Genomic DNA, 46,352 nt, shown 5'->3' on the forward strand with positions numbered 1-46,352 from the left:
ATAATATGAGGCATGGAACTGATTCATCTTTCGCATGGTGTCTATCAATGTGATTATCATGTAGTTCTGGTAACAAAATACAGGAAAGAGATATTCAATCTCATTAGGGTCTAATTCCCCGCCGCTTGCGGCGAATCCGGTAAATATGTCCAGATTCACAAAGATCAACTAAGATTATTGTGATACCCCGACGCTTGCGTCGGGGAGAATGTCATTTTCCGTCCACCCCCCTACTCGCTCGAGGAGAACTACCCAAGCTGAAATTTAATCTCCTGCTAAGCACCTTCTAATCTCTGCTTAAGCAACGGGGCATATTATAGTTATGTATGTATTACGACGGTGATAGGGATGTGCACCAACACAGGAACTAAAAGAAAGGAAGGAACATGGAGAACAAAAAGGATATCTTGGTAGCAACCGGAGCAGGAGTCTTCCTGGTTGCCGCTGCGCTGCTTATTTTTGCGGTGCCGGCGCTGGCAGGCGTACCCACCACCGGAGCACAGGGAACATCCGGATGCGGGGCGACCGACGCCCAGGGCCAGGTAAGCTGTCCGATGGCTAATAGTACGACTCAGGGTGCCATCGGGGATACGAATACAACCGGCGGCGCTTGCCACTAGCAGTTCAAAAACCTGGTGCGGAACAGCATTTTTCGATTGCGGTTTAAGGAGAGAGTAATGGCGATTGAAGGGCAAGTCAGGAGCTCTCATAAAGCTTCAAAAACCCAGTCGACATATATCGATGAAATAACTGCGGTAGTGGGCGAACTCGACAGTCTGTTGGAGGAGATGAAACAGACGTTAGAGATAGTAAGACTCACTGTGGGCGAAGTTGAATCTCCCGCAGGCGGTATTATGCTTAAAAGCCCCTAGACAGACAGTCCAGTCCCAACCTCTGTCAGCTCTCTACTAGCTGGAAAACATATAAAATATTATAATAATATATAAAGATATAATCTTCCTGGATAAAAATATGAATGGCATCGTAATCAATATCAATCCGGTCATCTTTCAGGTCGGGCACGTCGAGCTCAGGTGGTATAGCCTGGCCGTGCTTGCGGCGGCGCTTGCGGTGTTTTTCATTGCCGTGAGGGGTGCAAAACAGAAGGGCATACCAAGCGAGGTTATCTATAATCTCACCCCATGGGTGTTGTTGGGTGGGGTCGTGGGGGCGCGGCTGTTCCACGTGCTCGACCACTTAAGTTACTACCTGGCTAACCCCATCCAGATTATACAGCTGCAACAGGGAGGCCTGGCCATCTGGGGTGCGCTCATCGGGGGAGGGTTGGCCATCGCCATCTATGCCAGGGCGCAGCGCATTTCGCTCGGTCTTCTGGCCGATATTCTGGTCCCCGCCATCCTGGTCGGTCAGATTATCGGGCGTTTCGGATGCATCGTCAACGGCGACGCAGCGGGCGGCGCGACCACCCTGCCCTGGGGTTTTATCTATACTAATCCTGCCTCTTCCATAGCCCCCGGCCTACTGGGCGTACCCACGCACCCATATCCAGTCTACGAGATGCTCTGGAACGCCGCCACTTTACTCCTGGTGCATATACTAAAAGGGCGTTTCAACAAGAACGGCATGCTTTTTGCCGTCTATCTCGCACTATATGCTCTTGGAAGGCTGTTACTCACCACCGTGCGATATGAGTCCGTTTTGTTCTGGGGACTTCAAGAGGCGCAGGTGCTGGCCATAGCGGCCTGGGCTCTTGCTGGAGCCATTATCCTAAAACTTAACAGGCGTCGCAATCTCATACCTGAAAGGGAAATAAAAGATGAACATCTATAAACTTGTTCTAAAGGATATCCTGCGCCGCAAGAAACGCGTCTTATACGCCGCCCTGGGGGTTATCATCGGCACCATGACGGTGGTGAGCATTCTGACTGTGGCTGCCGCCGGGCAGGCCCGCATCATAGCCCAGCTTGAGAAGTACGGCCCCAACCTGACTATCCTTCCCGCCGTTAGCAATCTCAATATGACGCTCGGGGACTTAAGCCTCGGGGCTCTCAGTATAGGCGATAACTATATCGACGAGGGGAGACTTCCGGAGATACGCACCATTACCGACGGCGAGATACGGAAAGCCCTCAAATCAGTTGAAGCCGAGGGGAACATAGCTACCATCGCCCCTAAGCTTTACGTGAATGCCGCCGTGAACGGCACGAATGTGCTGGTTGTGGGAGTGATCCCTGAGGAAGAGAGGCTCTTGCGCACCTGGTGGAAGGTGGAGCAGGGGGGTTACATTTCAGGAATGAATGATATTTTGGCTGGCGCCTCCGCCAGTGAACTCCTGGGGATTAAAGCTGGTGATGAGGTGAGCGTCGGTAATGTCACCTTTAAGGTTACTGGCATCCTGGAGATGACCGGTTCCAATGATGATTACCAGCTCTTTGCCACCCTCTCTACCGTGCAGCAGGCTACTGGAAAGGAAGGGAAGGTTTCCTCCATTGATATCCGCGCCCTCTGCAACGCCTGCCCTGTAGAAATAATTGCCGATGCCCTCAACGGGGCTATCCCGGGGTTGAGAGCTGTTGCCGTCAAGCAGGTGGCGGAAACAGAGATGGGCATGCTCGATCGCATCAACCGCCTTATGTATGCCCTGGCCGGTATTACCCTGGCCATCGGCGCTTTCGGGGTGATGAATACCATGATGACCTCGGTGCATGGACGCATCAAAGACATAGGCATCATGCGCGCGGTGGGCTCCTCACAACGGCAGATTATCGCTATGTTTTTGGAAGAGGCCGTTATCGTGGGCGTACTCGGTGGTGTTTTCGGATACGTATGTGGGAGCCTCCTTGCCTACGTTATCGGCCCCTTGATCTTCGAGGGTACGGCAGTCACATGGGTACTCCGGCTGCTGCCTGTTTCTCTTGCGGTCGCCATTGCGGTGGCCATGCTTGCAACGTCCTATCCGGCCTACCGCGCCACGCGTATCCGGGTGGCTGATTCATTCCGTTCTTTGTGAGGTGAGATATGTTAGAGATTAAGAACGTTTCGAAAATATACGGCAAGGGCGAAGGCCAGGTCGCCGCTTTAAACGATGTGAGTTTTACGGTGGATAGAGGCTCCTTCCTGGCTGTGATGGGGCCTTCCGGCTCGGGGAAATCCACCCTCCTCAACATCATTGGTGGACTCGACCAGCTTACATCAGGTGAGGTAATACTGGACGGCGATCGCATTGATAATCTTACTGAAAACGAGATGGTTACGCTTCGGCGCGGGAAAGTGGCTTACGTCTTTCAGCAGTACCATTTGCTCTCTTCCCTTACCGCACTCGAAAACGTGCTGCTGCCACTCGCTTTTAACAGACGCGCGGACACTGCCCGGGCCAAAGAGATGTTGAGACGTGTGGGGCTTGAGAAGCGAGCCAATCACAAGCCCGCCCAGCTCTCCGGCGGGGAACAACAGCGCGTAGCCATCGCCCGAGCCCTGGTGAGCGACCCGGAGCTTATCCTGGCCGATGAGCCCACGGGTAACATGGACCAGAAGACCGGGCAAGAGATATTAAAGCTTTTCGAAGAATTAAACGCCGAAGGCCGCAGTATCGTCATGGTGACCCATGCTCCTGAAATAGCCCGGCACGCCCGCGAAACCCTTTTCCTGAAGGACGGGCAAATCGTCGAAATCGTCAAGAATATTTCTTACATAGGAGGTTAATATGTCTGGAAAAACACTGGTAAAAGTATTGTTGCCATTTATGCTGGTTGCGGCCGTCCTGCTCTCCGCCTGCGGAGGGTCCCAAGCGGCGCCCTCATCGAGTGCCGCAACGGGGGGTTCTGTCGGTGTGAGCAGCACTGATGCGATGCGCTACAAGCCTACCTGGATCACTCCGACGCTGAGCGGGAACCAGTTGTCGGTGCCGCTAAGCGCTGTAGAGCAAGGGAAAATGGTTCATTTCTGGGCGACCCTGCCATCCGGCAAGGAGGCTTTTATGGCCTATAAGCTAGATGGAGTCACCTACATGAGGGCGGATATCTGTCCGCCCTGCCGCTCATCCAGCTTCTCATTAGAGAAGGGGGTTTTGGTATGCGACACCTGCGGTACCAAGTTTAATGCCAAGACGGGTAAGGGCATCAGTGGAGCTTGCGTCAATTACCCCAAAGCCGAGGTGACATGGCAGATGCAAAACGGCAACTTGGTAACTACCCTGGCCGACCTGGACTCAGCCTATCAAAATACGTTGCAAGCAGGCTAACTTTAGTCGTGACGTTGTCTGCCGCAAGGTTCGCGTCAGCCTAGCCTGTCCCCGATGCGCTTCAGCCAGGGTAACACCTGGCTGAAGCTTGGATGAGGATTAGCCGCTTTAAGCCGATGGAAAAGAAGAAGTGGTGGGCAACAGGTTAAGCATGTATAGCAATAAGGAAACATCGTAGGATAGGGGATAGTCGCGGTAGCTACGAACTGAGGGTGGTGGAGCTGAGGGGATTCGAACCCCTGACCCCCTGAATGCAAATCAGATGCTCTCCCGCTGAGCTACAGCCCCGTGAGCGTAATTATAGCAGTTGTGCAAACGCTCCAGCAATTCAATTTTTAGAGAGTTCGCGTTTTATCTTGAGCACGGCGTCGATGGCGGCCATTTCTCCTTGCAGAATGGAAAGCTCGGCTTTGTGAAAATCAGCCGGGCCGATTTGCAGCATGCGTGGCTCTATGACGATGTCGGCGCCGCTAAAGCATGTCTCTATACGGCACGAATTGGCGATGTCGATAACGCTGAGCATCACGCTTATGAGGTTGGGACGCGGGCCGCTCTCGGTCTCGGAGGTTCCCTGGTCATCCAGGCGGGCTTTCAATTTTTGCACGTGGCGCGGCACTACGTTCACTGCGATGATGTAATCCGCTCCCATAGCCTTGACCACGTTCACGGGCACCTGGTTTACCAGACCTCCATCAATGAGGAAGCGTCCCTTGCGCTTGACCGCCTGGAAAACGACCGGTATGGAGATGCTGGCGTGCACGGCTTCGGCCACCGAGCCCATTGTCATGACAATTTCCTCACCGCTCAAGAGGTCACAGGCAACGCAGGCGAAGGGTTTTTTGAGCTCGTTGAATTTGATGTCTCCGCCCATAATCTTTTGCATTTCGTGCATCAAGCGCTCGCCGGCGATGAACCCAGTGTGTGGAACGGAAATGTCGACCAGGCGGCGGCGTTTTTTCCAGTCAAAGCCCAGAAACAATTCCTTCATCTGCAAGGCTGTCATGCCTGAGGCGTGCAGTGCGCCGATGACGGCCCCGGCGCTGGTACCGGCTACAATGTCGATGGGAATACCCTCTTTCTCCAGTATTTCCAGCACGCCGACATGGGCAATGCCGCGAGCGGCACCCCCGCCTAGCGCTATGCCGACCTTTTTCTTTGACATATCCTGCTCCCTCGAGGACACAATGTATCAAATGTAACGGAGGTTGAAGGAATCGGTTAGTATTTCAGCACGTCGCATATACCCTCAAATCGTTGACTATTTCTTGTCTGCCTGAACAGGGACCAGCCTTTCGGAAACGGGTTTGAAATTCTTTTTTTCCCATTCCTCCGCCAGCAGGCTTAAATGCCACAGGTCTATCCATTTACCATCCTTGAAAATCTGCCTGCGCAGCGTGCCTTCGAACTGAAAGCCGTTCTTTTCCTGCACACGTCGGCTGGCCAGGTTACCGACGAAAGCGCTTGAAGTGACCACGTCGGCCTCGAGGTGGCTGAAACAGAAATGGCAGATGAGCGCCAGCACCTCCGTCGTGTAGCCCTTGCGCCAGTAGGGCACACCCAGCCAGTAGCCGACTTCGAACTGCTGTGGATGGCGCAGGATGCGGGCATCGGCGGAACCTATAAAAACGCCGGAATTATTCTTTTCCTCGATGGCGAAGGAGTACTTGGTGCCCTCTCGCATCTCCTGTGGCCAGCGTGTGCCGTAGGTTTCCGCCAGCTCGTTTTGGTCCTTGGGGCCATCCCAGCAGAGCCATTTGAGGATATCGCGGTTATTGTGCACGAGTTTGTAGCCCTGTTTGGCATCCTCAGCGGTGGTAGGGCGCAGGCGCACTTTTTCGCCGGCAAGCTCGATGTATTCAAACCCGAGGTTATGGGGTTTGGCCTCAGCGCCACAGCTCATGGTTTACCTCCGCGTTCAGCTATCAGCAGTCAGCTTTCCGCTTTTCAGCGCCACAGTTCGTCGATGTCCTTTTCTACTTTTTCCATAGTGCGCTCGTTCTGCGCCAATTCTTTATACGACTCTCGAGAGCCGTATTCCCTCGGGCTGAAAGCTACCGGCATGGGAACGGCATGTCCGAAGATAAGCGCCTGCTGCTTGGCGGCCAGCTTGGCCAGCACGCCCTTGAGTTCGTTCTTGCCGGAGATGCCGGCCAGCACACTGTCTATATCGCGCTCGTTGTCCAGCAGGCAGGTAATCTTGGTGCCGAGCTGGCTCATGACCTCGGTATCGATGCCGGAAGGACGCTGGTCGATAACGAGCAGGGTGCAGTTGTACTTGCGCATTTCGCGGGCGATGGTGCCGAAGATGGTCTGCGAGGCCACTTCCGGGTTGAGGAACTTGTGCGCCTCTTCGATGGTGATGACCAGCGGGGAAGGTGCGGCTTTATCCTCGGCCAGAGACCTCTCCGTCCTCTCGCGGTATTGGGAATAGATGCGGCGGGTGAGCAGATTGGCTACCAGAATATAGGCGGTGATGTCGGTATAACGCCCGAACTCCAGCACCACGTTGATGCCGCGCTCGAGGTAGCCCAAAACGTGGTCCACCGCCCGTTGCTCGACGTGCGGCTGCATGAAAGAGAGGCGCGTGATGGTGCCGAGGCCGCGCTTGAGGCTCTGGAAGCTGCTCTCGTGGATGTTAAGGTCTTTGAGCAAACCTTCGCTCTCTTCGCCCGCGTCAAGCTCCAGCGTGCGTTTTATCCAGTCGCGTCCGAAGCGCTTGCGCAGCGTGAAACAGGCCTCGACGGCCAGGTCGGTGAGGTTGAGCGTTTGTTTCAGCAGGGACATGTCCTCCGGCTCTATCTCGTCGTAGCCGATTTTCACGATAAAGTCTGTGGCTACTTGACGGCGGCGGGCGTTCTCCTCGTCCAGGGAGAAGATGGAGACTTTGGTCGGGAATAATTGCTTGAGAGCCTTGACCTTACGTCCCTTTTCCGACGAGCCCTCCCAGCCGTATTCCGAATGCATGTCGAACACCAGGTTGACGCAGGCGCTCTTCTGCAGCATGCCGATAAGCAAAATGCGCGTCAGGAAGGTCTTGCCCGTGCCGCTTTTGCCGAAGATGCCGTTGCTGCGTTTAACGAATTCCGGCAGGTCGAGGCAGAGTTTGGTCTCCATATCCAGCGGGTTGCCGATGTAGAAATGCTTATCGTCCTCTTTGCCGAAAACCAGTTCGATGTCGGCATCCGACGAGAGCCCGACGGGGGAGAAGTGGCTGGGGATGGTCTTAACCGGCTGCGGGCCCTCAACGACCGTTTTTGCGTCTCCGCCGATGACGAGATAGGGAGTGACGGTCAGTAAACCATAGGCGCTGGTGCCTGAGAGCACTTCGGCGCTGAAAGTATCCGACGGGTCGGGGGGAGAAAAGGTCATGCGCTGGTCGCTGGCGTCGAGTTTCACGTCGGTTATCATGCCCAGGAAGCGGCGGCTCTTGCCCTGGATGGTGACATAACGTCCGACAACCACGTCCTCAACAGAGGCGCTGGCGTCCAGCCTCACGGCCACGCCTTCGCTCAATGAGCCGGCAACGACCATTCCGAGTCTAGCGTCTTCGTTCATGAAAACCTCGCTTTAATGCAAAATCCTAAGCACCAAGCACCAAATTCTAAATAAATTCAAATATTAAAACCTCAATGTCCAAAATATTTTAATCATTTGATATTAGTATTTTGAGCTTGTTTAGTATTTAGATATTAGGATTTCGTGCTTTCGTCCGTTGGTTTTATCCTCTCAAGGATTGCTTTAAGTCTGGCGTAGTCCTGCCCCAGGAGGGCGGCCAGTTCCTTGCCCGCGCCCACCAGAAATGCGCGGCTGTCCTCATGGGTAGTACTCATCAGGCGCAGAGTGGCTGCGATAAGCTCATCCGACGGCGTCTCCAGTTCGGCGTTGACCAGAATATTCAGGAAGCCGAAAGCCTGGCTGAATGCCTTGATTTCCTCTGCCGTGCAGGCATGGACGAAGCTGTGGATGCGGGCGGGGCGGGGCGGCAAATATTGAAGGATTTTATTCCCGTTTCTGTGCCCCACCACCAGCGCCGAGAACTCGCTTCTGAGCAGTTTGGCAAGCTGCGGGCTGGACTGGAAGATAGCCTCCTCGGAGGCTTCATCCTTGCCGCGGGCGATGGGCTTGCGGCCGGGTTCCAGTCCCTCTGTTGTGGCTTGATAGACCACGGCGTAAAGCTCGATTTCCCCCTCGGTTGTCTTCACGAGGGAGCCGAGGGGCGGCAGTTCGTAAAGCTCGTAGCACTGGGCGGTAAAGCCGGTGGTAGAGGCTTCGATTACCTCGCCGAGACGCTGTTGCGGTTGTTTCATATCGTATCCCTCATTATGTTGTCATTGCGAGTGTTCCAATTCTATCGTATCGAGTGAAAACTTACGGCGTTGTCATGCTGGAAGACCGCCGCAGGCGGGCTGAAGCATCTGGGGAGTGGGAAAAATGCGCCCCACCCCGGATTCTTCGTCGTCGCTGCACTCCTCCTCCAGAATGACAAAGGTATCACACCCACCTCGTCTTTTTGCTTCGGCTCTTGGCTGAGGTAGTCTGCGTCATATGCTCGTCAGCCATCAATATCTCCACAAGCTGCTGGAAGTTCTCGCGGTCCGCCCCCGTAACCACCGCCTGCTCGTGCGCTTCCGCCAGCGCAGCCGGATAGCCCTGGCCGCGCCGGCACTGGTCGAGCATGAGGGCGTGGGTCATGCCAAGTTTTGCCGTGTCCTGCGCCACCCACTCGGGTATCTCCACGCGGGCTATTTCGTCCTCCAGCTTCATGTAGAAGAAGTTGACCCAGTGTTTGCCGTAATTCTCTTTGACTATCTTTGATTGGCTGGTGAACAGGGCGGAACGCTCGCTGTCCGCCAGCAGATTGGCAAATAGGTCCCGGTCCTGCACGCCGGCCACCGCGTCGCAAGGGCGCTTGCCGATATTCGTTTCACCGCAGTATTTATCACAGTCCGCCGGGTCGTGCGGGCATAGTACCAGGCGGAGCGCGTTTACCACGTCCGTCGAGCGCGGGAAGCTGATGTAGCTCGCCAGGGCGAGCGGCCTCTTCTTTGCCAGTTTGAGCATGTCGTCGAGGCACTTGATGAAGCCTTTATCTAACAGCTCCTCGACTACGAAATCGGGAAACTCCTTGCCCGCCAGTCCCCACAGGATGAGCGAGCCGTCGATGACGGCCAGCGCGGGTTGAGCGGGGGGCAGTTCTGCCGACATATCCGCCAGGTGCTGGCATTCGTCCACGGAGCGCTTGATGTTGAGCAGCGCACCCTCTACCACCTGTTCCCTGGTGCCGCCGGATATGACGAGGGCATTATCATCTGCACATAGTCTGGGCAGGCTCTCCAGCGTAGCGCGCGGGTTCTTTCCGTAGTCCAGTCGGATACGTCCTATGTTGATGAGGTAGCAACGCGCCGACTGGTGGCGGTCCACGTCTATCTGCGAGCCGTCGGTGGCGATGACGCTGAAGTCCGTTGGCGTTTCCGCGGGTTTTGTATGAGTGGCTAGCGGTTCGACCAACCCGGCGACGAGAAATGTCGTCTTGCTCTGCGCTGCCTTGCGCTTGAGTTTTTCGAAGTCGACAGACCTGTCCACCATCAGGGTAAGGGCGCGGACAAGGTGCTGCTGCCTCTCCTGCCCATCGGCTTTGAGCTGGCCCACCATCTCCCCGATTTGTCCGGCTACGCGGCTCAAGTCCAGCATCGACTCACCCCTATCAGACTGGCACCAGTATAGTCGATAAAGCAACGGAGACTCAAGCCTTCTTAACACCCGACCTTATCAAGGACGATACGCCAGTCAAGGTAACGCTCACCTACTATTTCGAAAGCAAACCTGCCGCCGTCTATAGGAATTCTAAGTGGGTAAAATGCTATAATCCCGCATTATGTGGCCGATTATAGCCAGTGTGGTCGTCATTTCTCTATCCGGCGTGATGATGCCCGGACCGATGTTCGCCGTTACCCTGGCCAAGAGCTATAAATCACCCTGGGCAGGGGCTCAAATGGCTCTGGGGCATGCCGTCGTCGAGGTGCCCCTCATACTCCTCATCTATTTCGGCTTCTCCCGTTTTTTCCAGGATACGGCCGTTCAGATAGTGCTGAGCCTGGCTGGTGGGGCTATGATTGTGTGGCTGGGCGTCAGCATGTTCCGCGACCGTGCCAAGGTAGTAAGGGAAGGTAAGGACTTGCCCTATCCTGCCTTCGTGGCCGGCATCGTTATGAGCGCGCTCAATCCCCTCTTTCTTTTGTGGTGGGCCACAATCGGTAGCCTGCTGGTGATGCAGTTCCTGGACTACGGAGTGAGAGGCCTTTTTATTCTCGTCATCATTCACTGGCTGTGCGACTTGGTTTGGCTCACATTCGTGTCCGTGTTTATCAATAAGACGCATCATTTCCTGGACAAGCGCTTTCAGGAATGGCTCTTTATCGCCACCAGCCTTTTTCTGGTTTTCTTCGGCTTCCGCTTCATCATATCTGGCATACAGACCATCATCAAATAGGAGGTATATCCTATGAAGGTGGGCTTGGTCTACGCCCCCGTTTACCTGGGGCACGACACCGGCGAACACCCGGAGAACAGGCAGCGCTTGGAGGCCATCATCCTGCGGCTTAAAGAATCCGGCCTCTGGGAAAAACTCACCCACATCGCTCCGCGCCAGGCGACTCTTGATGAGCTGCTGCACGTGCACAGCGAGAAACACATTCGCTTTGTGCGCGAACTGGCTGCGTCAGGGGGCGGCCAAATAGACGCCGATACGCTGGTTTCTCGTCATTCTTTCAAGGCCGCCCTGTATGCCGCCGGGGGCGTGGCGAGCGCTGTGGACGCCGTGATGGGCGGGGAGGTAGGCTCTGCTTTCGCTCTCGTTCGCCCCCCGGGGCACCATGCTACCTACGAGCAGGTGATGGGCTTCTGCCTTTTCAATAATGTAGCAGTGGCTGCGGCACACGCGCTGGATAGATACGGGCTTGAACGTGTCCTCATTCTGGACTTTGACGTGCACCATGGCAACGGCACCCAGGATATATTCCGTGATGAGCCGCGTGTTTGCTACGTATCTACCCACCAGTCACCTCTATACCCGGGCAGCGGGGATGTAGATGAACGAGGCGCGGGAAATATGTTCAACATACCTCTTCCTTCCGGCTGCGGAGACGACCAATATGAGCGCGTTTACGATGAAATCGTTTTACCCCTCGGCAGGCGTTTTAGACCGCAGCTAATCCTCGTTTCGGCGGGTTTCGATGCCCACTGGGCGGACGAATTGGCCTCCATGTGCCTGAGTACCAGCGGTTACGCTCAAATTACGCGCCGGATAAAGGCGCTGGCGCATGAATGCTGCGGAGGAAAGGTAGTGTTCAGCCTTGAAGGCGGCTATAACCTGGAGGCTCTGGCGGGGAGCGTCAAGGCGGTGTTCGATGTGCTGATGGGGAACGAGAACATCGATGATGAACTGGGTCCCTGCCGGTCAGGAGAGAAATCCCCCGATGTTAAGCCTTCCATTGCAAGGCTGCGAGAATTGTTTGAGTTAAGCTGAACCTTTTCGCCGAGTTTGCTTTTCCCCCTCGTCCACCATCTTTTTGACATAATCCAGCGCTTCCTCACGCGTGGTGATTTCACCGGCAGCTTGAGCCTCGCGCAGTTCTTCCAGCAACTCGCCCAGACGGGGACCGGGCGTGAGTCCTAATGCATGCTTCAGGTCGTGGCCGTCGAGCAGCTTCGGAGGCTCAATTGTCTCAGGAGCTTTTTCGTGCTCAGTTATCAGGTGCGCCATTACCCCGACATGCCAATCCCAATTAGCTTTTTCCAGGTCCGGGCCGCGTGTGGCCAGGTGGTCGGCCAGACTGAAATAGAGCGTGGCGATGGCGGCTTCGTCCATGTCGCGGAAATAACGATAAACCGCGCGTCTGGTGGGTGGCGCTCCGTCTTCGGTCATCTGCACCGGGCGCAGGTGGTAGCGCACGATGGTTTCCACGAACTTTATCTCGTGCTTGCTGAAGCGCAGCCTCTCCAATATGGCGGCGGCGACAGGCGCGCCCTCCTGCGGGTGGCCGTAAAAACGCACCCTGCCGAACTCGTTGACGATGCGCGTCTGCGGCTTGGCGATGTCGTGCAGCAGGGCGGCCAGCTTGGTGAGCACGCGGCGCGTGGACAGCGGGCTTACTTTAGCCTCAAAATAACTCTCGATATTTTCATCCCAGGGTATCCCGGCGAGGACGCTGCTGTCGGCGAACGCCCAACCGCTCCGGCGTAAAATGAAGTCAAGCGCCGAGATGGAGCGGGCCGAATGGTGGAAAACGTTCCAGGCGTGCTCTTTAGGCTGGTCCACGTCACGGGTGGGGGCCAACTCGGGGATGATAGCGGTAAGCAGTCCCAGCTTATCCATATAAACGATGGCCTGGTAGCTGTCGGGCAGCGCCAGCAGACGTAGCAGCTCTTCGCGCACGCGCTCACCGGCCACGTTTTTAATCAGTTCATGGTCGCGCTCTATCAAGGCCTCGGTCTGCGACTCGATGACAAAGCCGAGGTCTGCTCCGAGGCGTAAGCCGCGCAGCAGGCGGATAGCGTCGTTTTTGAAAACCTGCGGGTTGACGGCGCGGATGAGTTTCTTTTGGATATCGCCTAACCCACCGAAAGGGTCTATGACGGTTGCCTCAATTTTATCGTTTGATGTCAAACTGAGTTTGGCCAGGTCGATAGCCAGGGCATTGACGGTGAAGTCGCGCCTGCCCAAGTCTTCTGCGAGGTTGCCCTGAAGCGTAGCTACATCTATCTGCCACGCCTCAAATACTTCGAGGCCCTCTTTTTGGGGTAGCAGGCGTACCACGCTATTCTCGCTGTCTAAAACCACGCAGTGAGCTTTGAGATGTACGGCTATCTCCGGTCCGATAGCAAGGGCATCACCTGCGATGGCAATATCGATGTCCGCCTTATTACGTCCCATCACCATGTCGCGCACAAGGCCGCCTACTATGTAGGCTTCGATATGGCGTTGCGCCAGAATATTCTGTAACTTTGCGAGAATATCGCGGACAGCCGGGCTCAGGAAGACCTCTAAATGAGTTTCATCCACGTTCTCAGGATAGACGAAAGCGGGTGGATTTGGCAAGGAAAAAGAGGCTTAGTTGAGAGGAGTCCACCGCGCCACCGGCGAGATAGCCGATATCATCGGACACTAGCAGATAATCAGAGGGTCGGCTTGAGAGTCCCTGCTTCGCGAGAGGCGGGGCCTCCTTATTTATCCTCACTACTTCGGCTTCGTCACGGAAAGACCGAGGAAAAACATCGCGCCGGTATGATATTTTTGAATATTTTACAATTCAAAGAGCATGGTATATCATCCATGCCGATGTTGGATAAAGCTAACGGAGGTTAAAAATGGCAAATCCTTCAGCTTCCGGATACAAACCGAAGTATTTCCTGGCGGCTTTTGGGTCAATACATCATGCCGCAAACCCAATCGAAGGCGGCAATTATCCCCTCTTGGCAGGCTATGTCACTTCGCAGAATGTTCAGCCAGGAGATGTCATTCTGTTGTATTGTACTGGTGGTTATCCCAGTCATTTTAGGGAAGCGCCCGGGGTTGGAATAGTAACAGATATAGATGCAAAGGGAAATAGCAAAATTATAAATTACTGGTATTTACCGTTTAACCAAGCCATCCCTCTTGAAATATTGAAGCTTAATATTCCCGAATTGGAAAATAATACTAACTTCGGCAATAGAGGAAACTTTCTACGCGCTATCAGTAAACCCTCTTTTAATGCGGCCTTAGCAAATACGTTTATAGACTGGCCATAGTCGGCTGTTATTAAAGAGCAATTAAAAACGCCTCTTAATAATTTTGCAACTTCAAGTATAGCCAATGTTGTCATGCGGGCGAAAAGGGTATCAAATTACTTTCGATGGGTTTATAATTCCATCGACTAGAACTAGTTCGCCCTGTGGCTACTCGGGGTTTTACGATGGGAATACAAGATCGAGACTGGTATAAAGGTAAACATCCGCCGAACTGTACTTGCGTGGAATGTCAAACAGAGCGGCTGAAACAACTAAAAAAGGAAGTCCACTCTAGCTATGTTTCAATGTGCCCAAGGTGTAAAAAGCAGTCTCTATGGCATAATGCAAAAGGCCAAGTCTATGAATGTTTAAACCTCAAATGTCGGGCTGTAGGACTTAGTCCTTCTGATATTGCACATAATACTCATTATCAGTTCGATAGTTCAGCTACTTCTCAGCGCCCTCTAATTAATGGTTCTCCGCAAATAACAGATACAACCCCCGATAAAAGGAACGGATGTTTCGGATGCCTGTTCACACTAGTTTTGATCATTGGTATCACAGTAGGAGGAATTTACTATTACAAGGCTGAACCATTTATAGGTTATTTAGATAATGTGAGGGCCTATTTTGGAGGCGTTCCTTCATCGAATGTAATAGGAAATTATCATTTGGGTTTAGTTGGAATAAACGGTTCATATTACTTTGATAGCTATAATAACCCAATTGTATTGATAAACAACACTAATTCGACTGACCCGACTTATTCCCAATTATTAGACTTCCTCCAGCATGAATACACGGATACTTATTACTACAATCTGGCGTATGCCAATCAATCTCCGGGTTCTTATTATGGTTCAGCTCAAAGTAAAGTCGATATTAAAGGTGTCCAAGCAGCGATTAATAATTTGGTCCCGTACCCCAGCGTACCGAGGATTTGCTCTGATTTCGCCGAAAGGCTCCACAATAGTTCAGAAATGGCAGGGTTTAGGTGCGGATATGTAATCATCGAACTGCAAGGCACGGCGAGTGGGCATGCCCTCAATGTGTTCAATACGACCGACAAGGGTCTCATATACATCGATGATACAGGAGCCACGACTACACGGCCAACAAATCGTGACAAAACAGTGAACATCCAAATCGGTAAACCCTACTCCCCCGAAAGCTTATTCCCAGGGGAAGGATTTTTTTGGCAAAGTCTGGGGATTGTGGCTAGCGTAAACATAGTTTGGGATGGGAACTGGAACTAGTCAAACATAAACTTGGCTGAAATTATTGCTAGTGTTGCTACAATTTGAAGCGCGCGTGTTTGCATATTGCTGCCTAGTGCAATGCGGGTAGTTTTGTCCGTTACCCAAGTCCCACCGGGTCCACGTCTATGGCCCAGCCCGACGGAACAGCACCGTTATTTAGCAACCTCTCCGGCTGGTTGCCGCGCAGGGTTAGCTGCCAGCGGTAGCGCCCCCGCAGCCGGGCGATAAAGGCCGGCGCCGGGCCGATAAGGCTCAGGTCTATAATGCCCCGCCCCGCGATGTCCGCCTCAAGCCGGCGTTTCATGCGCTTGGCCTCATCTCTACAGGCGTCTTCGTTGACGTGGACGTAGGTCAAGCGCACCAGTTGCGAGAAGGGCGGCTCGTTTAGTTCACGCCTGAAGGCTATCTCCTGGTTATAGAAAGCCTCGTAGTCCTGCTTGAGCACCGCTTGTATGGCGTAGTGCTCGGGCGAATAGGTTTGTATGATGACGCGCCCTGGATGCTCGCCGCGCCCGGCGCGCCCCGCCACCTGCGACAGCAGTTGAAAAGTGCGTTCCCCGGCGCGGAAATCGGGCAGGTTGAGGGCGGTATCGGCGCTGACCACGCCTACCAGCGTCACCTGCGGCAGGTCGAGTCCCTTGGCCACCATCTGCGTGCCGATGAGTATATCGGCCTGATGGCTCTTGAGCTTGTCCATAATCTCAGCGTGCGAATGTTTGGCGCGCGTCACATCGCTGTCCCAGCGCAGCAATCTCGCATTGGGGAAGCCTTGCGCCGTCTCCTCCTCCAGTTTCTGCGTGCCGATGCCCAGGAACTTTATCCTGCGACTGAAACAGCGCGGGCAGGTGGTGGGCACTGCTTCCTTGCGGTTGCACTGGTGGCACACCAGCGCCTCTTCGGCTGAGTGGTAGCTCATCGGTACCTGGCAGCGCTTGCATTTGACGACAAACCCGCAGTTGCGGCACTGCACGAAGGTGGCGCTGCCGCGGCGGTTGAAAAACAGTATTACCTGCTCGTTATAGCTGACTGCCTGCCCGATGGCCTCGCGCAGGGGGCGGCTGAACATGCTGCGGTTGCCCGCTTTTAATTCCTCCCTCAGGTCCACCAGCTCGATGTCCGGCATGGGCGAACCGGGGCGGGGAGTCAGGCGCTCGGGGAGTTCAAGCAGCGTGTAATCACCTGTTTTGGCGTGGTAATAAGTCTCCACGTCCGGCGTGGCGCTGCCCAGTATAACGGTGGCTCCCGTCAGCTCCGCCAGCTTGAGGGCGACCGTCCTGGCATGGTAGCGTGGAGCCTGTTCCTGCTGTTTATACGTCCACTCGTGTTCCTCGTCTATAACGATGAGGCCGAGGTCCGGCTGCGGGGCGAAGACGGCGCCTCTCGGCCCCACCACGACGTCGTACTCGCCTTTTTGAATGTCACGCCACTGGTCGAACTGCTCGCCCAGCGAGAGTTTGCTGTGCAGCACGGCGACTTTGTGCGGGAAGCGGCCGGCGAAGCGCTCGATGGTCTGTGGGGTGAGGGCTATCTCTGGGACTAGGGCGATACCGCGCTTGCCGAGTTTCATCGTCTCAGCTAGCGCCTGCAGGTATACTTCGGTCTTGCCGCTGCCGGTGACGCCGCGCAGCACGAAAACGCCGGGTTTACCTGATTTGAGGCTCTGCGTGATAGCCGAAAGCGCCTCGCTCTGCGCCGGCGTCAGGTTGAGGGGGGCTGATGGTGCAATGCGTGAATAATCTATGGGCTCGCGCTTTATCTCGACGGGTACAAGGCTGATTAATCCCTGTTGGACTAGAGGGTTAATTATCGTACGGGAGAAGCCGGCTCCGACAACCTCAGCGAGGGGTATTGGACGGCTTTGCTGTGAGATGTATTTCAGGAGTTCAGCCTGCTTCTTAGCCCTCCGTTTGAGGACAGCGAGTGTTTGTTCAACCTCAGCCGGAGAGGCTATGAGTTTGACATAAAGTTCCCGCTTCGCCTTTACCCGCTCGCGCTCTAGCTGGTAGCTTCGGGTAATCAGTCCTCGATTTATTAGTTGTGAAGAGAGCCTCTGCGCGGCCTTCTTTCCCAGTTCCTTTTCGAGCTGTTTCAGGCCGATTGTTCCCTCTCGTTGTATCGCCTTTAAGGCTTGCTTTTGCTCGTCGCTCAGGCTGGAAACGTCTGACTCCGCTTTATCCGTGACGCTCAGGAAAGTGATTGGCTGGCGTTCGAAACCCGGCGGCAGAAAGAGGGCGATGGCGGCGAAAAGGGGTGAGAGGTAGTAATTGCTTATCCAGCGGGCTAGCTCAAGTTGCGTCCTGGAAAGCAGCGGCTCTGACTGAATGAGGCTGTCGATAGGTCGCACCGATTCGACCGAAGGATACTCGGACAGTTCGACCACGACGCCCTGCAGGACGCGGCTGCCGAACGGCACCCACACGGCGTGGCCGGGGACGAGGTTGAGACTCTCAGGTATAGAGTAACTGAAAAGCTGACGCTCGCCGGCAGGGGAGTTGACGCTGACTTCGGCATAAGACAAAGCCGTACTCCTCATCCTGCTCACAGGCGAGCGTTAATGTTAAATGCTGTTATTCAGCCTTGACTTCGGTTTCAGGTGCGGTAGCGGCGGGAGCGCCCTCGGCAGGGGCTTCAGCCACGGGGGTTTCCATCACAGGCAGTTCCTCTATCTCGGAAGCGCCGGCGGCCTCTATCATAGCCAGCTTTTCCTTGCTCAGCCGCTTTTCCTTGATGCGGGCGGCCTTGCCGGAAAGGTTGCGCAGGTAGAACAGGCGCGCTCTGCGCACCTTGCCGTGGCGCACCAGCTCGACGCGGGCTACCAGCGGTGAGGCATAGGGGAAGGTGCGCTCCACGCCCACGCCGTAAGCCACGCGGCGCACGGTGAAGTTGCCGCCGTCGGCGGAATGGTGAATCTTGATGACCACACCCTGGAACATCTGGATGCGCTCTTTGTCGCCTTCGACGATGCGCATGCTGACCTTAATGTTATCACCAGCGGTAAGCTGGGGGATGGGTTCTTTCTTGATGACGACCTTTTTCTCTTTGACTTCCTTGGTGGCTTTCTTCTTGGTATCGGCGACCATACGTTTACCTCAACTAATTTAGTATCCATATAAAATAACATAACAGGCTCAAATATTCAAGTTGGGGTGAAGGGTTAAGGCTTTACTAACCGTTATAACCTGCGTCCAATATGAAAGGTTGATAGCGACAAATACCCTTCGACTCCCTCCAGGCGTAGCCTCACAACAACAAGTTAAGGAAATCTCTTTCAGTCTCCTTTAGGATTTAGCCTAAAGGATAAATCCCGTTTGCCAAAGGAAGCGGGAAGCTATGCCGCAGGGGTAAGAGGCAGGTTCACTTGAGTTGAAAATAATCGTGATGTTGTGTCTGTCATTTGCCATATATAGCCTGTTCAGGGTAACGCGCGGTATCAATTTTACTAGAGGGTTATTGTCTCCATATTACCTTAATGTAAAATCAGTGTAAAATGCAAGCGGGTTGTCACATCATTCGTCGGGAAAGCTGAAGTCGGCCCCGGGCCGGCTCGGTTTGCTCTCATTCTCCGCCCGCGACTGGAGCATCTTCTTCTCTCTGGCCGTCAGGCTGGCTCTGTCCAGCAGTTCAGGGCGGCGTTCCGCCGTCCTCAAAAGCGATTGTTCGCGGCGCCAGGCGGCGATTTTGGCGTGGTTGCCCGATAACAGAATCTCGGGGACCTTCCAGCTGCGGAAGTCGGCGGGGCGGGTGTACTGGGGATGTTCCAGCAGGCCGTCAGAGTGCGAGTCCGCCGCGGCGGATTCCTCGGAGCCCAGAACGCCGGGGATAAGGCGCACCACGGCGTCGGCCACCACCAGCGCCGGGAGTTCCCCGCCTGAGAGGACATAATCTCCTATGCTTATTTCCTCGGTGACAATGTGCTCGCGCACGCGTTCGTCCACGCCCTCGTAGTGCCCGCAGAGGATAACCAGACGCTTGTGCTCCGCCAGCTTATAGGCCATTGGCTGCGAGAAAGGCTTGCCCTGCGGCGTCATCAGGATGACGGGGATGGGTTCTTCATCCGGTTGACGGTCCTTGAGCACGTCTTCGAGGGCTTCGAATACGGGCTCGGGCTTGAGCAGCATGCCCGCCCCGCCGCCGAACGGGTAGTCGTCCACCACGTGGTGCTTGTCGTGGGTGTAGTCGCGGATATTATATATATTGAAGCAGGCGAGGCCCTTGTCTCTGGCGCGCTGGAAGATGGCGCTCTGGAGCGGTGATTCGAAAAGCTGCGGGAAGAGTGTGAGTATGTCTATACGCATAGTAAATTCATTCTACCATAACCGTAGAGTGTATTTGAGCAATTGACACGTCGATTTATTATTACGCTCCCTTTACATATTTAAATAGTGCCTTTCCGCCAAAAAGCTCATTTTCCCTGCTTTTATGGCTTTCCAGACTAGTACTATCGGCTTTTATGTTGTCTTATAAATAAATTTTCCTTCTAAAACTATTGACAACGATGGGTGCATGTAGTGTAGAATGGTAGAAAGTGGGAAGAAGTGGGGAGTAGAGGATTTTTCTCCTATGTTTCTGGGCGAATTTGAATACCGTATAGACGACAAGGGGCGCATGCCGTTTCCGCCCCGTTTCCGTCCTTACTTCAAGGACGGAATTATAGTCGCGCCCGGCCAGGAAAAGTGCCTTTCAGTTTACACCATCGCCGAGTGGAAGAAAATGGCGGACAAGCTGGAAGCCGGCGGACTGCCGCCCAGCAAGCTGCGCAAGATAAACCGCGCCCTCTTCGCCACCGCTTTCCATACCACCATCGATGCCCAGGGCCGCATCAACCTGCCGACGACGCTGCGCCAGTATGCCGGTCTGAATGAGGACATTGTCGTCGCCGGAGCCAACAGCTATATCGAGCTGTGGGACAAGGCCGCCTGGGATGCCGAGAAGAACACTGACCTGGCTGATGCCTGGCAGATAATCGAAAGCCTGGAAAGGCACTAGGGGAGTCGGGATGCCAACCACCACGCACATTCCGGTCCTGTTGAAGGAGACCGTGGAAGCCCTGTCTATCCAGCCGGGCGGCCGCTATATCGACTGCACGGCGGGGGGCGGCGGGCATGCCGAAGCCATACTGGAGCGCAGCGCGCCGGGAGGGCAGCTCTTGGGCATCGACGCCGACCCGGAAGCCGTAAGGCTGGCGCGAGCGCGCCTTTCGCGATATGGGGCCTCGGCGCTCATCGTCAACGACAACTTTGCCAATCTGGAAGCCATCTGTCTTAAAAACGACTTCGAGCCGGTCAATGGCATTTTGTTCGACCTGGGACTTTCCTCCCTCCAGCTCAGCGAGAGCGGGCGCGGCTTCAGCTTCAAGCACGGCGCGCCGCTGGACATGCGTTTCGGCCCGGAGCAGGCCATTTCCGCTGCCGACATTGTCAATAAGTACTCCGAAGCCGAACTGGCGCGCATCATCTATGAATTCGGCGAGGAAACGCATAGCCGCCAGATAGCCCACCTCATCGTGCGGGCGCGTCCCATCCGCACCACCGACGAGCTGGCCGACGTTATCTCCCGCGCCATGCCGGCGCGCGGACGCATACACCCCGCTACCAAGACCTTCCAGGCCCTGCGTATCGCCGTCAACCAGGAGCTAGAACACCTCGAATCGGCGCTCGGGCAGGCGGTAAACCTCTTGGGACATGAGGGATGTCTTGTGGTCATCAGCTACCATTCGCTGGAAGACCGTATCGTCAAGAACTTTATGCGGCGGGAAGCCGCCGGTTGCATCTGCCCGCCCGGCCTGCCGCAGTGTGTTTGCCATCACCAGCCCCGCTTGTGTCTGGTGAACAAGGGGGTCATCGCCCCCAGCCTGGCAGAAGAAAAAGCCAATCCGCGCTCGCGCAGCGCCAAACTGCGGGTGGCGCAGAGAATTATAAGCAGCGAAGAATGGCAGGAAACGGCGCAACGTCTCAGCCAGCTTGCTGGAAACGAGACCAGCGGCTGGAAACACCCGGACAAGCTGAGGATGATTTTCGGCGCAACGCTCAATTTGAACTAGGTGGCGGGGGCAATGTCCCGGAAGGAGAGGGGATAAAGATGTGAATGTCAGAACTGACTCGCAGGAGTTTATTATAGCAGCAGTCTGTAAAAGGAGGAGTACATGAGCAGGAAATCAACCATTACCGCAATCGATGTCGGCACCACCAAGATAGCCACTATCATCGCCGAGCAGGACAACGGCGGTGTTCGTGTGGTGGGTGTGGGCATCACCCCCTCGTACGGCATGCACAAGGGGCTGGTGGTCAATATCAATGACGCCAAAGAAGCTATCCGCGAATCGATTCGCAAGGCTGAACAGGCGTGCAACATCAGGGTGGAGTCGGCTTATGTCGGCGTGACCGGCCGGCATGTTTCTTCCACCAACAACCGGGGCGTGGTAGCTATCACCCGCAACGACAGACTGGTAAGGCCGGACGACCTCAAGCGCGTTATGACCACCGCGCAGAGCGTCAAGGTCCCCCAGGACAGGAGGCTGCTGCACGTCATACCGCGTAACTACGCGGTGGACGGCCAGCCGGGAGTCAAAAATCCGGTGGGCATGCATGGTTTCCGCCTGGACGTGGAGACCCACATCATCACGGCGGCCGCCAACTCGATACAGAACCTGGTCAAGTGCGTCCGCAGCATCGGTCTCGACATCGACGACCTGGTGCTTGAGCCGCTGGCTTCATCCGAAGCCGTGCTCACCGAAGATGAGCGCCAGGCGGGCGTGGCCATTGCCGACATCGGCGGCGGCACCACCGACATCTGTGTCTTTAAGGAAGGCAGCATCTATCACACCGCCATACTCCCGGTGGCCGGCTACCAGCTCACCCGCGATGTGGCCATCGGCCTGGGCCTGCCCTTCGAGGTGGCCGAAGAAATGAAGAAACGCTACGGCAGCGTCATGTCGGTCTATGAAAACAAGATGGCCGGCAGCACGCCTATCTCCGAGGACGGCCACGGCATCTCCTATCAGGACCTGTGCGATATCCTGCACGCCCGCGTGGAAGAAATTCTGCGCCTGGTGCTGCTGGAACTCCCCGGCTCCGATTACGAATCTGTCATCCCGGCCGGCCTGGTGCTCACCGGCGGCAGCTCCAACCTCTCGGGCATCGAGACCCTCGGCTGCGAGGTCCTCAAGCTACCTGTGCGCGTCGGTTGCCCGCTGCACATCACCGGCATCACCGACTCGCTGCGCGACCCGGCCTATGCCACCGGTGTCGGCCTGCTCCTTTGGGGGGCCAAGCATCCCGCGCGCCGCACCCAGGAATGGAACGGTGGCGGATTTACGGGACGTCTGCGCAATATGGCTAGCAGACTGGCTTCCTTATTCTCTGGCAAATAATAAATAAAAGAAGGAATATAAGGAGAAAAAAATGGCAAAGACGAGTTTTGTCCCCAATGGAGCCAGGATCAAGGTTTTCGGATGCGGCGGCGGCGGCAGCAACGCCATCACCCGCATGGTGCGTGAAGAAATACAGGGCGTAGAGTTCATCGCCGTAAACACCGATGCCCAAGCCCTGGCAATCACCGAATCCCCTGTCAGGATGCAAATAGGCGAGAAGCTGACCCGCGGTTTGGGCGCCGGCGGCGACCATAACACCGGCCAGAAAGCTGCCGAAGAGAGCCGCGATGAAATCAAGGAAATGGTAACCGGCGCCGATATGGTCTTCGTGACTGCCGGCATGGGCGGCGGCACCGGTACCGGCGCGGCCCCGGTTATCGCCCAGATATCCAAGGAATCTGGTGCCCTGACCATTGCCGTGGTCACCAAGCCTTTCTCTTTCGAAGGCACCCATCGCATGCAGGTCGCTATGGACGGCATCAGCCGCCTGCTGGGCAAGGTCGATACTCTCATCATCATCCCCAACGACAGATTACTCGACCTGTGCGACCCCAAGACCGGCGTAGACACCGCCTTCAAGATGGCCGATGACGTGCTGCGCCACGGCGTGCAGGCTATCTCCGAGGTCATTACCGTACCCGGCATGATTAACCTGGACTTCGCGGATGTAAAGGCTGTCATGAAGGATGCCGGCCCCGCCTGGATGTCCATCGGCCGCGGCACCGGCAAGAACCGCGCCGTGGATGCCGCCAGAGCGGCGCTAGCCAGCCCTCTGCTGGATGTGACCATCGAAGGCTCCAAGGGTGTGCTCTTCAACGTGGTCGGCGGCGCCGACCTCACCCTCTTTGAAGTCAACGAAGCCGCTGAGGTTATCAAGCAGGCCGTCGACCCCGACGCCAACATCATCTTCGGCGTGGCGTCCGATTCGGCCATGGGCAGCGAGGTGCGCATCACCCTTATCGCCACCGGTTTCGTCAACAAGACCGAAGTCGATACCAAGGAAGACGACGAGTTCACCAAGAAGCTCAGGAATATCAAGACCGAGGACGAGTTGGATGTGCCTTCCTTCCTGCGCCGCTGGAACCGCCCGATATCCAACCGCCAGGCCATCCCGGCGGACAAGGTAACCCGCCCGCAGATGCGCTCCTACAACCCGTAATTTATAAAGACGGACTCTCAGACATCAAAAGGAGGCTGGACGAAAGTCCAGCCTCCTTACTTTTCGATAGAGTCGAGCTTAACGCAAATCAATGAGCCGCCGCTGAGGTGGAAGAGCCTGCGGCTACCTCCAGGATATGGTCGAGCGCGGGCTTCGGTAAATCGAGCCGCGACAACTCGGCGCGTAATTTCGGCTGTGAGAGATAGCCTGCCTGAAACGCATTCAGTCGGGCGGCGGCTGTGGATTTCACCAGGTCGGCGAAATTCGGATAGACATTATGGAGAACGCGCATAAGTTCACGCGACTGTTGCAGGGAGTACTTCTGATGGTAGTCCTCGGCGGGGAAGAAATGTTTGTAGGGTAGGACATCCACAAAAGTCTTTTTCTTCAAACGCTCCTCAAGGCGCTGCTTGGACTCCTCGGCCTGGCGTTTTTGCTCGTCGTTGTGGTAAAAGATGATGTTGGCGTACTGGCCTCTCTTCTGATGGGTAGGCTCGATACCGCTCCAGAAAATTTCAAGCAGCCGTTCGTAGGAAATCACCAGCGGGTTGAACTGCAACTGGGTGGTCTCAGAATAGCCGTCCAGGTTGTGATAGGTGGGTCCGATTGAATTCCCCCCGGCATAACCTGCGACGGTCTGAACGACTCCGCTTTCACCCCCGAACCGGGAGTCAGTCCCCCAGAATCAGCCCATGGAGAAGGTGGCTGTTTGCAATTCAGGGGTGAGGGCGGCTTCTACCGGAACCCTTTCGTTTTCCAGATTGCGTGATTGTACTGTCATGCATAGATTTTAAACGGCGACCTGTTAAAGAGTCATAACATCGGTGGAGAAGAGGTTAAAGTTATATGACAAATCAAAAAATGCAGGGGCGAGTCATGACTCCCCCCACAAAAACTCAAAATCAGCGTCGGACCTGGACAGGAGGACGGAATCTAGCATTAAATGTAGGGGCATAGCATGCTATGCTATGCCCCTACGATTGTATTTAACTATTGTTCAGGCTTTTAACAATCTGAATGACCCGGGAGGCGGAAACCCATACTATCGTTTTGAAATTTAATGCCAAAACCGCTTGACTCCCACTATCTATTGTGTTACGTTGATTATAGTAATACTACATCTAGTAGTTATGTTATGAAGTGTCCCTATTGCGGCAGTGACGATTCCAGGGTGGTGGATTCGCGCGACACCACAGACGGTGTCAGGCGCCGGCGGGAGTGTATCAAGTGCCAGGCGCGCTTCACCACCTATGAACGCCTTCAGCCGGTCTCGCTCTACGTCATCAAGAAGGACGGCCGGCACGAGGAGTTTAACAAAGAAAAGCTTCTTAGCGGCATACGCAAGGCCTGTGAAAAACGCCCGCTGGCAGAAGGGGCCGTCGAAGCGCTGGCGGATGATATAGAATCCGAGCTCATCCAGATGGGCAAGGCCGAAATCCCCAGCTCGGTCATCGGCGACATGGTGATGCGGCATCTCAAGAAACTCGACTACATCGCCTACATACGTTTTGCCAGCGTTTACCGCGATTTTACGGATATCACCGACCTCAAGCAGGAAGTCGATACGCTCTTAAGCCATCCCTCCCCGCCGGACGGCCAGCTCACGCTACCCATCAATTCCTAATCCATACAGGTTAATCCAGTTCGGGGGTTATTATGGTTAAACCGGGTGAGTCGAAAACGGGGGCAGGAGGGCTGGTCAACCGCACGCAGATTGCCCGCGCTATTTTCAATGCCGCCGCCTCCATGGGCATTTCGGACCGCGACCTCATAGACAAGCTCACCACCCAGGTCATCGGGCGCATGGAGCGCCCCGCCGTGCTGCCTGGCATGGAGGATTTCATCCCTAAAGGCATCAAACAGCCGCTACCTCAAGCCTCCGATTCGGACATCCTGGCTATGGTGAAAGAGTTCCTGTCGGTCGAGAAACCGGTGCGGGTCGAGGATACTCCCCCCTCTCGCGCGGAGATAACCGAACCTCCTGCGTCAATTAATGAAATCAAACCAGCAGAAAGTAGAATAGTGTCAGAACCCAAACCAGAAACAGAATCAAAATCACGTTCGAGGAAGGAGACTCCCACCATGCCCGCCAAGACCAAAACAGGCGCCGTCCCCGCGAAACTCAGCGAGAACGCCCTGCGCGTGCTGGAAAAGCGCTACCTGAAAAAAGACAAGCAGGGCAAGGTGATAGAGACTCCCGAGGATATGTTCCGCCGCGTGGCGCAGACCATCGCTTCAGCCGAGCTAAAGCACAATCCCAAAGCTGATGTCAAAGCCTGGGAAGAGAAATTCTATTCCCTGATGACCGGTCTGGAATTCCTGCCGAACTCGCCCACCCTTATGAATGCCGGACGCGAGCTGGGCCAGCTTTCGGCCTGCTTCGTGCTGCCTATCGAGGACTCCATGGAGTCCATCTTCGAGGCCGTCAAGAACACCGCTCTCATCCACAAGAGCGGCGGCGGCACCGGTTTCTCGTTCTCGCGCCTGCGCCCCGAGACCGACAGAGTCGGCTCCACCGGAGGCGTGGCCAGCGGCCCGGTATCCTTCATGCGGGCCTTCGACGTGGCGACAGACGTTATAAAGCAGGGCGGCACACGGCGCGGCGCTAATATGGCCATCCTCAACGTCACCCATCCGGACATCATGCACTTCATCACCTCCAAAGAGGATATGGTCTCGCTCACCAATTTCAACATCTCGGTGGCCGTCACCACGGATTTCATGCAGGCGGTCAAGGCCGGGACCGACTACGAGCTGATTAACCCGCACACCAAAGAGGGGGCCGGCAAACTGAACGCCAAAGCCGTTTTCGACAAGATGGTAGAGCTGGCCTGGAAGACGGGCGACCCCGGCGTGGTCTTCATCGACCGCATCAATCAGGACAACCCCACCCCCCAGCTCGGGTGTATCGAGAGCACCAATCCCTGCGGCGAGCAGCCGCTGCTGCCGTACGAGTCGTGCAACCTGGGTTCCATCAACCTGGCGCGCATGCTCAAGCGCAACGGCAAAGTCGAGATAGATTATAAAAAGCTGGAAGAGACTGTACGGCTGGCGGTGCGCTTCCTGGATAATGTCATCGACGTTAACCGCTTCCCGCTGCCTGTCATAGACGAAATGACGCGCAAAACACGCAAGATAGGCCTGGGCGTGATGGGCTTCGCCGACATGCTCATCCAGCTAGGCATTCCCTACAACTCCGAAGAGGCGCTCAGTGTGGCCGAGCAGGTCATGGGCGCCATCAACAACACGGCGCACAAGACCTCCATGGAGCTGGGCGCGGAGCGCGGCGCCTTCCCGGCCTTCGACGGCAGCATCTACGACAAGCCGGACGCGCCCAAAGTGCGCAATGCCTCCTGCACCACCATCGCCCCCACCGGCACGCTTTCCATCATTGCCAACTGCTCGGGCGGCGTGGAGCCGGTTTTTGCCCTCTCCTTCACGCGCAACATCCTGGACGGTGCCAAGTTCATCGAGGCCAATCCTTCTTTCGAGGAAGCCGCCAGGAGCGGGGGCTTCTACTCCGAGGAGCTCATGCAGAAGCTGGCTGACGGGGCGCACCTGAAGGACATCAAAGGAGTGCCGGATGAGGTCAAGCGCGTCTTCGTCACTGCCCACGACATCGAGGTGAAGTGGCACGTGCGCATGCAGGCGGCTTTCCAGCACCACACCGACAACGCCGTCTCCAAGACGGTCAACTTCCCCAAAGAGGCGACCGCCGCCGACGTGAGCAACGTTTACATGATGGCCTATGAAGAACGCCTCAAGGGCATCACCATTTACCGCGACGGCAGCCGCGACGGGCAGGTGCTCACCACCGGCAAGGATGCCACCAGGGAAAAGAAGGAAGAGGCCAAATCTGGCGTGCTGGCCCCGCGCAAGCGCTCCAAGGTCACCTCTGGTTTCACCGAGCGCGTCACCACCGGCTGCGGCTATATCTACGTTACCGTCAACTCCGACGAACACGGCATCTGCGAGGTGTTCTCGCACCTGGGCAAGACCGGCGGTTGTGCCGCGGCGCAGCTCGAATCCACCTGCCGCCTTATCTCGCTGGGGCTGCGCTCGGGCATCGATGTCGCCTCCCTCGTCAAGCAGTTAAAAGGCATCCGCTGCCCGTCCATTGCCTGGGAGAACGGCAAGTCCATCCTTTCCTGCGCCGACGCTATCGCAGGAGTCCTCGAAAGACATGCCGGGCTGGCTCACGACAAGGGCGAGCCTCACGAAGGGGAGACGCAGGACCTGGGGCTGGTGAAGAACGTGGCCGGGCAGTGCCCTGAGTGCACGAGTTTGCTGGCCTACCAGGAGGGTTGCCTGGTGTGCCCGAGCTGCGGATATACGAAGTGCTAGAGAATGAACAACAACAAATTCCTTGAAGACCTGCAGCAACACGCTGAATCATTTGCCAAAGCAGTGGCTACTAACGAGGGCGAATGGATAATTAAAGGGTTTATAGACGTATATAAGCGTATTTATTCAATTTCTGTGGATACAAAGATAGTATCTAAAGTCCTCGAATTATTGCTATTTCCGATGTTTGTTGAATTTGCAGAGAAACGTAATTATAAATTAGAACTATGCCCCCAGCAGAATTTTTATCCAGACTTAACTTTTACTCATAAAAAGTCCGGCGTTAAGTTTGCCGTTGACATCAAGAGCACATATAGAGCCACTGACACAGACGTAAATGGGATGACTTTGGGTGCATTCACCGGTTATTTCAGAAACCGTGAAAGCAATAAAAACACACTTTATCCGTATAACCAATACTCCGGACATTTTGTATTAGGCGTTATTTATTCTAAATGTCCTAATGTAGGAGACGAACGGAAGCAGTTTTCATTGGAAGAACTCCCTCGAATACCCTCTGTGATAAAAGACTTCCAGTTTTTTGCGCAACCGAAGTATCGGATAGCATCTTCACGCCCTGGAAGCGGAAATACAAAAAACATTGGTTCTGTACTCAAAATAGAACAGCTTATCAATGGGGCTGGGCCATTCACATCTTTAGGCGAAGACATCTATGACGATTATTGGATGTATTATCTTACCAGGGATATGGCTCAGGCTTTGGGGGTAAAGCGACCTTATACAGATTTAAAGACTTATCTTAAATATAAAAAGCGTGGAATTGATAAGTTAAGAGCGCACGAAAAAGAAATCATTAATCTGGAGGAAGGTGAAAACAAGAATGATGAGGAGGGGAACGAATGAGCTTGCCGCCGTTTGTTCCTCCCATCAAGTGCCAGGGTATCAAAACAAAAATGGTTGACGATATCAGGAGAATCGCTAACAGCCAGGTTTTTGACCGGTGGATAGAACCATTTTGTGGCTCTTGCGTTGTCCCCTTGAATATACAGCCCAGAAAAGCGCTGCTCTGCGACTCAAATATCCACATCATCCACCTATATCAGGCTATCCAGAGTGGTGAGATAACACCAGCTAAGGTTAAAGTTTTTCTCATTGAGGAGGGTGCAAAACTGCGAACCGGAGGGGAAAAATATTACTATGAAGTTCGCGAAAGGTTTAATACTACCCATTCAGTTTTGGACTTCTTGTTTCTGAACAGATCATGCTTCAATGGTGTGATGCGCTTCAACCGAAATGGAAAGTTCAACGTACCTTTTGGCCATAAACCAGAGAGGTTTGCGAAAGCATACGTAACAAAAATTACCAATCAGATCAGACGCATTGCAGAGGTTACATCGGCTTACGATTGGCAGTTTTCCTCGGCTGATTTTCGTCAAACGCTGGCAACAGCAAAACCAGGCGATTTGGTATATGTTGACCCCCCGTATGCTGGGCGTCATGTTGATTATTTCAACTCATGGTCAGAAGATGATGAGGTTGAACTTGGAGAAATTTTGAAACGCCTGCCATGTAATTTCATACTCTCTACGTGGCACAGTAATCAATTTCGGGCAAACAATTTGATTGAGCGGAATTGGAAAACCTCGAAATTTCAAATCATAACGCGGGAACACTTTTATCATGTCGGTCCGACCGAAGAGTTACGACATCCTATGGTGGAAGCCCTCATTACTAACTTCCCAGTAGAAGTAAGTGTTGACAAGGCCGAAGCGCAAGGGTTACTGTTTGTTTAAAGCAGAAAGCACCCCATAAGAACGAAACCTTATAGCGTGCTATCCAGTCGTTTGAATGATAGTCAATAACCGAAAGGAGGTGAGAACATCGACAGACAGGAACGGGTCATGATATTCATAGACGGCTCGAACATGTACCACTCGCTCAAGGCCTATTTCAAGCGAACCGACATCGACTTGGGCTGTTTCAGCAACAAGATTCTGGACAAACGCCGCCTGGTGCGCATGTATTATTACAATGCCGTCGTGGGCAAAGTGGAAGAACCCGAGCGTTTCAAGGACCAGGAAAAGTTTTTCAAGAGCGTGGCCGCCATTCCCTATACCGAGCTGCGCCTGGGACGGCTGGTCTATACCAACCAGTGGCCCAACAGCCCGCCCTTCGAAAAGGGCGTGGACGTGCAGCTTGCTACCGACATGATAACGCATGCCTTCAAGAACAATTATGACGTTGCCATACTCGTGGCCGGAGACAACGATTTCGTGGGCGCCATCCAGGCGGTGAAGGACAACGGCAAACACGTCGAGGTGGCCCTTTTCGGGCAGGAGCGCACCTCGCGCCAGCTCAGAGACGTGGCCGACCGCGTTATCGTCCTCGATGGGCGCATTCTGCGCGGCTGCTGGAAAGGCCCTCCGCCCCCCGGCCCGAATGCCCCCCGCCACGCCAACCACAGCGAGCCCCGCAAAGACATCCCGAACGGCCAGCGGAACGAGCCCCGCAAGGAAGCTCGCATCGAAACCCGGCACGAACCACGGGATGTGTCCCGCAACGAGCCTCGCGATGAAGCGCTTAGCGAATCTAATCCCGAGCCTTTCAACGATTTCTGGAACAATTCCAGATTCGAGGCGTAGCTGTTAGTCCAATGGAATAGACGAAGAGCCTTGCTTAAAAAGCGAGGCTCTTTTCGTTTGTCATTCTGAGGTGGCAACGACCACCGAAGAATCTCGGGGTGGAGAGGAAATGCCCCCCTCCCTGGGATTCTTCACGGAGTTTACACTGAGTCCGCTTCAGCGGGCGAATGTGCTCAGAATGACAAGTCCAATTGTATCTGCGCCTGTCTTGCTGTAATATCAAGGCAATGGCAGGAAAGAAAGAAAGACCCACCCCCTCGCAGAGCCGCGCCGATTATTTCAGCGGCGGCAAGTTGGCCGGCGAAGAGGGCACCATCATCAAGGACTGGGGCGGGCGCTACCCGTTCGCTCTCATATATCCCAATGAGTATTCTGTCGGCATGTCCAACCTGGGCGTTCAGGCCATCTACAAAATGCTCAACAGTGAAAGCGATGCCGTCTGCGAACGCGTTTTCTGGGAAAACGACGGCAAACCCTTTTTGAGCCTTGAATCCTCGCGTCCCATGATGGATTATGCCTGCCTGGCCTTCTCTTTCTCCTACGAACTGGACTACCTCAACCTGGCGAACATAATGCGGGCGGCAGGCATTCCTCTATACTCGTGTGAGCGTGACGAAAGTCATCCACTGCTCATAGCCGGAGGTCCTTGCATCACGGCCAACCCCATGCCCATCTCGCCATTTTTCGATGCGCTATGCATCGGTGAGGCCGAGGTGATACTACCCTCCGTGTTGCCGATACTGGTCATGGACAGTTCGCGCGAGGACAAGCTCAGGCAGCTCTTAGGCTTGCCCGGAGTCTATGTTTCGGCTTTCCACGACGGCCATAAAATCACGCGCCGGTGGACGGCCATCCTGGATGATTTCCCTACCCACTCGGTGGTGTTAACACGAAATACCGAGCTTGGCGACCTGTATCTTATCGAGGTGGAGCGCGGGTGCAGCGCCGCCTGCAGTTTTTGCCTGGTGAGCCGCGCCTTCTGCCCGTTGCGATTCCACTCGCTGGAGTCGCTGCTCAAACAGGCGCGCGAGGGCCTACAATACCGAAAGCGCATCGGGCTGGTGGGGCCGGTGGTAACCGACCACCCAGAGATAGAAGGGCTTCTTTCAGGCATTCTGGACATAGGGGCGGGATTCTCTCTCTCCTCTCTGCGCCTCAAAAAGCTGTCGCCCCGGGTGCTTGAACTCATGATAGCGGGCGGGGCGCACAGCCTGGCGCTGGCCCCGGAGGCCGGCTCGGAACGCCTGCGCAAGAGCATCCGCAAGGGTTTTACAGAAGATGACATAATGCAGGCGGTCGGGAGAGTCGCAGAGCAGCCGTTCAAGCAGCTAAAGCTCTACTTCATGCTTGGGTTGCCGACCGAGACCGATGAGGATATCGAGGAAATTATCACGCTCTCCCTCAAATGCCAGACTTTACTCGATAAAAGCCAGAAGGGCTGCCGTCTTACCCTGAACGTCGCTCCGTTTGTGCCCAAGGCGGGCACGCCCTTTCAGCGGCTGGGTATGGCAGATATGGCAACTCTCGAAAATAGGATTACACGTCTCAAGGATTGCCTGAGTGGCGAAGGCATAGAGGTGAAGGCCGAAAGCCCGGAGTGGAGCCATGTCCAGGCGGCGCTTTCGCGCGGGGATGCTGACATGGCGGCTGTGCTGGCGGAAATGGATAAAGTGTCACTGGCGGCCTGGCGCAGAGCGGTCAAAAAGGCGGGGATAAACCTCGACCACTTTGTGCTGGAGAACTGGGGCAGGAACGCAAAGCTGCCGTGGGACATGGTCGATTTAAGCCCGAGGGAATAAATCCTGTCGTTCTGAGCGCAGCGAAGAACCGTAGCGGATAGCCTTATTCAAGAAAGTACAAGTGTTGCCTGCGGAATAGTAGAGTCGAAATCCAGCTTATCCCAAATCTTCCAACAGTTCATCGACTGTATCGAAAACCTTGACACGCCCTGCTTTGATGTCGGCGCTGGCTTTCTTTTCGCCTTTCTGCCACTCCGGCGTCCAGAAATAGGCCTGGCTTTTATCGGTGTTTTTCATTGTGATTAAAGATTATACACCTTAAAAATAAAAAAAGGAGAGGTTTTTCGCCTCTCCTTTTGCTTATAGTATTAAGTTGTCTATCTGCCTCGCAGCTCGTTGACGACGGAGCTCAATCTTAGATTTCATTGATTGATATATTTCCTCTGCGTATCAACTCAGCTTTCAGTGATTATATTTCTCCACCCATCAAAGTGAAAATCATCAACGTTAGTACTACCAGGATTACACTGTAATAATAGAGCCATGGTTTGTGAGTGCGAAAGAAATAAAACAAAACCCCGATGGTCAATAGCGATCCGAAAAGATATGGCAGAACCGGCGAGGGATACGATACTATCCCTATGGTGACTATGGTTACAGCTGTTGGTACCGTCATAAAAATCGCTTTAATAAGTACTGGCAGCTTTGAGCGGAAAACAACCCACGAAATCAAAGCGATGATAGCGAGGAACAAAATGTGTCGCGCTAATGGGATCCATTGAGGTGCAGACTCGCGGTTGCCAGGTATAAAGATATCGATAAACTGAAAAACTAAATAGCTAAGTAGAAAGGTAAGATTTAAAAGCACAAAACCAATAGCTGCCACAGCCAGAGCCGACAGTATATTTTTGACATAAGTATTTTTTAATAGATTGCTTTTCCCTTCGGCAGCATTCATATTTTACACTTCCTCAGGATAATCGAATATGACTATAATGCGGCACCAATGGGTTGTCAATAGTTTTGTGCCTCTTAAAACATGGGTAAGATTGTCCCAGATAAAAAAAGGAGAGGTTTTCGCCTCTCCTTTTAATATTATCGTCTAAGTTGTCTATCCGCCGAGCAGTTCGTTGACCACGGCGTTGACTTCCTGGCCGTCGGCCTTGCCTTTGACCATCGGCATCAGCTTAGGCATTACCTTGTTCTTGTCTCGCGGGCCGACTGCGCCAGTCTCTGCGATTATTTTCTTAACCAGGCTCATGATCTCGTCGCGGCTCATCTGTTCCGGCAGGTAGGCCTTGAGGATGGCCATCTCGGCCTCTTCCTTGGCGGCCAGTTCAGGGCGGTTGGCCGATTTATACGCCTCGATGCTTTCCTTGCGCTGCTTTATCTCTTTGGCGATGATGCCCAGTATGTCGCTGTCGGTAAGAGTGGCCTGCCTGGCGATTTCGCTGTAGTTCATGGCTGAAAGCAGCATGCGAATTACGGAGCAGCGCAGGCTGTCGCCGCCTCGCAGCGCCTGCTTGAGGTCATCGTTGAGTTTGGTCTTGAGGGAGCTTTCCATGAGCGAACCTACTTTCCTGGTTTGGTGCTGGCGCGGGCGGCTTTGGTTGCCTGGCGGCGGGCGGCCACCTGCTTGCGGGTGCGCCGTGTCAGGGGTTTCTGGAAGCGCGCGCGGCGGCGGGCTTCGGAGAGAACGCCGTCCTGCGTCACCTTGCGGTTGAAACGCCGCAGCAGGCTGTCGACGCTCTCGTTGTCGTTGGAGAAGACGATTGTGGACACTAAGTTACCTGCCTCCTTTAATACAAAACCCAGGTCTTGTTTCTGGCCCGGGGTTGCCACAGACCAACGTTATAGAAAACGCAGCTATTTTAGTCTAGAAATATGGCAGTGTCAATAGGCACAGGTTATTGATTATCGCCTCTTTTGCTGCCATAATTATATAGAAGATATGACAGTCCCTGAAGTTTTCGTGATGCAGGCCTGGGAGAAAGCCGGAGGCCAGTGCGAGTGCCACCGTCTTTCTCACAGCCATACCTATGGGCGCTGCACGCGCCGCATGATATATGAAAAACGCGGCTCCCGCGAGCATGGCGGCTGGGTGCCCCGCTACCGCACCAGCCCCGGTGCCGCAACGCCCCTGGCCTGTGAAATCCTGTGCTTCGACTGTTTCGAGCAGGCCAGCAACGACGAGTTCAAGACTTAAGCATAGACAGCTACCACCACGGCGTCTCCCGCGTTATTTTCGTCGAAGAATAGAACGGCGGCACGGCGTCCCGCCAGCATCTCCCCCGACGGTATGTTTCGGGCAACTGTAATTCCCTCCAGATAGGACTTGTCACTGCCCGATAACTGGACGACTGCGGTATAGCTCGATGAATCGAAACTGCGCAGAACAGCTTTCTTTATTGTCACGTTAATCTCCTTTCGTTAAGGCGCGCCCAGGATAATTTTTTGGCGATATTCACTCGTTCGGGGGGAATAAAGCAAGCCAATCCCCAGCACCCTTCGCTTGACTGCCGACAGGCCGGCGCGGGGGTCGTTTATTTCGATGATATCGTAAAGCTGTTGTCCGCAGTTGGGCGGGACGCTGATAAAACCGTCTGCAGAGGCAATGGTAAACTTCCTCAATATGGACTCTCCTCTTTCTTGGGCCTGTGCCACAGAACCGAGGTTTCCGTCTTCGATAACGATTGGCCTGTCATAATTGCTTTCGATGGCTTCCCAGTCGAAAACGCTGGCGATGATAGGCGCACCAGTTGTTGTGTTCCAGCCCTCGACACGCACGGAATTAGGCATAAGCTCCGCCTGAGCGTATCTGCCCTCGTAGATTGAGTGAGCGTTTCCATATGTGTAGCAGGACGCATCGCTCGAGAGCGGGTTGAGGAGAAACGCCCTGTTGCCCTCAATGAAAATAACGTCAGGGACGAAGGAAAGCAGTTTGTTCACGACCTCGCGCCCGTTTTCGCCCGGATTGATGCTGAAGTCGGGATAGAAGTTGAGTATTGTGGCCGAGGTCGAGAGCACCTCTAGCTTTATTCCTGCCTTAGCCAGCACGAAGGCCAGCATATCTTTGACTGCTTTCTGATTGGAGCCCCGGTTCCAGCGGAACTGGTGGCGCGCCCGCCAGCCCGTCAGGGCGGACCAGGCATCCTCCGCATGCAGCGCCAGGCTGGATTTGCCCCCCGAGCTGCGGTATTCGCAAGCTGTTATCTGGAAGGACTGCCCTTCGCTTACCTCGTTACCCTGAGACGTGAGATAGCCGAGGCTAAGATACAGCTCAGAGCCGGTGCGGAGTGGTTCATCCAGTGTGGCATATCGGCCATCATCGTTCCTTAGCTCGACGGCGAGTTTGCCCGAATCCGCATCAGACTCTTGTTTTAGAGATAAGACATCGGAACTCAGATTCAAGGTCGGGGAATTGAAGTTAGCTCTCCAGACCCCATTAGGCGACGACAGCCAGCAGTAATCGCCGTGATGCGTCAGGGCCAGTCCGTAGTCCGAAGACAGGTTGAACGGCACGGCCTCGCGCCACAGGCTTTCGCTGAAAGCGCTGCCCGTCGCCGTATGGGTCCAGAAAGGCCGGGAATAGCTCTGCTCACCGCCGTATTTTTCGGCGTAAAAACAGCGGAAAACATCGGGTTTGGCGAGTGATGCGTGCCGGTATTCGTAGCCGCTAGCGGCGGGTGCCGTGGCTATTTCTTTCAGCTCCGACCAGGCGCTGGACGGAACGGCTCCGCCATCACCGTAGATAAGGGACCATAGCTTGAAATTGCCCGCCGTATCCTTTCCCGTAACGAACAGGTTCCAGTCGCCGTCATAGACAATGCTGACCCCTGAAAGGTCGCCGGTGGTTTTATCCCATGCAGCCCGCGTCTGCCACTGGCCGCTAAGGTACTTTTTAACATAAAGAGTCTGCTGGTCGGCGAAGAATAGAGCCAGGTCGCCGTCCGGTTTGTAGGCGGCGCAGATGCCGTTGATGGCCGGAGAAACGGAAAAGTCGATCAGTTCCGGACTACTCCAGCTAGCTCCGTTGTCAGCGCTTTTGATACGCTGTATCTTTTGGTCGGACATTATCCAGAAGATAGATACCTCGGCCCCCAACGAGGCGGCTGCCACGACTACGGAATTATACTGGCCTGAATAAATCCACTGGCTGAAATCGCTGTTTTCGCCGGGACCGGCGACGCGCTGGTAATACAGCTTGCGGGCGTCGGAGGGCGGTGTGACCCTCGCGCGGATTAACGAGCCATCGGCGGGTTGAGCGGCAGCGTGGAAATAGTCCGCTTCGCTGCCGCTATATAAACGAGTGAATTTGAGACGCATGACGCCGGCAATAGAGCCCCTCGCTTCAAGTTTCACATAAGGCACGGCGCTATCCGACCTCTGAGCCGCTATAAGTGTCTGTGACAGGTTTCTCATGAGCTTGTCCCGCTGTCGCCCCGTTGTCCGGGAATGTATTCATTGCCCCAGAAGAGGTGTCCGCCGATATAGCCCAGGGCAAAGGCCAGCAGGAGCTTGAGGATATCGCCCCAGATGAGATGCCCCATCACCGCCCCGCCCGCCACCAGCGCGATGATGCACAGCCCCTCGACTTTGTGCCAGAAGTCGCGCAGTATAAAAGTCCACGGCCTTCCGCCGATGCGCGACCACAATGCTTTATAGAAATCCATCTTTTACCTCCTGATTAGAACTCCCATCCTGAGCGTAGCGAGGGATCTGGCAGGAACTTTGACGTGTTGGGTTCCTCGGTAGGGGCACAGCATGCTGTGCCCCTACTTCTTGCCAGTCGTCGTTGCGAGGAGGCGCAGCCGACGAAGCAATCGTACTGGATAGTCTTTCTCTGCCCGTGAGATTGCTTCGTCATCCGCTTCAGGCGGATTCCTCGCAACGACGATAATATTTTAGAGAGAGTCTTACGGCCCGATGACCACGCTTTGATGCGCGGGCTGCTCTGATGGGAGGTAGAGCCTCGACAGCCTCACCCGGTTGTTTCTTCCCAGTCTCCTGAGTTCCTTGCGGAAATAGTCCAGCCTGGCCTGCCCCACCGCCTCGAACTCTTTTGATGTGTCCATCCCACCTGCGTTGACCCTGTTAATGGAGAACGACGCCCATTCCAGGCAGGCAAAACCCCCCGCGCCCACCGCCAGCAGGTCTTCCAGCGTTGCCGGGAGAGTCGAGGTCTCCGCGTCCAGCGTATGCCCCTTGCCGTAGTAGATGCGGGTATTGCTGCCGTCGGGAACGTAATCTCCCAGCAGGGTCAAAATATTGGCCCACAGGCTGAAGCGCTGGTACTGTTTGGGGAATTTGTCGAGTGGATACTCGACAGCCTGCACCATCCGCCCAGGCGGACTCAGGCTGGAGATGTCTATATCGCGGCTGCCGGATGACGTGGCTATCGTCTCGACGGCTTCGACAGGCACGGCCTGCGAGAGTTCGCTCAGGGCATGGGCGATGTGCCTGTCGAGCTCGCCGTCCGTCCAGCGGTAGTTGCCTGAGTCCTCATCCTTGAGGTCTCGCCTTACTATCGCGCGCATGTCAGTAAGATTCATTGTTCCCTCCTAGTCATGTTTGTCATGCTGGAGGAGTCCGCCGTAGTCGGACGACGAAGCATCTGGGGTGGGGTGTGTAGAAGCAAAAATGAATAGGAATGTCTCCACCACCCCTCCAGATGCTTCGCTTCGCTCCAGCATGACAGATACGTTTAGTCCTGCACGCCGATGAGCGCGGCCGCCTTGACGGCGCTGAAAAGCGCCAGTGCCGTGTACCACTTGACCCGCGTGCGGCTGGCGTCCTTGGTCTCCAGCGAGCCGACGTTCTCCACCTGGATGAAGCCGGGGCTGGACAGGCCGCACAGCGCGCCCTCTCCCAGTTGCAGGGCATAGACCGTCGAGGAGGTGCCGCCCGTAGTGGCCGTCTCCACGCTGCCGGCGACGGCATGCGTGTCCTTTATCCAGTCGTTCACGCCCAGCGGGATGCCGTTCCATAGCTGCACGAAGTTGCCCCACTGGTCGCGGTTGGTCTCCATCATGCCGCCGGCCGCCCTCACCAGCGCGTTGATCTTGCGGCGCGTGCGGCGGCTCATCAGCAGCAGGTCGGGCTTGCCGCCCTTGACGGCGTCGATAAGCTCATCCAGCTTGTCCAGTGTCAGCGCGGCGCCGCTGGCGCTCATGGCGATGACCTGCGCGCCGGGGACCCCGGTATTGATGAGCTTCCTCAGGCCGTCGAACTGCTTGGCGCTCACGGCCGTATCGCCGTAAATGAACGTGTCCTCGAACTTCTGCCGCAGCGCCTTGGCTTTAAGCTCGATGATGGCCGCCTGCAAGTCCTGCACGTTGGAACGCGTGGTTTTGAGATAGTTGTCCACGTCGGCGTCGCCGCCCATGATTTTGAGCTGTGCTGTGAGCTGCTCGAAGGTGGGCGTGGACTCGTTCCAGGTATCGCCCACGTCGTAAAAATCGATTGTCGGCAGCGTCTTTTCCTGGTTGTAGGTCAATCCGTTTCCCACTATTTCCACGAAGGGCAGGCTCTGCAGCACCGGCGATTCTTTGACGATGGTCTCCACCACCCCCTGCATGAGCATGTCGTTGGATAGCTTGGATGCCTCGGCTAGTGTCAGTGCCATATTTACTTACCTCCTATGCCTAACTGTATTTTTTCGCGTGACGAGAGATTCGAGTTGTCTGCCTCTGTCCTGGCCGGTGAACCGGCGGGCACGCGGCCGGCGGCTTTTTCGGCCTCCAGGCTCTGCTTGACCTTGCTCACCAGCGCTCTGGCTTGGCTGATGGATTCGTTGACAGCTTGCAGCGTGTCTCCGCCCACCATTTCGGCGGGCAGCTCCGGGTTGAGCCGTATAAGGCTCTCGCGGTAGGCGTTGAGCGTTTGACTCAATCTCTCTTTGAGAGCGGCGACTTCCACCTCGCGCGGATCGTGAACGGCCTCTGGCTTTGGTGTTTCATTTGCTTGTTCTTGTTTTGATTCCTCGTTTTCCATTTCTCCTCCTTCAATGTTTATTAGTTGTCATTCTGAAGCCCGCCGCAGGCGGGCTGAAGAATCTGGGGGGAGGTGTTGTTCCCTCCCTTTAAAAAAGGGAGGTCAGGAGGGATTTTCCCTCGCGGCAATTCCCTTTCCTCTCCCCCCGTGGGAGAGGAGTAAGGTGAGGGGGTAACATCCGCCTTCATCCGGGACCTCGTTGCTCTCTCTCACTCTGTCCCCGGCTTCGGACGCACGTTCATCTCTTTATTCATCTTGAGGATGGCGCTCCTTTCATCCAGCCAGCGCGCGAACTCGCTTTCCGGATCGGTCACGCCAACCTCGGCCATGGCCCTGCGGCGCGAGTGGATGCCGCTCTGCACCAGCGTTTCCTCGCTCTTCACCACGCTGGCGATGTCGCGCGGCAGCACCGGTGCCCACACCACCTCGATATTGAGGTTTTCGTAGTCCTCGCCTTTGTATTTGGAGAGCAGCCTCAGTATCATCTCGGCGCGGCGGCGGTACACCGGCTCGCGGATGAGTCTTTTGCGCCAGATTTTTTGCAAAAGCGGCTGGAGTTCTATCTCCAGCGCCACGCCGGAAATGTCGCGCCCGGTGCCGCCGAAGGCCGCCCTGGGCGATTCGGCCATGTCGTGCAGCGTGCGGTAGAGCATCTCGATATAGCTGATGTGCAGCCCCACCCCGCCGCCCTGCAGCAGGTCTAAAAGATATGCCTTGGCCTCCTCAGGCAGGTTCCACACCGCGCCTGGCCTCACGGCTATGTCCTCGCTCTGCTCCACATTTTCCAGCACGGCGATGGGGTTGCCGGATAGCTCCAGGATGTGCGAAAGCTGGGAAAGTGCGCGATTCAGTTCGCGCTGCGGCTCCATCAGTTGCGGAATGTCCGACATACCCCAGCAGCGCTTGGGCTGGCGCAGGTTGGGGAAAATAATGAAAGGGATGGCTCCACAGGGATTGGGCTTGCGTTCGACCAGGGCGTTGTCGCACCACAGCTCGAAGGTTTCATCCGTCCACACCTCGGTGACGAGGCACGATTTGCCCCTGGTTTTGACTCCATACAGCGTTTGGGCGTCAACGGAGGGCAGAGAGTACCTCGATGCGACTTTGCAGAGGCGCGAGACGTCGTCGGTTCTCCACCACCCGTAAAGACCCTGCACGTCAGGGGAGGTGACTCTAATTTCGCCCGTCTCGCTGTCCCAGATGACTTTATATGCCCCGTCGCCCAGCACGGCGCAGTCGAGCTCTGTATCGAAATCCAGTTGCTGCAGGTTGTTGTCATGCGAGATGCGGTCGAGAGCGGCTTGAGCTCTGGCGGCCTCCCCGTCCCCTCCGGCGGGCGTCCGGCCGGACGCCCCTACACTTGATATGGCGCGCACCCTCATCCCTCCCATGAGGTAAGAGGTCAGCTTGTCTATCACCACGCGCGCATAGTTGAAGGTGAGCCGTTTTTCAACCGACGGCCTGGCGCACCACTGATGTCCCTCGTAGAAATCGAGCAGCGCTTTGTAGCCCCTCATGCGCTCGCCGTCGCGCTGTGAAAGCTCGGCAGGACTAAAGTTTTGTGCCATTCTTTTCTCCTATCTTTCTGGATAAATCCGAAATTCGAATATCGAAACCCGAAACAATGATCAAAATACTAATGTTTTAAACGAGGCATTTTGTGCTTCGAGTTCTTCGGATTTGTTTCGTATTTCGGATTTCATGCTTCGGATTTTCTCCCCTTAAGCACCCTCTGCACCGTGCGCTTGCTGACCTTGAACAGGCGCGCCAGTTCCCTGTAGGAGAGCCGCTCCTCGCGGTACATGCGCGCCATCTCGTCATTGCGCCGGCGCTTGAGCAGCACCTGCTTGCCGTGCGGCGTGTCGTAGACGCAGCTCGCCAGCGGGCAGGCCAGGCAGGAAGGGGACATCTCGCAGCCTTCGTCTTTGTAATGTAAATGTTCGGGCAGCAGGTCCAATTCAATGGACAGAGTACTTTCGTCGTTCATGAGTATCACCTCAAAATCAATTCAATTGTCTTTGCGTCGTTTTTGTCATTGCGAGGAGGCCAGAGGCCGACGCGGCAATCCCGTACCCCCTGTCCCTGTCTTTGCGAACCCCGATTTATCGGGGCGAAGCAATCTCACCATCAGCCTTGGCTGACCTTGGTACTGTCACAATCCTGAGCCGAGATTAATTTTCTGTCTTTGCGAACCCGCCGCAGGCGGATGGCAATCCCGTTCTCAATTCAAAATCAATCGCTGTATCAATAAAGAGCAGAAGAAGCTATACTGTAATGGAATTGTTATTAGTTCAGCCCCATGTTTTACGCTCGAAAACGATACTAGCACAAATGTTCTAAACATAGCAAGCAACTTTTGTCGTCTTTTGGCGTTTTATACTTGACAAGAGTCGAAAAAAACAGCTACTCTTTTAGAGAGTATGAGAGCGAAAACTGGAGTTTTTGCAGCTTAGCTCCGGCTTTGCTGATTGACTTTAAAAAATTAAGAAGAATAATGGGGAGGTAATTAGTGTTGTTTAAAAGGTTTTTGAGAATTTTTTCCGCAGCCTGCGTTCTGGGGCTGCTGGCAGCGGCGATACCAGTTGTGCCGGCTCTGGCGTTGACAGCGAGCATATCCTTCACCGGCGGTACGTCAAGCGGCGCGCCGGGCGCTTATCTTAATATTACGGGTACTGGCTTTACAGCTGGTAATGTAGTGACATTGGCCTTTGACGGTACGACGATTGCTACACCGACGGCTACCGCTGGCAATTTTACGACTACAGCTGCGATGCCGCCCGGCACTACCTATGGCAGTTATGTTATCACTGCAACTTCCTCGGGCGATACCTGCAATACTCTAACGTTCACTGTAACCTCCGCTTTCACTCTGGGGGCCGCCAGCGGTTATGTTGGCGATAGCGTCACCGTCACCGGGAGCGGCTTTCCTTTAGGTGGCGCCGTGGCGTTTTTATGGGATGGTGTTTCCTTTGGTACCATTACCGCCGATGGCAGCGGCAATATCACCGCGGGCTCTCTCCCCATCCCGTCCACAACCAGGGGCCCGCATACAGTTTCCACCACCAGCGCCATCACGCCGCGCCCGTTTCTCGTCAATTCCAGAATCACCGTCGCTCCCACCACCGGTATCGTGGGCGATGTCATAACGGTAACCGGCAGCGGGTTTGCCGCTGCCCCCGCCAACGTGGTCATCACGGTGGACGGCACGACTATAACCGCCACCACTCCCCTTCAGATCAACACGGTCGGCATCACCGGCATTTTTAGCTGCACCTTCGCCATGCCGCCTGTCGCCCGCGGCCCCCATACCATCAGGGCTACCGATAGCGGATACTATGCCGAGACTACCTTTTCCATCGGCCAGCGCATGAGCATTACCCCCATCACCGGCTATGTCGGCGATAACGTGACTGCCAGCGGCAGCGGCTTCGCCGCCAACAAGGTCATAACCTTCAAAATAGATGGCGTCGCGCTGACGGTCACCGGCAACTCCACCAGTGACCAGACCGGCGCTTTCAACGGCGTGAACTTTGTTATTCCGTCCGTGGGCGGCGGCGCGCATACCATTCGGGCCACCGACGCCGACGGCAACTACTATGAAGCTACCCTGACCGTGCTGACCAGGATAAGCAGCATTACGCCTAACAGCGGCACCGTGGGCACCCAGATTACCATAATCGGCAACGGTTTCGGGGCCGGCCTCGGCGTCGATGTCTTCTGGGATGCCGGCACCACCAGGATTGCCACCACCACCGCGACCGCTAGCGGCACCATCAGCGTGACCTTCGCCTCGCCGGCCAGTGCCTTTGGCTCTCATGTCGTCACGGTGAAGGATACCCTGAATAACTCGGCCACTACCAGCTTCTCTACCACGCCCAAGATACTGCTCAGCCCCATCACCGGCGTTTACGGCGATACCATAACCGTCACCTTCATCGGTTTTACCGCCAACGGCACCATCACCTCCAATTCCCCCACTTTTGGTATTGTGTCGGGTAGCACGTTTTATCCCGTCGCTGCCACTCCCAGCACCATCACGATGGATGCCAACGGCGGCGGCACCGCCACCTTCAGCATTATCAATGCCGCCAACGGCCCCTGGACGCTTCAGGTTTCGGACAGCGGCGGCGGCTCGGCCAGCGCCGCTCTGGCGATAAATCAAAAAATCACGCTCAATGTCGCCACCGGTGTCGCCGGAGATGTGGTCATCGTCACCGGCACCGGTTTTGCCGCCAGCAAGCCCATCACCGCGAATTACGGCACGCTGCCGCTTACGCTTACTTTCAATCAGGGTTCCACCGGGACCGACAGCAACGGCAGCTTCGCCGCCCTGTTCACCGTTCCGGCCACGGCAGCCGGCGCTGCCACGATAAAAGTCGGCGATGGCCCCAATGTCACCGGCAATACGGCCACGGCCACCTTTACCTCCTCCGCCAAAGCCACCATCAGCAAGACTACCACCCAGACTGACCCCGGTAACGTGGGTATGGAGCTTACCGTCAGCGGCACCGGGTTCAAAGCCAGCTCCACCATCACGGTCACCTTCGAGCCTACACTGGTAACTGTTGCCACCGTCACCAGCGAAGCCAGCGGTTCTTTCACCGCCACTTTCAAGGTGCCTGTGGCTGCGGCCGGCAATCACACCATTAAAGTGACGGACGGCACTACTACCAAGGAATTCGCTTTCTATATGGATTCCACCGCTCCCGTAGCGCCGGGGCTACTGCTGCCTATCGACAAGTTCAAGCCCAAGCAGCCGGTGCCTTTTACATGGAATGCCGTCACCGACCCCAGCGGCGTCACCTATACCTTCCAGATAAGCCAGGACGCGGCTTTCGCGACTCTTATCCTTGAAAAGAAGGACCTTGCCGTCACCACGTACAAGATGACCGATGCCGAGAAGCTCAAGAGCTCCGGCTCCAAGACGCCCTACTACTGGCGCGTCCGGGCCACCGACCAGGCCGGCAACGTGGGCGCCTGGTCTACATCAAATACCTTCACCATCGGCTTCATCTGGCCGCCCTGGATAATCCACGTCTGGTACGGCATTGGCATCGCCGTCGCCCTCATCCTTGGCCTGTGGCTCGGCCGCAGAATGGCCTACCAGTCCTACTAGACTCTTAGCCGAGTTAAAGAAAAGCCCCGATTTTATCGGGGCTTTTCTTTATTTTCTCCTTTCCCTTGAGAGGAGAGGGTGGGGTGAATCCCCCCTTGTCGTTGCGAGCGAACGAAGCGAGCGTGGCAATCTCGTTCATCCTTCTCTCCCTCGACGGGAGAGATAAGAGTGAGGGTGAAAGTTTGGCAATACGACCAGGCTGGCTTGGAGGGTGATACCTCCCATCATCAACATTCTCTCCCCCTTTGGAAAAGAGCCTGTCCTGAGCCTGTCGAAGGAGGATTAAGGGGGATTCAATTGGCATAAAGAAAGACCTATGACTCTCCTACGAACCCCCTGGCCGTCCTCGGCGCCGAGTCTTTGCTTGCAGTGGACGGATTGCCTTTAGTTGCAAGCGATGTTAGAGATTTACATGTCTGATATTTAGTCTATCGCTTGCCATTATAAAACCGGGGCGTCCAGAGGGAGCCTGTCCTCGAGCGGAGCGAAGGATGCAGACCCCTCTGGAAAATCATTTTTATCATTTCCCCCTTTGGAAAAGGGGGATTAAGGGGGATTCAATGGGCATAAAGAAAGACTATGACTCTCTCACCATCCCCCTTGCCCTCCTCGGTGCGCAATCCCTGGATGCCTCAACCAGCAGCGCCAGGCTCATGAGCATATCGTCGTGACCGCGCGCCGGGTCCACGTAAAAATTCATGCTCTGGTTTGCGCGGTAGAAGCATTTTGCCATCTCCATTTCGTGCCAGAACTCGCGGTATTCTTCCGAGCCGTCCGCGGCATACATTGCCAGACGCCCTGAGTTGACCGCCGCCAGCAGGTTGAAGCCCAGTTCGCTCTTGGACTGCGCCGTGAAAACAAAGGGCGTAACTTTCGACCCCAGAGCCCCTCGCAGAAAAGAGCTCACCGGCTGCCCCATGCCGGTGGCATCCACCGCGACGCGCTGGCAGCGCCAGACACGGCCGAGGATGTCGACGAGCTGAGAATATAGCTCGGTATGGGGCCTGCCTGTCCAGTAAAGGTGCTCGACGACGCGGATTGCGGGCTCCTTGCCCCCGCCGGGATAACTCACCTCTCCGATGGTAAGGGCTGTGGAGTCCTGCTGCGGCCTGGCAGACTGGAGCATCATTTCCTCGGAGGCTTCTCCGGCAAGGTCTAATCCCGCGATGTAATGCCGACCGCCCTGCGGCAGGCGCAGCCTGGCGTGGCTTCCCTGTAACTGCGCCCTCTGCTGCGGGCTGAAGAGGCGGCCTCCGCCCTTGATGGGCAGCAGGCGGTATTGCGTCATGAACAAGGGGTGCTCCTCGCCCAAACGCGCTCTTTCACCCTCGACATAGGCCAGGTAGTCCGGGTTATGAGCGGCCACCGCCTGCCAGTCGTAGCGGAAGTGGCGTTTGATTCCATCTTTTCGTTCGAGTTCGAGATTGGCCTGTTTCACCTCCTCCAGCAGCGTGGAGTCGTCCCAGGTGGTGCCGTAGTGCACTGTGGTCACGTTAGTGGTGGCGCCCATGGGCTTGAAATCCCGGGAGTATTTATCCTTGTCCACATCCTGGCTCTCGTCTATTTCCAGCAGCAGATGTGCCGTATTGCCCACCACGCTGGCGGATGAGTCCGCCGAGAGGAATACGGCGCGGGCATTGTCAACGCGGATGATATTTCCCATCTCTAGCGAGATGCTCCGCTCGGAGTTGCACTGGTATAGAGTGTCCCTGAGCCGCGAGAACGACAGCATAGACTGGGGTTTGAGCGTGGGGGCGCACTTGATGAGATTCTGGCTTTTCCAGCCCAACGACACCAGTAT

General features: G+C 55.4%; 47 protein-coding genes and 1 tRNA gene. 23 read left to right on the forward strand and 25 right to left on the reverse strand.

The window, feature by feature from the left end; all coding sequences use genetic code 11:
- Nucleotides 1–12 precede the first annotated feature (12 nt).
- The 7 genes from C4542_00005 (at nt 13) to C4542_00035 (ending at nt 4,201) form a co-directional block, all read left to right on the forward strand.
- Nucleotides 13–114 (forward strand): hypothetical protein, encoded by a 102-nt coding sequence (locus C4542_00005; GenBank protein ID RJO63312.1) that lies wholly within the window; start codon nt 13–15, stop codon nt 112–114.
- Between the two features lie 272 nt (nt 115–386).
- Entirely contained in the window at nt 387–620 is a 234-nt protein-coding gene (locus C4542_00010; protein RJO63313.1) for a hypothetical protein, read from the forward strand.
- 57 nt (nt 621–677) lie between these two features.
- Nucleotides 678–872: a hypothetical protein gene (locus C4542_00015; GenBank protein RJO63314.1), complete on the forward strand. Its 195-nt coding sequence runs from the start codon at nt 678–680 to the stop codon at nt 870–872.
- 100 nt (nt 873–972) lie between these two features.
- Nucleotides 973–1,791: a prolipoprotein diacylglyceryl transferase gene (gene lgt / locus C4542_00020; GenBank protein RJO63315.1), complete on the forward strand. Its 819-nt coding sequence runs from the start codon at nt 973–975 to the stop codon at nt 1,789–1,791.
- Nucleotides 1,778–2,971, forward strand: coding sequence for an ABC transporter permease (locus tag C4542_00025; GenBank protein ID RJO63316.1), 1,194 nt, complete (start codon nt 1,778–1,780; stop codon nt 2,969–2,971). The genes lgt and C4542_00025 overlap by 14 nt, the downstream gene beginning before the upstream one ends.
- A gap of 8 nt (nt 2,972–2,979) precedes the next feature.
- Nucleotides 2,980–3,663 carry an ABC transporter ATP-binding protein gene (locus C4542_00030; protein RJO63317.1) on the forward strand — a complete coding sequence of 228 codons (684 nt, stop codon included), beginning with the start codon at nt 2,980–2,982 and terminating at the stop codon, nt 3,661–3,663.
- Nucleotide 3,664: 1 nt separating this feature from the next.
- A complete protein-coding gene (locus C4542_00035; GenBank protein ID RJO63318.1) occupies nt 3,665–4,201 on the forward strand; it encodes a DUF2318 domain-containing protein in 537 nt (178 codons plus the stop codon).
- A gap of 213 nt (nt 4,202–4,414) precedes the next feature.
- On the opposite strand, the gene C4542_00040 is transcribed toward C4542_00035, so the two are convergent.
- The 6 genes from C4542_00040 to C4542_00065 all read right to left on the reverse strand — a co-directional run bounded on the left by C4542_00040 (nt 4,415) and on the right by C4542_00065 (nt 9,892).
- Nucleotides 4,415–4,489, reverse strand: a tRNA-Ala gene (locus C4542_00040).
- Nucleotides 4,490–4,529: 40 nt separating this feature from the next.
- Nucleotides 4,530–5,363 (reverse strand): patatin family protein, encoded by an 834-nt coding sequence (locus tag C4542_00045; protein RJO63319.1) that lies wholly within the window; start codon nt 5,361–5,363, stop codon nt 4,530–4,532.
- A gap of 96 nt (nt 5,364–5,459) precedes the next feature.
- A complete protein-coding gene (locus C4542_00050; protein ID RJO63320.1) occupies nt 5,460–6,101 on the reverse strand; it encodes an N-acetyltransferase in 642 nt (213 codons plus the stop codon).
- 44 nt (nt 6,102–6,145) lie between these two features.
- A complete protein-coding gene (locus tag C4542_00055; protein ID RJO63321.1) occupies nt 6,146–7,756 on the reverse strand; it encodes an ATP-binding protein in 1,611 nt (536 codons plus the stop codon).
- A gap of 134 nt (nt 7,757–7,890) precedes the next feature.
- Complete coding sequence (locus tag C4542_00060) at nt 7,891–8,508, reverse strand: hypothetical protein (protein RJO63322.1); 618 nt, start codon at nt 8,506–8,508, stop codon at nt 7,891–7,893.
- 184 nt (nt 8,509–8,692) lie between these two features.
- Complete coding sequence (locus tag C4542_00065; protein ID RJO63323.1) at nt 8,693–9,892, reverse strand: DNA double-strand break repair nuclease NurA; 1,200 nt, start codon at nt 9,890–9,892, stop codon at nt 8,693–8,695.
- Nucleotides 9,893–10,076: 184 nt separating this feature from the next.
- Between C4542_00065 and C4542_00070 the strand changes: the two genes are divergently transcribed.
- Together C4542_00070 and C4542_00075 are read left to right on the forward strand one after the other, a co-directional pair.
- The gene (locus tag C4542_00070) at nt 10,077–10,691 is read left to right on the forward strand and encodes a lysine transporter LysE (protein RJO63324.1); all 615 of its coding nucleotides are present in this window, start codon (nt 10,077–10,079) and stop codon (nt 10,689–10,691) included.
- Nucleotides 10,692–10,703: 12 nt separating this feature from the next.
- Complete coding sequence (locus tag C4542_00075; protein RJO63325.1) at nt 10,704–11,726, forward strand: histone deacetylase; 1,023 nt, start codon at nt 10,704–10,706, stop codon at nt 11,724–11,726.
- Here the strand turns inward: C4542_00075 and C4542_00080 are convergent.
- Nucleotides 11,718–13,262, reverse strand: coding sequence for a CCA tRNA nucleotidyltransferase (locus C4542_00080; GenBank protein ID RJO63326.1), 1,545 nt, complete (start codon nt 13,260–13,262; stop codon nt 11,718–11,720). The two genes, C4542_00075 and C4542_00080, sit on opposite strands and share 9 nt — an antisense overlap.
- Nucleotides 13,263–13,567: 305 nt before the next feature.
- On the opposite strand from C4542_00080, the gene C4542_00085 reads away from it, so the two are divergent.
- Together C4542_00085 and C4542_00090 are read left to right on the forward strand one after the other, a co-directional pair.
- Nucleotides 13,568–13,990: a hypothetical protein gene (locus C4542_00085; GenBank protein RJO63327.1), complete on the forward strand. Its 423-nt coding sequence runs from the start codon at nt 13,568–13,570 to the stop codon at nt 13,988–13,990.
- A 650-nt stretch (nt 13,991–14,640) separates the two neighbouring features.
- On the forward strand, nt 14,641–15,225 hold the full coding sequence (locus tag C4542_00090; GenBank protein ID RJO63328.1) for a hypothetical protein: 585 nt from the start codon (nt 14,641–14,643) through the stop codon (nt 15,223–15,225).
- 100 nt (nt 15,226–15,325) lie between these two features.
- Here the strand turns inward: C4542_00090 and priA are convergent, their stop codons facing one another.
- From priA to trmD, 3 genes are all read right to left on the reverse strand, one after another.
- Nucleotides 15,326–17,746, reverse strand: a complete 2,421-nt coding sequence (gene priA, locus C4542_00095) for a primosomal protein N' (protein RJO63329.1) — start codon at nt 17,744–17,746, stop codon at nt 15,326–15,328.
- Between the two features lie 49 nt (nt 17,747–17,795).
- On the reverse strand, nt 17,796–18,308 hold the full coding sequence (locus C4542_00100) for a 50S ribosomal protein L19 (protein RJO63330.1): 513 nt from the start codon (nt 18,306–18,308) through the stop codon (nt 17,796–17,798).
- Nucleotides 18,309–18,734: 426 nt separating this feature from the next.
- Complete coding sequence (trmD, locus tag C4542_00105; GenBank protein RJO63331.1) at nt 18,735–19,523, reverse strand: tRNA (guanosine(37)-N1)-methyltransferase TrmD; 789 nt, start codon at nt 19,521–19,523, stop codon at nt 18,735–18,737.
- 265 nt (nt 19,524–19,788) lie between these two features.
- On the opposite strand from trmD, the gene mraZ reads away from it, so the two are divergent.
- The 4 genes from mraZ to ftsZ all read left to right on the forward strand — a co-directional run bounded on the left by mraZ (nt 19,789) and on the right by ftsZ (nt 23,756).
- Nucleotides 19,789–20,214 (forward strand): transcriptional regulator MraZ, encoded by a 426-nt coding sequence (gene mraZ / locus C4542_00110; protein ID RJO63332.1) that lies wholly within the window; start codon nt 19,789–19,791, stop codon nt 20,212–20,214.
- Between the two features lie 10 nt (nt 20,215–20,224).
- Nucleotides 20,225–21,268, forward strand: coding sequence for a 16S rRNA (cytosine(1402)-N(4))-methyltransferase RsmH (rsmH, locus tag C4542_00115; protein ID RJO63333.1), 1,044 nt, complete (start codon nt 20,225–20,227; stop codon nt 21,266–21,268).
- 102 nt (nt 21,269–21,370) lie between these two features.
- Nucleotides 21,371–22,597 carry a cell division protein FtsA gene (gene ftsA, locus C4542_00120; protein ID RJO63334.1) on the forward strand — a complete coding sequence of 409 codons (1,227 nt, stop codon included), beginning with the start codon at nt 21,371–21,373 and terminating at the stop codon, nt 22,595–22,597.
- Nucleotides 22,598–22,628: 31 nt separating this feature from the next.
- On the forward strand, nt 22,629–23,756 hold the full coding sequence (ftsZ, locus tag C4542_00125) for a cell division protein FtsZ (protein RJO63335.1): 1,128 nt from the start codon (nt 22,629–22,631) through the stop codon (nt 23,754–23,756).
- An 88-nt stretch (nt 23,757–23,844) separates the two neighbouring features.
- Here the strand turns inward: ftsZ and C4542_00130 are convergent, their stop codons facing one another.
- Nucleotides 23,845–24,315 carry a hypothetical protein gene (locus C4542_00130; GenBank protein RJO63336.1) on the reverse strand — a complete coding sequence of 157 codons (471 nt, stop codon included), beginning with the start codon at nt 24,313–24,315 and terminating at the stop codon, nt 23,845–23,847.
- 576 nt (nt 24,316–24,891) lie between these two features.
- Between C4542_00130 and nrdR the strand changes: the two genes are divergently transcribed.
- From nrdR to C4542_00160, 6 genes are all read left to right on the forward strand, one after another.
- Nucleotides 24,892–25,380, forward strand: a complete 489-nt coding sequence (gene nrdR / locus C4542_00135; GenBank protein RJO63337.1) for a transcriptional repressor NrdR — start codon at nt 24,892–24,894, stop codon at nt 25,378–25,380.
- Nucleotides 25,381–25,502: 122 nt separating this feature from the next.
- Complete coding sequence (locus C4542_00140; GenBank protein RJO63358.1) at nt 25,503–28,100, forward strand: vitamin B12-dependent ribonucleotide reductase; 2,598 nt, start codon at nt 25,503–25,505, stop codon at nt 28,098–28,100.
- 3 nt (nt 28,101–28,103) lie between these two features.
- Nucleotides 28,104–28,964, forward strand: a complete 861-nt coding sequence (locus C4542_00145) for a restriction endonuclease (GenBank protein RJO63338.1) — start codon at nt 28,104–28,106, stop codon at nt 28,962–28,964.
- Nucleotides 28,961–29,854 (forward strand): Dam family site-specific DNA-(adenine-N6)-methyltransferase, encoded by an 894-nt coding sequence (locus C4542_00150; protein ID RJO63339.1) that lies wholly within the window; start codon nt 28,961–28,963, stop codon nt 29,852–29,854. Before C4542_00145 ends, C4542_00150 begins: the two co-directional genes overlap by 4 nt.
- A 108-nt stretch (nt 29,855–29,962) precedes the next feature.
- The gene (locus C4542_00155) at nt 29,963–30,703 is read left to right on the forward strand and encodes an NYN domain-containing protein (GenBank protein ID RJO63340.1); all 741 of its coding nucleotides are present in this window, start codon (nt 29,963–29,965) and stop codon (nt 30,701–30,703) included.
- Nucleotides 30,704–30,894: 191 nt separating this feature from the next.
- Nucleotides 30,895–32,502, forward strand: coding sequence for a radical SAM protein (locus C4542_00160; GenBank protein ID RJO63341.1), 1,608 nt, complete (start codon nt 30,895–30,897; stop codon nt 32,500–32,502).
- Nucleotides 32,503–32,911: 409 nt separating this feature from the next.
- Here the strand turns inward: C4542_00160 and C4542_00165 are convergent, their stop codons facing one another.
- The 3 genes from C4542_00165 to C4542_00175 form a co-directional block, all read right to left on the reverse strand.
- Entirely contained in the window at nt 32,912–33,400 is a 489-nt protein-coding gene (locus C4542_00165; protein ID RJO63342.1) for a hypothetical protein, read from the reverse strand.
- A gap of 153 nt (nt 33,401–33,553) precedes the next feature.
- On the reverse strand, nt 33,554–34,006 hold the full coding sequence (locus C4542_00170) for a GatB/YqeY domain-containing protein (protein RJO63343.1): 453 nt from the start codon (nt 34,004–34,006) through the stop codon (nt 33,554–33,556).
- An 8-nt stretch (nt 34,007–34,014) separates the two neighbouring features.
- Nucleotides 34,015–34,224, reverse strand: a complete 210-nt coding sequence (locus tag C4542_00175) for a 30S ribosomal protein S21 (protein RJO63344.1) — start codon at nt 34,222–34,224, stop codon at nt 34,015–34,017.
- A gap of 193 nt (nt 34,225–34,417) precedes the next feature.
- Between C4542_00175 and C4542_00180 the strand changes: the two genes are divergently transcribed.
- The gene (locus tag C4542_00180; GenBank protein ID RJO63345.1) at nt 34,418–34,648 is read left to right on the forward strand and encodes a hypothetical protein; all 231 of its coding nucleotides are present in this window, start codon (nt 34,418–34,420) and stop codon (nt 34,646–34,648) included.
- On the opposite strand, the gene C4542_00185 is transcribed toward C4542_00180, so the two are convergent.
- From C4542_00185 to C4542_00225, 9 genes are all read right to left on the reverse strand, one after another.
- The gene (locus C4542_00185; GenBank protein ID RJO63346.1) at nt 34,645–34,857 is read right to left on the reverse strand and encodes a hypothetical protein; all 213 of its coding nucleotides are present in this window, start codon (nt 34,855–34,857) and stop codon (nt 34,645–34,647) included. The genes C4542_00180 and C4542_00185 overlap by 4 nt on opposite strands.
- Before the next feature lie 15 nt (nt 34,858–34,872).
- Nucleotides 34,873–36,864 carry a hypothetical protein gene (locus tag C4542_00190; protein ID RJO63347.1) on the reverse strand — a complete coding sequence of 664 codons (1,992 nt, stop codon included), beginning with the start codon at nt 36,862–36,864 and terminating at the stop codon, nt 34,873–34,875.
- The gene (locus C4542_00195) at nt 36,861–37,115 is read right to left on the reverse strand and encodes a hypothetical protein (GenBank protein RJO63348.1); all 255 of its coding nucleotides are present in this window, start codon (nt 37,113–37,115) and stop codon (nt 36,861–36,863) included. Before C4542_00195 ends, C4542_00190 begins: the two co-directional genes overlap by 4 nt.
- 243 nt (nt 37,116–37,358) lie before the next feature.
- A complete protein-coding gene (locus C4542_00200) occupies nt 37,359–37,994 on the reverse strand; it encodes a hypothetical protein (GenBank protein ID RJO63349.1) in 636 nt (211 codons plus the stop codon).
- 152 nt (nt 37,995–38,146) lie between these two features.
- Nucleotides 38,147–39,067, reverse strand: coding sequence for a phage major capsid protein (locus tag C4542_00205; GenBank protein RJO63350.1), 921 nt, complete (start codon nt 39,065–39,067; stop codon nt 38,147–38,149).
- 2 nt (nt 39,068–39,069) lie between these two features.
- A complete protein-coding gene (locus C4542_00210; GenBank protein ID RJO63351.1) occupies nt 39,070–39,435 on the reverse strand; it encodes a hypothetical protein in 366 nt (121 codons plus the stop codon).
- A 209-nt stretch (nt 39,436–39,644) separates the two neighbouring features.
- A complete protein-coding gene (locus tag C4542_00215) occupies nt 39,645–41,003 on the reverse strand; it encodes a phage portal protein (protein RJO63352.1) in 1,359 nt (452 codons plus the stop codon).
- A 131-nt stretch (nt 41,004–41,134) separates the two neighbouring features.
- Nucleotides 41,135–41,422: a hypothetical protein gene (locus C4542_00220; protein RJO63353.1), complete on the reverse strand. Its 288-nt coding sequence runs from the start codon at nt 41,420–41,422 to the stop codon at nt 41,135–41,137.
- A 416-nt stretch (nt 41,423–41,838) separates the two neighbouring features.
- On the reverse strand, nt 41,839–42,048 hold the full coding sequence (locus tag C4542_00225) for a hypothetical protein (GenBank protein ID RJO63354.1): 210 nt from the start codon (nt 42,046–42,048) through the stop codon (nt 41,839–41,841).
- A 157-nt stretch (nt 42,049–42,205) separates the two neighbouring features.
- On the opposite strand from C4542_00225, the gene C4542_00230 reads away from it, so the two are divergent.
- Nucleotides 42,206–44,551: a hypothetical protein gene (locus tag C4542_00230; protein ID RJO63355.1), complete on the forward strand. Its 2,346-nt coding sequence runs from the start codon at nt 42,206–42,208 to the stop codon at nt 44,549–44,551.
- Nucleotides 44,552–44,564: 13 nt separating this feature from the next.
- On the opposite strand, the gene C4542_00235 is transcribed toward C4542_00230, so the two are convergent.
- On the reverse strand, nt 44,565–44,855 hold the full coding sequence (locus tag C4542_00235; protein ID RJO63356.1) for a hypothetical protein: 291 nt from the start codon (nt 44,853–44,855) through the stop codon (nt 44,565–44,567).
- Between the two features lie 273 nt (nt 44,856–45,128).
- The gene (locus C4542_00240) at nt 45,129–46,340 is read right to left on the reverse strand and encodes a hypothetical protein (GenBank protein RJO63357.1); all 1,212 of its coding nucleotides are present in this window, start codon (nt 46,338–46,340) and stop codon (nt 45,129–45,131) included.
- Between the last annotated feature and the right edge of the window lie 12 nt (nt 46,341–46,352).

The organism is Dehalococcoidia bacterium (genome assembly GCA_003597995.1).
Taxonomy (GTDB): Bacteria; Chloroflexota; Dehalococcoidia; order Dehalococcoidales; family UBA1222; genus SURF-27.

Coding starts and splice junctions, on each gene's coding strand:
- ftsA (RJO63334.1), top strand. CDS start 21,371: ATGAGCAGGAAATCAACCATTACCGCAATCGATGTCGGCACCACCAAG.
- C4542_00010 (RJO63313.1), top strand. CDS start 387: ATGGAGAACAAAAAGGATATCTTGGTAGCAACCGGAGCAGGAGTCTTC.
- C4542_00015 (RJO63314.1), top strand. CDS start 678: ATGGCGATTGAAGGGCAAGTCAGGAGCTCTCATAAAGCTTCAAAAACC.
- C4542_00150 (RJO63339.1), top strand. CDS start 28,961: ATGAGCTTGCCGCCGTTTGTTCCTCCCATCAAGTGCCAGGGTATCAAA.
- C4542_00100 (RJO63330.1), bottom strand. CDS start 18,308: ATGGTCGCCGATACCAAGAAGAAAGCCACCAAGGAAGTCAAAGAGAAA.
- rsmH (RJO63333.1), top strand. CDS start 20,225: ATGCCAACCACCACGCACATTCCGGTCCTGTTGAAGGAGACCGTGGAA.
- C4542_00180 (RJO63345.1), top strand. CDS start 34,418: ATGCAGGCCTGGGAGAAAGCCGGAGGCCAGTGCGAGTGCCACCGTCTT.
- C4542_00155 (RJO63340.1), top strand. CDS start 29,963: ATGATATTCATAGACGGCTCGAACATGTACCACTCGCTCAAGGCCTAT.
- C4542_00210 (RJO63351.1), bottom strand. CDS start 39,435: ATGGAAAACGAGGAATCAAAACAAGAACAAGCAAATGAAACACCAAAG.
- C4542_00195 (RJO63348.1), bottom strand. CDS start 37,115: ATGGATTTCTATAAAGCATTGTGGTCGCGCATCGGCGGAAGGCCGTGG.
- C4542_00190 (RJO63347.1), bottom strand. CDS start 36,864: ATGAGAAACCTGTCACAGACACTTATAGCGGCTCAGAGGTCGGATAGC.
- C4542_00220 (RJO63353.1), bottom strand. CDS start 41,422: ATGAACGACGAAAGTACTCTGTCCATTGAATTGGACCTGCTGCCCGAA.
- C4542_00035 (RJO63318.1), top strand. CDS start 3,665: ATGTCTGGAAAAACACTGGTAAAAGTATTGTTGCCATTTATGCTGGTT.
- C4542_00200 (RJO63349.1), bottom strand. CDS start 37,994: ATGAATCTTACTGACATGCGCGCGATAGTAAGGCGAGACCTCAAGGAT.
- trmD (RJO63331.1), bottom strand. CDS start 19,523: ATGCGTATAGACATACTCACACTCTTCCCGCAGCTTTTCGAATCACCG.
- C4542_00235 (RJO63356.1), bottom strand. CDS start 44,855: ATGCCAATTGAATCCCCCTTAATCCTCCTTCGACAGGCTCAGGACAGG.
- C4542_00170 (RJO63343.1), bottom strand. CDS start 34,006: ATGGAAAGCTCCCTCAAGACCAAACTCAACGATGACCTCAAGCAGGCG.
- nrdR (RJO63337.1), top strand. CDS start 24,892: ATGAAGTGTCCCTATTGCGGCAGTGACGATTCCAGGGTGGTGGATTCG.
- C4542_00065 (RJO63323.1), bottom strand. CDS start 9,892: ATGCTGGACTTGAGCCGCGTAGCCGGACAAATCGGGGAGATGGTGGGC.
- C4542_00070 (RJO63324.1), top strand. CDS start 10,077: ATGTGGCCGATTATAGCCAGTGTGGTCGTCATTTCTCTATCCGGCGTG.
- C4542_00005 (RJO63312.1), top strand. CDS start 13: ATGGAACTGATTCATCTTTCGCATGGTGTCTATCAATGTGATTATCAT.
- C4542_00050 (RJO63320.1), bottom strand. CDS start 6,101: ATGAGCTGTGGCGCTGAGGCCAAACCCCATAACCTCGGGTTTGAATAC.
- C4542_00205 (RJO63350.1), bottom strand. CDS start 39,067: ATGGCACTGACACTAGCCGAGGCATCCAAGCTATCCAACGACATGCTC.
- C4542_00230 (RJO63355.1), top strand. CDS start 42,206: ATGCCGCCCGGCACTACCTATGGCAGTTATGTTATCACTGCAACTTCC.
- C4542_00075 (RJO63325.1), top strand. CDS start 10,704: ATGAAGGTGGGCTTGGTCTACGCCCCCGTTTACCTGGGGCACGACACC.
- C4542_00215 (RJO63352.1), bottom strand. CDS start 41,003: ATGGCACAAAACTTTAGTCCTGCCGAGCTTTCACAGCGCGACGGCGAG.
- C4542_00045 (RJO63319.1), bottom strand. CDS start 5,363: ATGTCAAAGAAAAAGGTCGGCATAGCGCTAGGCGGGGGTGCCGCTCGC.
- mraZ (RJO63332.1), top strand. CDS start 19,789: ATGTTTCTGGGCGAATTTGAATACCGTATAGACGACAAGGGGCGCATG.
- C4542_00140 (RJO63358.1), top strand. CDS start 25,503: ATGGGCATTTCGGACCGCGACCTCATAGACAAGCTCACCACCCAGGTC.
- C4542_00060 (RJO63322.1), bottom strand. CDS start 8,508: ATGAAACAACCGCAACAGCGTCTCGGCGAGGTAATCGAAGCCTCTACC.
- C4542_00030 (RJO63317.1), top strand. CDS start 2,980: ATGTTAGAGATTAAGAACGTTTCGAAAATATACGGCAAGGGCGAAGGC.
- C4542_00055 (RJO63321.1), bottom strand. CDS start 7,756: ATGAACGAAGACGCTAGACTCGGAATGGTCGTTGCCGGCTCATTGAGC.
- C4542_00145 (RJO63338.1), top strand. CDS start 28,104: ATGAACAACAACAAATTCCTTGAAGACCTGCAGCAACACGCTGAATCA.
- C4542_00025 (RJO63316.1), top strand. CDS start 1,778: ATGAACATCTATAAACTTGTTCTAAAGGATATCCTGCGCCGCAAGAAA.
- C4542_00085 (RJO63327.1), top strand. CDS start 13,568: ATGGCAAATCCTTCAGCTTCCGGATACAAACCGAAGTATTTCCTGGCG.
- C4542_00165 (RJO63342.1), bottom strand. CDS start 33,400: ATGAATGCTGCCGAAGGGAAAAGCAATCTATTAAAAAATACTTATGTC.
- lgt (RJO63315.1), top strand. CDS start 973: ATGAATGGCATCGTAATCAATATCAATCCGGTCATCTTTCAGGTCGGG.
- C4542_00225 (RJO63354.1), bottom strand. CDS start 42,048: ATGCTCGCTGTCAACGCCAGAGCCGGCACAACTGGTATCGCCGCTGCC.
- ftsZ (RJO63335.1), top strand. CDS start 22,629: ATGGCAAAGACGAGTTTTGTCCCCAATGGAGCCAGGATCAAGGTTTTC.